Annotated in this window: 47 protein-coding genes and 1 tRNA gene (1 of these 48 only partly in view); 21 read left to right on the forward strand and 27 right to left on the reverse strand. The window is 49.0% G+C overall.

Going from position 1 to position 57,671, the window contains the following annotated elements:
* Positions 1 to 564: the 5' portion of a hypothetical protein gene (locus DS731_RS13305; RefSeq protein ID WP_119501788.1), read on the reverse strand. It extends 348 nt beyond the left edge of the window; 564 of the gene's 912 nt are visible here — the first part of the coding sequence; the start codon lies at positions 562 to 564; its stop codon lies off the left edge, out of view.
* Positions 565 to 1,258: 694 nt separating this feature from the next.
* Here DS731_RS13305 and DS731_RS13310 point away from each other — a divergent pair.
* Positions 1,259 to 2,626, forward strand: coding sequence for a phospholipase effector Tle1 domain-containing protein (locus DS731_RS13310; RefSeq protein WP_119501789.1), 1,368 nt, complete (start codon positions 1,259 to 1,261; stop codon positions 2,624 to 2,626).
* 374 nt (positions 2,627 to 3,000) lie between these two features.
* On the opposite strand, the gene DS731_RS13315 is transcribed toward DS731_RS13310, so the two are convergent.
* The 4 genes from DS731_RS13315 to apbC all read right to left on the reverse strand — a co-directional run bounded on the left by DS731_RS13315 (position 3,001) and on the right by apbC (position 6,393).
* Positions 3,001 to 3,077: transfer RNA gene (locus tag DS731_RS13315), tRNA-Pro, on the reverse strand.
* Between the two features lie 110 nt (positions 3,078 to 3,187).
* The gene (locus DS731_RS13320; protein WP_119501790.1) at positions 3,188 to 4,558 is read right to left on the reverse strand and encodes an SLC13 family permease; all 1,371 of its coding nucleotides are present in this window, start codon (positions 4,556 to 4,558) and stop codon (positions 3,188 to 3,190) included.
* 64 nt (positions 4,559 to 4,622) lie between these two features.
* The gene (gene dcd / locus DS731_RS13325) at positions 4,623 to 5,213 is read right to left on the reverse strand and encodes a dCTP deaminase (RefSeq protein ID WP_119501791.1); all 591 of its coding nucleotides are present in this window, start codon (positions 5,211 to 5,213) and stop codon (positions 4,623 to 4,625) included.
* Between the two features lie 91 nt (positions 5,214 to 5,304).
* Entirely contained in the window at positions 5,305 to 6,393 is a 1,089-nt protein-coding gene (gene apbC, locus DS731_RS13330; RefSeq protein ID WP_119501792.1) for an iron-sulfur cluster carrier protein ApbC, read from the reverse strand.
* 109 nt (positions 6,394 to 6,502) lie between these two features.
* Here apbC and metG point away from each other — a divergent pair, with 109 nt between their 5' ends.
* Positions 6,503 to 8,566 carry a methionine--tRNA ligase gene (gene metG / locus DS731_RS13335; protein WP_119501793.1) on the forward strand — a complete coding sequence of 688 codons (2,064 nt, stop codon included), beginning with the start codon at positions 6,503 to 6,505 and terminating at the stop codon, positions 8,564 to 8,566.
* 146 nt (positions 8,567 to 8,712) lie between these two features.
* Positions 8,713 to 9,816, forward strand: a complete 1,104-nt coding sequence (locus tag DS731_RS13340; RefSeq protein WP_119501794.1) for an MBL fold metallo-hydrolase — start codon at positions 8,713 to 8,715, stop codon at positions 9,814 to 9,816.
* Positions 9,817 to 9,826: 10 nt separating this feature from the next.
* Here DS731_RS13340 and DS731_RS13345 read toward each other — a convergent pair whose 3' ends face one another.
* Positions 9,827 to 10,594 (reverse strand): methyltransferase domain-containing protein, encoded by a 768-nt coding sequence (locus tag DS731_RS13345; protein ID WP_119501795.1) that lies wholly within the window; start codon positions 10,592 to 10,594, stop codon positions 9,827 to 9,829.
* Positions 10,595 to 10,682: 88 nt separating this feature from the next.
* On the opposite strand from DS731_RS13345, the gene gloB reads away from it, so the two are divergent.
* From gloB to DS731_RS13360, 3 genes are all read left to right on the forward strand, one after another.
* Positions 10,683 to 11,480, forward strand: a complete 798-nt coding sequence (gloB, locus tag DS731_RS13350; protein ID WP_119501796.1) for a hydroxyacylglutathione hydrolase — start codon at positions 10,683 to 10,685, stop codon at positions 11,478 to 11,480.
* 64 nt (positions 11,481 to 11,544) lie between these two features.
* Complete coding sequence (locus tag DS731_RS13355) at positions 11,545 to 13,224, forward strand: lytic transglycosylase (protein WP_119501797.1); 1,680 nt, start codon at positions 11,545 to 11,547, stop codon at positions 13,222 to 13,224.
* A gap of 6 nt (positions 13,225 to 13,230) precedes the next feature.
* Entirely contained in the window at positions 13,231 to 14,283 is a 1,053-nt protein-coding gene (locus DS731_RS13360; protein WP_119501798.1) for an ion transporter, read from the forward strand.
* Positions 14,284 to 14,330: 47 nt separating this feature from the next.
* On the opposite strand, the gene cysS is transcribed toward DS731_RS13360, so the two are convergent.
* Positions 14,331 to 15,710: a cysteine--tRNA ligase gene (gene cysS / locus DS731_RS13365; RefSeq protein WP_119501799.1), complete on the reverse strand. Its 1,380-nt coding sequence runs from the start codon at positions 15,708 to 15,710 to the stop codon at positions 14,331 to 14,333.
* A 172-nt stretch (positions 15,711 to 15,882) separates the two neighbouring features.
* Between cysS and DS731_RS13370 the strand changes: the two genes are divergently transcribed.
* Positions 15,883 to 16,377: a peptidylprolyl isomerase gene (locus DS731_RS13370; RefSeq protein ID WP_119501800.1), complete on the forward strand. Its 495-nt coding sequence runs from the start codon at positions 15,883 to 15,885 to the stop codon at positions 16,375 to 16,377.
* Between the two features lie 76 nt (positions 16,378 to 16,453).
* Positions 16,454 to 17,194 (forward strand): UDP-2,3-diacylglucosamine diphosphatase, encoded by a 741-nt coding sequence (gene lpxH / locus DS731_RS13375; protein ID WP_119501801.1) that lies wholly within the window; start codon positions 16,454 to 16,456, stop codon positions 17,192 to 17,194.
* 483 nt (positions 17,195 to 17,677) lie between these two features.
* On the opposite strand, the gene DS731_RS13380 is transcribed toward lpxH, so the two are convergent.
* The 4 genes from DS731_RS13380 to DS731_RS13395 all read right to left on the reverse strand — a co-directional run bounded on the left by DS731_RS13380 (position 17,678) and on the right by DS731_RS13395 (position 22,539).
* Complete coding sequence (locus DS731_RS13380; RefSeq protein WP_119501802.1) at positions 17,678 to 17,899, reverse strand: hypothetical protein; 222 nt, start codon at positions 17,897 to 17,899, stop codon at positions 17,678 to 17,680.
* Positions 17,900 to 18,028: 129 nt separating this feature from the next.
* Positions 18,029 to 19,426: a S8 family peptidase gene (locus tag DS731_RS13385; RefSeq protein WP_119501803.1), complete on the reverse strand. Its 1,398-nt coding sequence runs from the start codon at positions 19,424 to 19,426 to the stop codon at positions 18,029 to 18,031.
* Positions 19,427 to 20,239: 813 nt separating this feature from the next.
* Positions 20,240 to 21,190 carry an IS30 family transposase gene (locus tag DS731_RS13390; protein WP_119501804.1) on the reverse strand — a complete coding sequence of 317 codons (951 nt, stop codon included), beginning with the start codon at positions 21,188 to 21,190 and terminating at the stop codon, positions 20,240 to 20,242.
* Positions 21,191 to 21,249: 59 nt separating this feature from the next.
* Positions 21,250 to 22,539: a hypothetical protein gene (locus DS731_RS13395; RefSeq protein WP_119501805.1), complete on the reverse strand. Its 1,290-nt coding sequence runs from the start codon at positions 22,537 to 22,539 to the stop codon at positions 21,250 to 21,252.
* Between the two features lie 412 nt (positions 22,540 to 22,951).
* Between DS731_RS13395 and DS731_RS13400 the strand changes: the two genes are divergently transcribed.
* The 10 genes from DS731_RS13400 (at position 22,952) to DS731_RS13445 (ending at position 35,511) form a co-directional block, all read left to right on the forward strand.
* Entirely contained in the window at positions 22,952 to 23,428 is a 477-nt protein-coding gene (locus tag DS731_RS13400) for a hypothetical protein (protein WP_119501806.1), read from the forward strand.
* A gap of 310 nt (positions 23,429 to 23,738) precedes the next feature.
* Complete coding sequence (locus DS731_RS13405) at positions 23,739 to 25,322, forward strand: alkaline phosphatase (protein WP_119501807.1); 1,584 nt, start codon at positions 23,739 to 23,741, stop codon at positions 25,320 to 25,322.
* A gap of 12 nt (positions 25,323 to 25,334) precedes the next feature.
* Positions 25,335 to 27,239, forward strand: coding sequence for an alkaline phosphatase (locus DS731_RS13410; protein ID WP_119501808.1), 1,905 nt, complete (start codon positions 25,335 to 25,337; stop codon positions 27,237 to 27,239).
* Between the two features lie 60 nt (positions 27,240 to 27,299).
* Positions 27,300 to 28,058, forward strand: a complete 759-nt coding sequence (locus DS731_RS13415) for a hypothetical protein (RefSeq protein WP_119501809.1) — start codon at positions 27,300 to 27,302, stop codon at positions 28,056 to 28,058.
* Between the two features lie 80 nt (positions 28,059 to 28,138).
* Positions 28,139 to 28,768, forward strand: a complete 630-nt coding sequence (locus DS731_RS13420) for an OB-fold-containig protein (protein ID WP_119501810.1) — start codon at positions 28,139 to 28,141, stop codon at positions 28,766 to 28,768.
* A 27-nt stretch (positions 28,769 to 28,795) separates the two neighbouring features.
* Positions 28,796 to 30,547 carry a flotillin family protein gene (locus DS731_RS13425; RefSeq protein WP_119501811.1) on the forward strand — a complete coding sequence of 584 codons (1,752 nt, stop codon included), beginning with the start codon at positions 28,796 to 28,798 and terminating at the stop codon, positions 30,545 to 30,547.
* 186 nt (positions 30,548 to 30,733) lie between these two features.
* Positions 30,734 to 32,005 carry a sensor histidine kinase gene (locus DS731_RS13430; protein WP_161599155.1) on the forward strand — a complete coding sequence of 424 codons (1,272 nt, stop codon included), beginning with the start codon at positions 30,734 to 30,736 and terminating at the stop codon, positions 32,003 to 32,005.
* Entirely contained in the window at positions 31,986 to 32,621 is a 636-nt protein-coding gene (locus DS731_RS13435) for a response regulator transcription factor (protein WP_119501813.1), read from the forward strand. The genes DS731_RS13430 and DS731_RS13435 overlap by 20 nt, the downstream gene beginning before the upstream one ends.
* Before the next feature lie 351 nt (positions 32,622 to 32,972).
* Positions 32,973 to 34,820, forward strand: coding sequence for a methanol/ethanol family PQQ-dependent dehydrogenase (locus tag DS731_RS13440; RefSeq protein WP_119501814.1), 1,848 nt, complete (start codon positions 32,973 to 32,975; stop codon positions 34,818 to 34,820).
* Positions 34,821 to 34,863: 43 nt separating this feature from the next.
* On the forward strand, positions 34,864 to 35,511 hold the full coding sequence (locus tag DS731_RS13445; protein WP_119501815.1) for a pentapeptide repeat-containing protein: 648 nt from the start codon (positions 34,864 to 34,866) through the stop codon (positions 35,509 to 35,511).
* Positions 35,512 to 35,549: 38 nt separating this feature from the next.
* On the opposite strand, the gene miaE is transcribed toward DS731_RS13445, so the two are convergent.
* Positions 35,550 to 36,302, reverse strand: a complete 753-nt coding sequence (miaE, locus tag DS731_RS13450) for a tRNA isopentenyl-2-thiomethyl-A-37 hydroxylase MiaE (RefSeq protein ID WP_119501816.1) — start codon at positions 36,300 to 36,302, stop codon at positions 35,550 to 35,552.
* A gap of 107 nt (positions 36,303 to 36,409) precedes the next feature.
* A complete protein-coding gene (locus DS731_RS13455) occupies positions 36,410 to 36,979 on the reverse strand; it encodes a histidine phosphatase family protein (RefSeq protein ID WP_161599156.1) in 570 nt (189 codons plus the stop codon).
* A gap of 149 nt (positions 36,980 to 37,128) precedes the next feature.
* On the opposite strand from DS731_RS13455, the gene DS731_RS13460 reads away from it, so the two are divergent.
* Both DS731_RS13460 and DS731_RS13465 read left to right on the forward strand, forming a co-directional pair.
* On the forward strand, positions 37,129 to 37,806 hold the full coding sequence (locus tag DS731_RS13460; RefSeq protein WP_119501818.1) for a 2'-5' RNA ligase family protein: 678 nt from the start codon (positions 37,129 to 37,131) through the stop codon (positions 37,804 to 37,806).
* 250 nt (positions 37,807 to 38,056) lie between these two features.
* Positions 38,057 to 38,656 (forward strand): Yip1 family protein, encoded by a 600-nt coding sequence (locus DS731_RS13465; protein ID WP_119501819.1) that lies wholly within the window; start codon positions 38,057 to 38,059, stop codon positions 38,654 to 38,656.
* 78 nt (positions 38,657 to 38,734) lie between these two features.
* Here the strand turns inward: DS731_RS13465 and purF are convergent, their stop codons facing one another.
* From purF to fabB, 11 genes are all read right to left on the reverse strand, one after another.
* Positions 38,735 to 40,258: an amidophosphoribosyltransferase gene (gene purF, locus DS731_RS13470; RefSeq protein WP_119501820.1), complete on the reverse strand. Its 1,524-nt coding sequence runs from the start codon at positions 40,256 to 40,258 to the stop codon at positions 38,735 to 38,737.
* A 14-nt stretch (positions 40,259 to 40,272) separates the two neighbouring features.
* Positions 40,273 to 40,761 carry a CvpA family protein gene (locus DS731_RS13475; protein ID WP_119501821.1) on the reverse strand — a complete coding sequence of 163 codons (489 nt, stop codon included), beginning with the start codon at positions 40,759 to 40,761 and terminating at the stop codon, positions 40,273 to 40,275.
* 165 nt (positions 40,762 to 40,926) lie between these two features.
* Positions 40,927 to 41,508 (reverse strand): SPOR domain-containing protein, encoded by a 582-nt coding sequence (locus tag DS731_RS13480; RefSeq protein WP_119501822.1) that lies wholly within the window; start codon positions 41,506 to 41,508, stop codon positions 40,927 to 40,929.
* A 9-nt stretch (positions 41,509 to 41,517) separates the two neighbouring features.
* Positions 41,518 to 42,801: a bifunctional tetrahydrofolate synthase/dihydrofolate synthase gene (folC, locus tag DS731_RS13485; protein WP_119501823.1), complete on the reverse strand. Its 1,284-nt coding sequence runs from the start codon at positions 42,799 to 42,801 to the stop codon at positions 41,518 to 41,520.
* Positions 42,802 to 43,647 carry an acetyl-CoA carboxylase, carboxyltransferase subunit beta gene (gene accD / locus DS731_RS13490; RefSeq protein WP_119501824.1) on the reverse strand — a complete coding sequence of 282 codons (846 nt, stop codon included), beginning with the start codon at positions 43,645 to 43,647 and terminating at the stop codon, positions 42,802 to 42,804.
* A gap of 165 nt (positions 43,648 to 43,812) precedes the next feature.
* A complete protein-coding gene (gene truA / locus DS731_RS13495) occupies positions 43,813 to 44,604 on the reverse strand; it encodes a tRNA pseudouridine(38-40) synthase TruA (RefSeq protein WP_119501825.1) in 792 nt (263 codons plus the stop codon).
* A 77-nt stretch (positions 44,605 to 44,681) separates the two neighbouring features.
* Positions 44,682 to 48,905, reverse strand: coding sequence for a FimV/HubP family polar landmark protein (locus DS731_RS13500; RefSeq protein WP_119501826.1), 4,224 nt, complete (start codon positions 48,903 to 48,905; stop codon positions 44,682 to 44,684).
* 17 nt (positions 48,906 to 48,922) lie between these two features.
* Positions 48,923 to 49,081 carry a hypothetical protein gene (locus DS731_RS21965; RefSeq protein ID WP_161599157.1) on the reverse strand — a complete coding sequence of 53 codons (159 nt, stop codon included), beginning with the start codon at positions 49,079 to 49,081 and terminating at the stop codon, positions 48,923 to 48,925.
* Between the two features lie 205 nt (positions 49,082 to 49,286).
* Positions 49,287 to 50,303 (reverse strand): aspartate-semialdehyde dehydrogenase, encoded by a 1,017-nt coding sequence (locus DS731_RS13505; protein ID WP_119501827.1) that lies wholly within the window; start codon positions 50,301 to 50,303, stop codon positions 49,287 to 49,289.
* A 32-nt stretch (positions 50,304 to 50,335) separates the two neighbouring features.
* Positions 50,336 to 51,487 (reverse strand): 4-phosphoerythronate dehydrogenase, encoded by a 1,152-nt coding sequence (locus DS731_RS13510; protein WP_119501828.1) that lies wholly within the window; start codon positions 51,485 to 51,487, stop codon positions 50,336 to 50,338.
* Between the two features lie 137 nt (positions 51,488 to 51,624).
* The gene (gene fabB, locus DS731_RS13515; RefSeq protein ID WP_119501829.1) at positions 51,625 to 52,839 is read right to left on the reverse strand and encodes a beta-ketoacyl-ACP synthase I; all 1,215 of its coding nucleotides are present in this window, start codon (positions 52,837 to 52,839) and stop codon (positions 51,625 to 51,627) included.
* A 270-nt stretch (positions 52,840 to 53,109) separates the two neighbouring features.
* Between fabB and mnmC the strand changes: the two genes are divergently transcribed.
* On the forward strand, positions 53,110 to 55,098 hold the full coding sequence (gene mnmC / locus DS731_RS13520; RefSeq protein ID WP_119501830.1) for a bifunctional tRNA (5-methylaminomethyl-2-thiouridine)(34)-methyltransferase MnmD/FAD-dependent 5-carboxymethylaminomethyl-2-thiouridine(34) oxidoreductase MnmC: 1,989 nt from the start codon (positions 53,110 to 53,112) through the stop codon (positions 55,096 to 55,098).
* A gap of 162 nt (positions 55,099 to 55,260) precedes the next feature.
* Here the strand turns inward: mnmC and DS731_RS13525 are convergent, their stop codons facing one another.
* The 3 genes from DS731_RS13525 to DS731_RS13535 are packed head-to-tail and all read right to left on the reverse strand — an operon-like array spanning position 55,261 to position 57,513.
* The gene (locus DS731_RS13525) at positions 55,261 to 56,133 is read right to left on the reverse strand and encodes a FlgO family outer membrane protein (RefSeq protein ID WP_119501831.1); all 873 of its coding nucleotides are present in this window, start codon (positions 56,131 to 56,133) and stop codon (positions 55,261 to 55,263) included.
* Positions 56,134 to 56,137: 4 nt separating this feature from the next.
* Positions 56,138 to 56,884: a FlgO family outer membrane protein gene (locus tag DS731_RS13530; RefSeq protein ID WP_161599158.1), complete on the reverse strand. Its 747-nt coding sequence runs from the start codon at positions 56,882 to 56,884 to the stop codon at positions 56,138 to 56,140.
* 5 nt (positions 56,885 to 56,889) lie between these two features.
* The gene (locus tag DS731_RS13535) at positions 56,890 to 57,513 is read right to left on the reverse strand and encodes a FlgO family outer membrane protein (protein WP_119501833.1); all 624 of its coding nucleotides are present in this window, start codon (positions 57,511 to 57,513) and stop codon (positions 56,890 to 56,892) included.
* Between the last annotated feature and the right edge of the window lie 158 nt (positions 57,514 to 57,671).

Genomic DNA, 57,671 nt, shown 5'->3' on the forward strand with positions numbered 1-57,671 from the left:
AATTAATGTTGGCTTTTCGTCGCTCACTGTCATATCAAATTTGCTGCTATTCGACGAACTAAATCCAGTACTTTTAGCCCGACGAAGTGATTCTGTCTGGAAGTTAAGCGACTGACTAAGTGAATCAATTTCGTCGTCTTTTTCTTTTAGCGCAGCTTTATACCGCGCCTCCTGTCTAGCCATGCTTTCAAAAAGCCGTCTTTGGTCTTCTTTGGAAATCGGTATGCGGTTCTTTATGAAATAGGAAGAGCCTCTTTTACCTAAGTTATCCATTGCAACCCAAATAGTGTTGGTTAAGTGCAGCAATAATGGGTATATAATGATGTAAGTTGCAGTAAACGCAAGCGGAAGGTAAAGATTGGGAAAAACATCAATATAGTACAGTTCGATATGCCTAATTTTGTCCGCAACATCTTCCGAACTAAAGAGGAAATAATAAACCAGTTTCCAATTAATCAGCACCCATGAGATAAAGAATGTACCGACTATAGGACTAGAGGCGCGCTGTTTTACTGCTCCAAAAATATCTCTAAAGTGCTCACTAAGTATTCTTATTATGTCCATTCGGCTATCCGTATTATTGTGAATCCTTATCTTCTAGGCATTGCCACATTATCATATTAAATCTCTACATAGTGCACCTTATTACTGAAAACTACGTGAAACCTGAGCGACTTCCTTCAGCCTTACCTTGCATCATTTACGTCGCGTCGCCTGTTCCTTAATCAATTAAAGCCAATTTCGGCTTCAAACAACTAGCCTCTGGTATATTCTCGAAATACTGCCAGAGAGTGTCTTTGTGCTAACTGTAAAGGTTGTAGGTCATGGAGGTTTCTTAAGTCTAGCTAACTTAACAGCGATTTCTTTAGGTTTTCGGATCATACAGATTACATTAACGGCATCAATGTTTCGATCGGCTCTATCCGGTAGGGTTTGGCATGATTGAGATAGCTATAGCCTTCGCTATGACCTCATTTATTGCAGCAAGAAAATAGAGAAGCGAATGACACTAGCTCCCCATTTTTGGGGGTTTTACAACATTTATATATATTTACTGACTAAAAATTATCCTTTCAATAACGTTACGCCTTGAAAATTAAGAGCCGCACCGCCCAAGGTAATATCACAAAACTGAGCCAAACCGGTATCAGAAGTTCTGGAACTTAAGACATACCTATGAGGTTTAAGGCAACAACCCATTGAACAAATTTTATACACATGTATATTTATAGCTGACACTTCAAAACAGGGAAAGTTAATGAAATACATTCTATTATGGGTATGCCTAGTTTGCCTAACGGCCTGCGAGTCGACCACTTACCAATATGTTAATAGTTGCGAATCTACACAGAATTTCTCTTGCACTACAGACAAACCCAAGAATATCGCCATATTTTTTGATGGGACTGGTAACACTCCCGAAAGCGACACAAATGTTTATAAACTTTATCAAATGCTTTCAAAAAATAGCGAAGAAAAAGTGCCGTCTATGTACATAGAAGGAGTTGGAACAGAATGGTATAGATTTATTTCGGGGAACCTTTTTGGGAATGGAATGAAACCAAGATTAGTAGAATCTTATAAATTTATTCTTAACGAGTACAAGAGTACCGACGAATCTTTATACCTATTTGGTTTTAGTAGAGGAGCATACAATGCCAGGGCCTTAGCAGGTTTACTTTATACCGCTGGCTTAGCTGATACAAATAACTTAAATGCCGAAGAAGTTGACACATTAGCCAACAAAATCGTGACTGCATATCTCAAAAAAGGCGATTACGAAAGTAAACGGAAAAGAATTTCTTTAGTTAAAGGTTTCAAAAAATCCACTGTCGAGCCAAGAGTAAGATTTTTAGGCGTTTGGGATTCAGTTTCAGCACTAAGCTTGAAAAAAAGTAACGAAACCTTACTGAAAAAAACATCTAAGGTTTATGTTGATCAGATATGTAATATAGAAGCCATCGCGCACGCTGTTTCCATCGACGATAATCGTGGAAAACGTTTTACCCCTGAATTAATGACCATCTCGAAATTGGCTACATTCTGCGATTTACCTACCGAAGATCTTCAGAGTGATATTGTGGGTCTATATATTGCAAACAAAGTCGATGAAGTTTGGTTTTCTGGTGCTCATTCAGATGTGGGTGGCGGATATAGCGACGCAGGACAGAGCCCTTTGAGTGATGTTTCCCTTGGCTGGATGTTAAGAAAGTTGGAAACAGAAGCTCCCGATTTTATTCCTAAAAAAGCCAAGATTGATTTAGCACCTGATCCTCTGGCTCTTTCACACATTGGCGAAGAATCACTTCCCTTAAAAGCATACTTAAATTGGAACCGTAATATTCCGTGGTTACTTTCTGATGTAGTACATCCTAATTTGCGACAAATGAAAGTTCATTCGAGTGTTCTGTGGAGATTAAAAAATATACCTCGCACATTCCGCGAATTTGCTTGGGTACCAGATGATATGTCCGAGACAAAGAATTTTGATGGGTGTTTTACAAAGATTCCTTTACCTGACATAGATACTTTCAACGATCTTACAAAAGCGGATTACACTCTTGAATATCGAACCGAAAAAAAATGCTTTCAAGTAATTGAACCTAATTTATATAATTGGCAGTGAGCAACGATTTCAAACCTAATTTTTTAATAAAAAAGGGCTGCAAAGCAGCCCTTAAAGTTAGTCGATCTGTTCAGCCCATTCATCAATAGCTTCTTCAGAGAAAAATCATCGTTTATTTATTCCGAACACCCGCTCAAATTCCAAGTTATCAACTAAGTCGGAATTGATGAACTGGTTTATTTGAAATTCAGACCTGCACACATCCCGCACACCTGAAATAAGATCAATTGGGTTGCGAGTTAAACAACAGAGTCAAAAGCGAAAATCAATAGACTAACGACTACTGTATATTGTGACAATTATGGGACAGTTTTGGTACGCTCTTTTTACGAGCAATCAATGATTAGGGTAAGTCATTGAAAAATAGGAGAGATTGGTCGGTGTGAGAGGATTTGAACCTCCGACCCCTGACACCCCATGACAGTGCGCTACCAAGCTGCGCCACACACCGACCGAAAGAGCCGACAAGTCTACTTATTTTTCTTCACTTTGCAACGACAAATATGCGCAGTGATGACTGAACGTCTAAATGATGAGCAAATCCCTGCCGGGGCTGCGGTTTTAGCCCTGTAATGTGAGGTAACACACCACGGTGACGACACTGGCGACAATGACATTCAGCACCATCCCTTCCCTCGCCATGGTTTTAATATCGAATTTTCCGCTGGCATAGGCGATAGCATTTGGTGCTGTGGCAACGGGCAGCATAAAAGCACAACTGGCACTGATGGCGGCAGGAATCATCAGCAATTTAGGGTCAACGCCGACGGCGGTGCCGGCAGCAGCGAGTATAGGCATAAGTAATGTAGCTGTGGCGGTGTTGGAAGTAATTTCTGTCAGGAACGTTACGAACAGGCAAATAGAAAACACCAGCAGTAATACAGGCAAAGTAGACAGGCCCGTCAGCCACTCGCCCATAAGCAGGCTTAACCCTGAGGCTTTAAATGCTTTGGCGATGCAGATACCGCCGGCAAATAACAGCAGCATACCCCAGGGAATATCGTTGGCAGTGGGCCAGTCGAGCAACTTGTCATTGTCCGGCTTTCCACTGTTCACCATAAACATGGCAACCACCCCAGCGACAGCGATGGTGCTGTCACTGACGGTGGTGATCCCCAGCCAGCCTGTCCAGAACGGCCTGAAAATCCAGGCCATTGCCACGGTACCGAATATCGCCAGTACCCGTTTTTCAGCGGTGGTCCAGGCACCGGGCTGTGGTAAATCAATGTTGCCGATGCTGCCCAGACCGCGTCCGAGCCACATGGCCATAGCCGGAATTGCCAGCAGCACAATGGGTACACCGGTTTTCATCCATTCAATGAAGTTATATTCATTGCCCTGCGTTTCTTCATACACGCTCATAAAGATGATATTCGGCGGTGTGCCGATGGGGGTACCGACACCACCAAGGCTGGCTGCGTATGCAATACCGAGGATCAGCACAATACCAAAGCGGGTATGTTTGGTTGCGTTGATGATGGCCATTGCCATGGGCAGCATCATCAGCACGGTAGCGGTGTTACTGATCCACATACTCAAAACGGCGGTTGTCAGCATGAAGCCCAAAATCAGTTTCATGCCGCTGCCCATACCGGTAAGGCGCAGCATATAAATCGCGAACCGCTTATGCAGATTCGCTTTTTCCAGACCCTTCGACAGCATAAATGCAGCCATCAGCAGTATGATGACATGGCTGCCAAGAGATGATGCCGCTTCGGCATGGCTGATTACGCCGGCGAGCGGAAAAAGCGCAAAAGGAATGAGTGACGTAGCAGGAATAGGCAACGCTTCGGTTACCCATAATATGGCAACAAAAGCGGTGATTGCAGTTGTGGACGCAATGTCAGCGGGCTGGCCGGCGAAATGCAGACCAAAGCCTGAAAGCAACGCAACCAGCGCGGCAATGAAAAGGGTGAGACTGCTTTTTATCATTACCGGGCTCCGTTTCTTGTAAGACGAAAACTGACAGAGTATTCGGGGTTAAACTACGAAAGGCTTATTTATCGTCATCAGATGTAATTCGGCTGGCAACAGCACCGGCCTGCCCTTTGTATTTGGCATCTGCACGGGCGTTATACGGTTTTTCTGCCGCCTGAGACAACACTTCAAAACTCAACGCGCCGATTTTCATCATCGGACGCAAAGCCAGAGGTAACTTACCACTGTTATAAAACTCAAGCACGATATTACCGGACCAGCCGGGATCAATGCGGTGCGCAGTCACGTGCACCATCAGGCCGAGCCTTGCCAGTGAGGAGCGCCCGTCCAGCCAGCCGACGATATTGTCCGGCAAGGTTACCGATTCATGGGTAATGGCCAGGGCGAGTTCCCCCGGATGCAGAAAGAATGCCTTGCCTTCAGGCAGCTCAATTTCATCACTCATCACAGAGTTAAGGGCTTCCTGAACTTCGGCTTTAGGTCCGCTCAGGTCGATATAAGGTGCCTGATGGTCTTCAAAAACGCGGAATTTATTCCCCAGGCGCATATCCACCGTCACACCGCTGATTTGCTCATACCCGGGTGTAGGGTCGATTTTAATTTTGCCTTTCTGAAGATAATCGTAAATATCACGATCGCATAAACGCATAACACATGTCCTGAGGAGGGAAAGAAAACAGCGCGTATTATGCGACTTTGCTTAAAGCCGCACAACCCGCCATAACTACCGTTTTATGCAGTTATAACTTTGTCAGCCCGATGGTTTCACCGCGAATGTAACTTTCAGAGCTGCGGGAAGGTAATGTAAGCGCCATTTGCATGGACAATGCGCGGGCAGCTTCACGGTAAGTACCAGCCAGTTCACTGTCCGGTTTGTCTGCCACCAGCGGTTTACCTAAATCAGCCTGTTCTCGGATAGACACATCCAGCGGCAATGCGCCGAGCAACGGTAAATTGTAACGTTCGGCCAGCGCTTTACCGCCGTCCTGCGCAAATAAATAATCCGTGTGACCGCAAGAAGAACACTGGTAATAGCTCATATTCTCAATTAAACCCGCCACCGGCACATTTACCTTATTGAACATGGAAATGCCTTTTTGTGCATCAGCTACGGCTAAGTCCTGCGGTGTGGTGACAATCACGGCAGCGCTCAGAGGCACCTGCTGCGCCATGGTCAACTGAATATCACCGGTACCCGGCGGCATATCCACAATCAGATAATCCAGTACCGGCCACAACGTTTCATCCAGTAACTGTTTCAGTGCCCTGCTCGCCATAGGGCCGCGCCATACTGCTGCGTCTTCTGCCGGTACCAGGTATCCGATTGAGTTCGCCACCATGCCCCAGGCTTTCAGCGGTTGCATATGTTTGTTATCGCCGCTGACCGGATGATCCTGCGGATTGCCAAGCATAATGGGCACGGATGGGCCGTAAATATCCGCATCCAGAATGCCCACTCTGGCGCCTTCCTGCATCAGCGCAAATGCCAGATTCAGACTGGTGGTTGATTTACCCACCCCACCCTTTCCGGATGCGACCGCTACCACGTTACGGATATTCGTCACCGGCGCGATAGCGGTTTCTGCGCCGCGAACCTGTTGGGAAATGGCCAGCTCCACCAGCGGAAAACCGGCTTGTGATAATGCCTGTGTGACGGTTTCTCTGATAACGGCATGTTGAGTGAGCGCACAGAATGGTAGTGTGACCGACAAACAGCCGTTGTCTACCTCACACCACGGTTGGGTTTGCTCTGTGCTTAAGGCATAATAATCAGCCAGACTTTGTGCGGCGGTTTGCGCCAGCTTGTCACCCTTTCGGGAAAAGAACATAATTCACCTTTAAAATGCGCGGTCGCGCTATTTACGTAATGCAAAAGCAGCGCGATTCCGCTAGTATTTGCAGCCATTTTTCAACGCTTGAGAACAGAAACATAATACTATGTCTGAAAACACGTCGACTTCTGTTGCCGGAAACAATGCGAAACGCCGTATTCTGGTAACCAGTGCACTGCCGTATGCTAACGGCTCTATCCACCTCGGGCACTTACTTGAGCATATCCAGACCGATATCTGGACCCGTTTCCAGCGTCTTCGCGGCAACGAATGCTACAGTGTTTGCGCCGACGATGCTCACGGCACGCCTGTTATGCTGAAAGCACAGGAGCTGGGTATTACGCCGGAAGAAATGGTCGCCCGTACCCGTGCAGAGCACCATCAGGATCTGCAGGACTTCTACGTTGATTACGACAACTATTATGTGACTCACTCGCCGGAAAACAAGGCGTTGTGTGAAACCATTTATAACCGTCTTGATGAAGCAGGCTACATCAGCAAGCGTACCATCAATCAGTTGTATGACCCGCAAAAAGAAATGTTTCTGCCGGACCGTTTCGTAAAAGGCACCTGCCCGAGCTGTAATGCGGAAGATCAAAACGGCGACAGCTGTGATGTTTGCGGCGCAACATACAGCCCGACAGAAGTGAAAAACCCGCGTAGTGTAGTTTCCGGCGCGACGCCAATACTGAAGGAATCTGAGCACTTCTTCTTTGACCTGCCGCAATTTGAAGGCATGCTGAAAGAGTGGATCCGCTCCGGTGCAATTCAGGCTGAAATGGCGAACAAGCTTCAGGAATGGTTTGAAGACGGCCTGCAGCAGTGGGATATCAGCCGCGATGCACCTTATTTCGGTTTTGAAATTCCGGGCGCGCCTAACAAATTCTTTTACGTGTGGGTAGATGCGCCGGTTGGTTACATGGCCAGCTTCCAGAATTTCTGTGATCAGAATAACGTTAACTTTGACGATTTCTGGAACAAAGACACTGACACAGAGCTGTATCATTTCATCGGTAAAGACATTACGTATTTCCACTGCCTGTTCTGGCCTGCCATGCTGGAAGGTGCCGGTTTCCGTAAACCTACCGGTGTGAACATTCACGGATTCGTGACAGTAAACGGCGCGAAAATGTCCAAGTCCCGCGGTACATTCATTAAAGGCCGTACCTATCTGGACCATCTGAACCCGGAATACCTGCGTTATTACTTCGCATCCAAGCTGGGTGACGGTGTAACGGATATCGACCTGAACTTTGCTGATTTTGCCCAGAAAGTGAATTCAGATCTGGTGGGTAAAGTGGTCAATATCGCCAGCCGCTGTGCCAGCTTCATCACTAAACGTTTTGACGGCAAACTGTCAGATACGGTACTGGACAAAGAGCTGATGGCAGAATTCCATGCCGCATCAGAGAGCATCGCCACGCACTTTGAGAACCGTAAGTATCATCAGGCAGTGCGTGAAATTATGGCGCTGGCTGACAAAGCTAACCAGTTCATTGATGCGAACGCGCCGTGGGTCACCATTAAAGACGAAAGCAAGCAGCAGTTTACCCATGACGTGTGCTCACTGGGTATTAACATGTTCCGTATTCTGGTGGCTTACCTGAAACCAGTATTGCCTGTACTGGCAGAAAAAGCGGAAGCTTTCCTGAACGATACGCTGACCTGGGAAAGTACACAAACTGTTCTGACCGGTCATGAAATCAATAAATTTAAAGCCATGATGCAACGCATCGAAATGGATAAGATTGACGCAATGGTAGAAGACTCAAAAGAAAGCCTGGCTGCAGCAAATGCGTCGAAATTAGATCCTGAAAGCCCGCTGGCGAAAGATCCCATCAGTGAAGAAATCACGTTTGATGATTTCGCGAAAGTGGATTTCCGCATTGCCCGTATCGCTAATGCCGAGCATGTGGAAAAAGCTGACAAACTGTTGCGCTTAGAGCTGGATTTAGGCGGCGAAACCCGTCAGGTATTTGCCGGTATCAAGTCAGCCTATGCCCCTGAAGACTTAATTGGTAAGCACACCGTGATGGTTGCCAACCTGGCTCCGCGTAAGATGCGTTTCGGTATGTCCGAAGGCATGGTACTGGCGGCAGGTCCGGGTGGTAAGGACTTGTATATCCTTGAGCCACACGAAGGTGCCAAACCGGGTATGCGCGTCAAATAATACGCTGTGCAGTACGCACCTGAGAAGGTAACGTCGACAGTAAACGAAAAACGGTGTTCAGATGAACACCGTTTTTTTATGAATAAAATTCACAGGTCAATGCTTTTCAAAAAGGTATACAGCAGAGGCAGCGGATAATATGCTTTGTGCAAACCACTTCTGCCTCAATCACAATGATTTTTGTAAAACCACGGGCCGGGATTTCAGTAAACGTACTGGCCGGCACAGCATGTCTTCTCACATTTCTTTTAAGCGGTTGCAGTGCCGTACCGGCTTCTTCCGCCACTACAACTGATGCCGGACAAAAGGTTTCAGCTCCGGCATTTGAAGTGATCCCGCTGGGCACAGCAGGCGGGCTGGATGAAAGCAATTTATCGTCTTATCTGATATCGCCCGGGTACAACCACCGTTATATCGCATTCGACGCAGGCTCAGTAATGGCAGGCCTGAAAGTGGCTGCGGCAAACGGTGCTTTTGCGACTTTGCCTGTACAAACGGATTTAACTGTTGAGGGAAATGTACTCACCCGACATATCACCGGTTATGCACTTTCCCATGCTCACCTCGACCACGTAGCCGGCATGGTGATTAACGCTACGGACGATACGCCGAAACCTGTTTATGCCATGCCTTTCACTATTAAAACGCTGAAAGAAAATGTATTTAACTGGGCGCTGTGGCCCAACTTTACCAATGAGGGAAGCGGCTACAAACTGAACCGCTACCGTTATACCTACATGCAGGCCGGTGAAGCGCAAACACTGGGTGACACTGGTTGCTCGCTTACCGCCTATCCGCTGTCCCATGCCGGTGCAGACAAGTCTTCAGCGTTTTTATACCAGTGTGATGACAATGCCGTGCTGTATCTTGGGGATACCGGTCCTGATGCAGTGGAAAGTACCGGCCAGTTAGCCGGCTTGTGGAAAGCCGTGGCACCACTGATAAAAAGCGGCCGGTTAAAAGGCGTGTTTATCGAAGCGTCCTATCCTTCAGACAGAGAGGACAACGCGCTGTTTGGTCATTTAACACCGGCATGGCTGATGCGGGAACTGGACACACTGGCAGCACTTACCGACAGTGAAAATCCGGTAAGCGCATTGCGGGGATTAAAGATCATTATCACCCACATAAAGCCGTCTCTTAACAAACAGGAAAACACCCTGCTGAAAATAAAATCCGAACTGGAAGCGCTTAATACACCGGGTGTAACGCTGATTTTTCCGCAGCAGGGAGAACCCTTCTACCTCTGACAACTGCCGGTCAGCCCCTGCTTCCATCACGGCCTGCAGGGGTTGCATTCTGCACCCGCATACTGGCACCCACAGCGGAGAACCGGGGTTTGAGTTTCCATGCGGGCTTGATGGTGGTCATGGGGATCACCCGTTTACGGGCAAGGATCACATACACCGAGCTGCACCAGGGAAAATAGCGGGTAATGCGGTTATGCCAACTGGCAGGTAGAGAAAACTGTTTTTTAATAAACAGCATGGAAAACAGAATATGGCGGGTTTCAATAATTTCGTAGCCCAGTAACTGTAACCAGTCTTTTACCCGGCCTGACGAGAAGAAACGTGCATCATGCAGCAGGTTGCCCCGTTTCAATGGCAGATATTTGCCGATGCCGGTGAGGCTGTACGGGTTAAACCCGCTCAGAATAATGTAACCGTCCTGCGTGATACAGCGGTCAACTTCCCGTAATAACTGATGAGGATCCTGACAAAAGTCCAGTTCGTTTGCGAGCAGAAACCCGTCGATGCTGTTCTCAACATAAGGCAGTTCAGTGGAAAGACTCAGCACAGATGTAGCGTCGACCTGAACAGGTGTCTGACGGATTTGGTGTTTAACGTTGCACTTGCTTAACGCAATTTCACTGCTGAGTGTTCCCAGCTTGACCAGATGATAGCCGAAGATACGGGCAGAAAAGCTGTTACTGACAGTCTGAACAGCATCTTTAATTGCCTCACCTGCCGGTAGCTGAGCCCAGGATTCGGGGTAACCGGGCGGTTTAGAACGGTATGCCAGTCTCATTAATATTCAGGCTGATCCAATTAGTTGCGACACTGCTATCTAATTTCTATAGTATCGCATTAATACTGATAAACAAGCAGGATTCCCCATGAACAGGATGTCTGACGCCCTTCCCGACGGTGTACAAATCAGCGCTATTCCCGCCTTTACTGACAATTATATCTGGTGTTTGCACAACCAAACCCATGCAGTGGTTGTGGATCCGGGCGATGCAGAACCTGTACTGGCATTTTGTAAGCAGAATGGACTCAGTCTGGAAGCCGTGTTGATCACCCATCACCACCGCGACCATACCGGCGGCATCGCCAGACTGGCCTCCGCCAATCCTTCATTACCGGTTATCGGCCCCGCCGGCGGACATATTCGAGGCATTACCCGCTCTGTGGATGAAGGTGATGACATTCATCTGAATGTAGTGAACTGTGCGTTTACGGTCATGGAACTACCAGGCCATACCCTCGATCATATTGCATTTTATGGTCACGGACTGGTGCTGTGCGGTGACACATTATTCTCCGGTGGCTGCGGACGTCTTTTCGAAGGCTCGCCGGCGCAAATGCACCATTCACTGAACAAATTAAAACGCTTACCCGATAGCACCCGTGTGTTCTGTACTCATGAATACACACAGGCCAACATGCAGTTTGCCCTCGCGGTAGAGCCTGACAACGAAGAATTGCAGCAACATGCGAACCTCGTAGAAAAGCTGCGGTCTGAAGACAACATTACCCTGCCCTCCAGCATGCAAAAAGAAAAGGCCATTAACCCCTTTCTGCGCAGTCACAAAGCTTCTGTGGCAGCCGCTGCATCACAGTGGCAGGGAGAAGAATTAGATGACGATACTACGGTATTTGCTGCGCTGCGGCGCTGGAAAGATCAGTTTTGATGCAATTGACGGCAACAATCGTTACACTATCACGTTCGAAGTTTATTTGCGGGGCACTTAATTAATGAAATCAGCACTGGGCCTGATTGCCAGTATCGCGCTTGCTGGCATGCTGAGTGGTTGTGAAACCACCGGTGAGAATGACATTGCCAGTGAGCAACCGCCTGAGTATACCGAGCCTCAGGACTCAGACACCTGTGAAGTAGGCCAGACGACCATTGACGACGAGCAGGACTGTCAAATCGCCAAAGAAGGTGTCATTGAAGTTGTGCATCCTGTTGAAGATGTGGACGAGGCGCTGGATGAAGCGGTTGAACCGGAAGAACCTGAAGACGTTGTCATTGATGATGTGTGGACCCGCGCGGCTGCACAAATGGCCTTTGAGATCCCCGACGACAAGCGGGTAACCAGCCAGCGTAACTGGTATCTGAAACATCCTGAGTACATGGCCCGTGTGGTTAACCGTGCACGTCCTTTCCTGTACTACATCACTGAAGAAATTGAAAAGCGGGATATGCCGCTGGAAATTGCACTGCTTCCTGTCGTGGAAAGTGCTTTTGACCCCTTCGCATACAGCCATGGCCGTGCTGCCGGTATGTGGCAGTTTATTCCGGGCACAGCGAAACGATTCGGGATCCGCCAGACATGGTGGTACGACGGCCGCCGGGATGTTGTGGCATCCACTCAAGGCGCGCTGGATTACCTTACCTACCTGAATAACATGTTCGATGGCAACTGGTTACATGCCCTTGCGGCGTATAACAGCGGTGAAGGCCGCGTACTCAGAGCCATCAAACAAAACCGTAAAGCCGGTAAACCTACAGATTTCTGGTCGCTGGATTTACCCCGCGAGACCCGCGCTTACGTACCGAAACTTCTTGCCCTTGCTGACATTCTTAAAAACAAAGACCAGTACGGCTTTGCCTGGCCTGCTGTTGATAATGTCGAAGTGGTAAAACTGGTAGACATCGGCTCACAGGTAGATTTGGCGTTTGCTGCCGATCTTGCAGACATGGAACTGGAAGACTTGCATGCCCTGAATCCCGGCTTTAACCGCTGGGCAACCGATCCTGACGGCCCGCATCAGTTGTTGCTTCCGGTTGAGAAAGCAGAACAATTTACTACAGAACTGGCGTCCGTTGACCGTCATGACCGCCTGAACTGGGTACGTCATAAAGTGAAAAGCGGAGACAGCCTGCTGCGCCTGGCAAAGAAGTATCATACGACAGCTGACATTATCAGAAGGGTCAACAGTCTGTCGGGTAACATGATCCGCACCGGTGACTATGTCATGGTGCCGGTTGCTTTAAAAGAACTGGATTCTTATTCTTTGTCACAGGATCAGCGTCTGGCTTCGTTGCAGAACAAGCCCCGCTCATCGGTGAAAGTGACACATAAAGTCACCTCCGGCGATACCCTGTGGGATTTAGCCGTTAAATATAAAGTCAGCACCCGTGACCTGGCGAAGTGGAATGGTATGGCGCCGGCAGATCCGCTGATGCCCGGTAAAACACTGGTGATCTGGCAAGGTGGCGATGCGCCGGAGAAGTCCTCCGCTTCCATCATCCGCTCTCTGACTTACACAGTTAAACCGGGAGACAGTCTTTCCCGTATAGCCAGTAAGTTCAATGTTAAAATCTCAGACATCACCAACTGGAATAATTTGAGCAAAAACCGCTATTTGCAGCCTGGTCAGAAACTCAAATTACACGTGGATGTAACGAGACTAAAAAATGTAGGATAAGCCACCATGTTGAGAATTAACTGGGACAACTTACGGAAAAGTCACGAAACGCCCTGGTTAATTCTTGATTTGGTTATGCTGGGTTTATTGCTGGTAAACCTGGCCTGGCTGCTCTTCGATGCCCTCTACGGCACTGCCGTCATCCACCAGCAACTGGAAAATCTGCTGCCTGGATTTACCGGCACCTACGACCCCATCCATAAAAATTTCATTCTTGTCGACCTGGTATTCATTGCCATTTTCTTTGTTGAATTTTGCTTTCGCTGGGTTGTGTCAGTGGTGCGGAAAGAGCATTTGCGCTGGTACTTTTTCCCCTTCCTGCACTGGTACGATATTGTCGGCCTCATTCCTCTCGGGGCAACCCGCATTTTCCGTTTTCTGCGTATTTTTTCGATTTTGCACCGGCTGCATAAATTCGACATCATCGACTTAAACCGTACTGCTATTTTTCGTTTCTTCCGCTTTTATTACGATGTTTTTGTGGAAGAGCTGTCTGACCGCATTGTCGTTAAAGTACTCAGCGATGCACAAAAAGACATTTCTGCAGGGTCACCACTGGTTGACGATATTACCCGTCAGGTGCTCGCCCCCCGCCGCCCTGTTCTGACTGAATGGGTTGCCGGTGTGCTGAATCATTTCGGTCAGTCCATCAGCGACGGACATTATGGTGAAGCGATCCGCGAACACGTCAGACGCTCGGTTGGCAAAGCGGTGAAAAGTAACGAGCAGGTATCGACTCTGCACTATATTCCGGTGGTGGGAAAAACCATTGAAAGCACGCTGGAGTCGGCTGTAACCGACATCGTGACCGCATCCATTATTAACTTACTTTCGGACATCGACGCCCGCAAGATTGATCATTTTGTAGAAGCCGGTTTACACGATTACACGCCGGTCACGGATGATTTGGATAAAGAGGTGCTGGGAGTGATTAACGAGTGTCTGGAGTTGGTGAAAGCCCATGTGGCACAACAGCGCTGGAAAACCGAACTGGCTGAAAAGAACCGGCCGGTGCCTGATGCCGGTATTGAGAACCAAACAAAAGGCCCGTTGGAATAATCCGCAGGGCCCTTTCATTCAGTATCTTTTGAAAATACTGTCGCTTGTCAGCCTTTACGCCAGGTCGTTCCGGACGGTCCGTCTTCAAGAACAACATTCATTGCCGCCAATGCATCACGGGCAGCGTCCGCAGCCGGCCAGTCTTTCGCAGCACGGGCATCGTTACGTTGTTTGATAAGTGCTTCAATTTCGGCGCTCTCATCATCATTGCTGCCGCCCTGCAACCAGGTTTCCGGCGCGGTTTGCAAAATACCTAAAATCGCTCCCAGACCTTTCAGTACCGCAGCCAGTTTACCGGCTTCTTCCGCCCCGGCTTTTTGCTTATTGAGCTCGCGGGCCAGGTCAAACAGGACAGACATCGCTTCAGGCACATTCAAATCGTCGTTCATTGCCGTTTCAAAGCGCTCAAGGTAACCGCCGTAAGACAAATCAGTGGCAGAGTTTATATCCACACCGCGAAGGGCTGTGTACAAACGTTCAAGTGCTGATTTTGCCTGACTGATGTTATCCTGCGAGTAGCTCAGCTGACTGCGGTAATGAGCCGACATCAGGAAGAAACGCAGGGATTCTGCATCGTGTTCCTGCAATACATCACGCAGGGTAAAAAAGTTGCCCAGCGACTTGGACATCTTCTCGTTATCTACCTGCACCATACCGGTATGCATCCATGTGTTTACATACGGCGTATCAAAGGCACAGCAGGATTGAGCCACTTCATTTTCATGGTGAGGGAAGGTTAAGTCAGAGCCGCCGCCGTGAATATCAAAGTGTGCACCCAGGTGCTTGTGATTCATGGCAGAACATTCAATGTGCCAGCCGGGACGGCCGTCGCCCCAGGGCGAAGTCCAGAAAGGCTCTCCGGCTTTGGCTTTTTTCCACAGCACAAAATCCAGCGGATCATCTTTACCCGCCGCCACTTCAACGCGGGCACCGGCCTGTAACTGTTCCAGGTTTTGCTTGCTCAGTTTGCCGTAGTCACCAAACTTACTGACATCAAACAGCACATCACCGCTTTCTGCTACATAAGCAAAGCCTTTATCCAGCAGTTTTTCAATGATATCCACAATTTCAGCCATGTGCGTGGTTACACGGGGCTCGATATCCGGCTCAAGTAAATTAATGGCAGCGAAATCTTCGTGCATCATGGCGATGGTACGGGCAGTCAGTTCACCGGTGGTTTCGCCATTTTCATTCGCTCTGGCAATAATCTTGTCATCTACGTCAGTAATGTTACGCACGTAGTTCACATCAAATCCAAGATGGCGCAGATAACGTACCAGCACATCAAAGCTTAAATAGGTACGGGCATGCCCCATGTGGCTGAGATCGTACACCGTGATACCACACACATATAAACCCACGCATCCTTCTTTCAGCGGTACAAAAGGGGCTTTTTCCCGGGTCAGTGTGTTGTAAAGGTGTAGCATGGTTGTCCTCGTTTTTTAGCTCAGGATTCAAATTCGGGGCGAAAGTGTAGCACTACCCGTTGCGGTCGCACAGGTTTTGCCGCCTTTTAACAGTGATTAATTTAACTCACGGAGGAAATCAGCTACCATTACCCCACTTTAACCGCCGGGACACAAGATAAGGGGCGAATTCATGGTTACGTTAAAAACAAATTACGGTGACATCACACTGGAGCTTTTTGCAGATAAGGCACCGGCAACCGTTGAAAACTTCTTAAACTACGTAAAAGAAGGCTTTTACGACAACACGATTTTCCACCGTGTTATCGACGGTTTCATGATTCAGGGCGGTGGTTTCACACCGGATATGGATCAGAAATCGACCAACGCACCTATTGCCAATGAAGCGAACAATGGCGTTGCCAATGAAAAAGGCACAATCGCCATGGCACGTACAAATGATCCGCACTCAGCAACAGCGCAGTTCTTCATTAACGTGAACAACAACGACTTCCTGAACTTCTCCAGCGAATCAGTAAACGGCTGGGGCTACTGTGCATTCGGTAAAGTGTCTGAAGGCATGGACGTGGTTGAGAAAATCAAAGCTGTGAAAACCGGCACCAGCGGCTTCCACCAGGACGTACCTGCAGAGCCTGTTGTTATCGAAAAAGCGGTTATTGCTGAGTAATCCGGCGATAACTTTGTTCAGAGACAGTTCCTGCTGTCTCTGATCCCTCTTCCCCCATATTGTCACACTTAGCTGCATGCCATTTACTTACTTCATTGCCGATATTCACCTGAGCGAAGACCGTCCTGACATTACTCAGTGTCTGATGACTTTTTTAGAAAACGAAGCGCCACAGGCGGATGCACTCTACGTGCTGGGTGATTTGTTTGAAGTGTGGATAGGTGATGACAACAAAACGCCTTTCAATGACGCGATTGCAGCCGCATTTAAACAGGTCAGTAAAACCACACCGGTATTTTTCATTCACGGCAACCGTGACTTTGCAATCCGTCAGGAATGGGCAACCCAAGCCGGTATGACATTACTGCCCGAACAGGCTGTCATTGATTTATACGGCACCCCTACCCTCATCAGCCACGGTGATGAGTTATGTACAAAAGACATTGCCTACCAGAAATTCCGTAAGAAAAGCCGCAGCTGGTGGTGGCCACGGCTTATGCTGGCATTGCCACTTTCATACCGCCGTAAGGTCGCCGAGAACGGACGTAAGCAAAGCAAGTTAAACCAGCAGGGCCTGAAACCTGAAATCATGGATGTAACGCCGGAAGAGGTGGTGAAAGCCATGGAACACTTCAACGTACAGCGAATGATCCACGGTCACACCCACCGCCCAGCCATCCACGCCCTGAAAGCCAACGGTAAACCCGCTACCCGTATAGTGCTGGGCGACTGGTACGATCAAGGCTCGGTTTTAAAAGTCAGTGGAACGGAAGTTACGTTGCAGCAGCGGGATTTTCTTGTTTCTGGACAGTGGTAGAACCCCAGCAATCTAAACAATATTCAGTTATTAAAACAAATACTGTTTATGAAAGTTATAGGCCGGAATACGAACAAAATGATCGTTTAGCCGAATGTCAACTTATTTGTTGTTATGATCAGCAATTCGTTCGTAATAGATATTTAGTTATCGCTACGGCAGCGACCGCACACGTAAAAAACTGTTGTACTTTTAAAGAACCTAAATCAATAGCTTTTATCACTTAACAGCCAGATAGCCTGTTGAAAAGTCGCAGTGTTGAGAAGCACAAAAAGCAGCTCTTCAGTGCTTTTTCCGCCGAGCTTCCGAGAGACATGAGTGGCAAGATAACTTATACCGTCTCCTGCTTAGAGCCCCCCACAGAACTCGTGAGCTTTGAACAGTCAACATTAGGCTCCGTTTCAAAATGGATTCTACCCAAGTTGTATGGAACTATTAATAAACGTATTGGATGAATTCAGTCAGCTCATGCGAGGATAGTCACTAATCGCCGGTGAGATCAGAGTCGGGGTAAATATCAATAACATTGGGTAGATTTCTGATTTCGCTTTCAGCGTCACTGGGTGCCTCGATATTGACCACAACTTCATTGTCTCCTAGGGGGATGGTGATAGCGCTGGCTATCTGACCTAAGTTTGCGTCTCTCAACTGCGAAGCTAACTGGTCGATATTGCAATTAGTGTTAACGGTTAACAGCCATTTCATACGATCTGCGTCCAAAGGTATTCAGTAGTAGTATAGCCGAATATCACTGACGTAGCTTAACTGCGGATGTAAACCCGTCAGCGAGTGTTTGTTTCCAGAGCTACAGATTATAACAACTCGCAACACTTATTATAGTGCGCCACGTTGTAGTAAAAAATAACTCGCTGCTGCGTTAATTACGCCATACCCGGTATCGGCGTCCCAACCCGGTGTGCCAAGGTTGTATGCCCCCATAATCAAAACGCTTTTAAGTTCTTCCGGGGTCAAATGGGGAAAAGCGCTCATAAGCAAAGCAGCTACACCGGCCACCACCGGAGTAGCCGCTGAAGTACCGCTGTCAAATCCTGGGCGCGTGCCGCCTGGCCGCCCCGGCCCAAAATTAGCAAATAAATGCGTATATCCAGCAACATCAGGTTTGTAATGTTCAAATATGCCTGGTCCCTGCGACGAGTAGCCCACCCGCTCATGGCGACTGTTTACGGCTGCCACGGTAATTACCTCCTTGAGGCTATTCGCGGCGTGGATTGAATCGCCCCGCCCTATTCCGGAAGGATGGCAATTACCACTTGGGCACTGTTCACCACAGTTCCCAGCGGCATAAAGCGCAGGACAACCAGAGGCCACCACCTCACGAACTTTGCGATTGACCGGGTGATTAATATCCCAGATTTCGTGGCGAGGGTAACGCGTAGAACTGGGAATTCCGGTATAGCCATAACTGTTGTTGGAAAGATGCGGAGTGCCATCAATACGGCGCTGGTTAAGGATAGCCTGCAGCATACTCATTACCCCACCGGAATTAGCTATCCCCAAAAACGGATAGTCGTATAGTTTGGCTGCTGGGGCGGCAACTAAAACATCTGCTGCACACATAGAACCATGACTGGTTATTGAAGCCTCTCCAGGCTTTAACTTGGCATTTTCTGCGCTAAAGCCACCCACAACCGGGTAAACCTCACCGTTAACGCCTTCATCAATGATTCCTACTACCATGTTCTGGCCTCGAAAACCACGTTGCCAAATAGCGTCAGTTCCCAATAGTTGCCTAATGTCTGCAATGGTAGCCCCTGGCCTGAACGGTCTGCAATCTACACCATTAGCCGAATTAGCCTGATCAAACAGATGAGCGGGTTTTAAGGTTTGTTCATCCGGCGCACCGCACTGGCAAGACTGTAATGGTGATACGGGTGAGTTGGGCCATACTATAACGTCATCACGACCATCCAAGTTTGCTAATTGTTTCCGGTTTACCTCGCAAGACACCACCATCGACTTCGCCCGCATATCATCGTTGGTTTCTGACACACCAAATGCAGCAAGCAAACCAACATTGCCCTCGTCGGTATCATCAAACATTGGTATAGGCGCAATATCGTCTACAACATCAAGTCCTTGGGCAGGTAAATTGGCAATTAACGATTCGGCCTTCTCAAATGCATCAAGCGCTGAACTAGCTTGAGCTGCATGTAACGAAAATGCGTTTTGAACGGGGGTGTTTACTTCTAATAACACACTAACTTTACTCATTATAAACTCCCTTCTTATTAATAGATTTAATGATAGCAGCAGCAAAATGATGCCTTCTTCACTACATCTAAACGAGAGAAGTCATTTGTTGCCAGCAGCGTTAAACCAGAAAACACGGCTATTGGCTCGTATACAGCGTAAGGACTTCAAAATATGTCGAGCGAATTTAACTGACTGGTTTGATAAAAATAAGTGCAGTTAAGCAGGTCAAACTCTCACAATTTTTCATAAAACCAATATCGATCCGATATAAACCATTCATCTCATAATGACTTGTCTGTCATACAGACCACCTAATCTGTTTCGCAGTCTGGGTGGGAACCGATACTTTCAGGGAAGAGAAGATACACCCACCGCCCTGTCATCTACGCGCCTAAAGCACGCTACTCGTATCGTTCTGGGCCACTGGTACGATCGAGCATCGGTTTTAAAAATCAGTGAAACGGACGTTACGTTTCAACAACAGGGTTTTATGATGCCCGAACGGGAATAAGCCTGAAACGGAATTCAGTTCGCCGGAAATAGATGGACAATCAAAAAACTAACTAATTTTTAATGTTAAAAGCAGCCGCCCCTAAATCGTAGGATGTCTCGGAATTTTATTAAAAAACCAAATATTTTCACAGCATTCTGAAGCCTGAGACATTTAGTTATTCAAAAGTAAATCCAACTGCAAAAAACCAACTTGGTTTGTAGGTAGATTCAACAAGTTGTTCGTGAGTAAGTTCCGCGTTAGTTAATACTGGGGTTTCGTCATTAAAATCGTGAGAAACTTCATCGCGAATTCAACTCCGAAGTGCACCACTCGCTAAATTAGGCAGCCTTGCGTAATTCATTGAATACCGCAACAGGTTGCCTGAAGCCGAGGCTCTTTCTCGGTCTGGCATTTAATGCCCGCTCTATTTCACTAATTTGCCTATCCGATACCGTCCGTAAATCGGTGCCTTTCCTGATGTACTGGCGCAGTAAACCGTTGAAGTTCTCATTCAGTCCGCGTTCCCAGGATGAGTACGGATTCGCGAAGTAGATATTGGTTTTGAGCTTCTCAGCGACCAGCTCGTGGTCACAGAATTCGCTGCCGTTGTCCGCTGTGATTGTTCGGACATGACCTCGATATTTCCACAGCATGCCAACTATGGCTCGGGCCACGTCTGCTGCGCTTTTCGCTGGCACTTTGCGTATCAGGTATAGCTTACTTTTGCGCTCGACTAGACTAACAATCGCGCCCGTTCCTTGCTTGCCCAGAACCGTGTCAGCTTCCCAGTCACCGAACCGTTTTTTCTTGTTCACAATAGCGGGACGATGCTCAATGCCAACGCGATTCGGAATAATTATCCGCTTCGCACGGTCACCTTTACGATACCTTCTGTGACTCTGGCGCAGCTGTTTGTACAACCTACCGCCACTCAATTTATCACGCTGGACGTAGCGATAAATCCATTCGTGACTGACATGATGACCGATGATTTTACCTACACCAGCAATTTGCTCAGGGCTCCATTTTTCGTTCAGCCCGAACTCAACAAAGGTAATCGTCAGTTCAGACATCCTGAACTTTGCGGCTTGGCTACGTCGCTTCAATGCCTTCGCCTGAGCCACTTCCGGCAAATAGTGGTTATCCCGAATTCTATTGCGATTTACTTCCCGACTGATTGTGCTGTGACTCACGCTCAGACGTTTTCCGATCTCCCTGTAACTGAAACCCTCGCGTAAGTAGGCCTCAATCTGGTATCGTTGTCCCTCGATCAACTGCTTGTAACTCATGGTAATACTCTAATTGTTTGGCGACTTTAGAATACCACCAACAGGCAGTTGATCATCTATCACCCGTTAACCATGAGTGGTGCACTTATTATCTGAATTCGGGCATACGCGCTGTATTTTCCGTTCAACTGTTGCTCTTTTGTCATTGCCAAACCCAATGTAAAAGTAATATTTTGACCCAAGGTATAACTACCACCGCCCAAAATTCCTGGACGCTCTGGATCTAGGCTTAAGCCAGCTGACACTCCCCATGAATTGCCGGTTGCTCGGTAGGTTTCTGGCTGCAAAATATATGTAAATAATCCTGCAGGTAAATAATCTGCGCCACTATTATCATACTGGCGCACAATATAACTCCCATCCTCATCACCATATGATTCAGTGTAATACTTCTTCGATGATTCGGGTGATATATACACATAACTAATATTGTACAACCAGACAACAGGCGATTCCTGCTCCCATATGTATGTCCACGTTTTGATGTCTCCAAGATAATTTCGGGTCAAGGTATACTCAAGGGTCTTACCTGCTTCAAATATTAGATTTTTTTGTGATGTGGTTTTTGCAAGTTCATTATCAACCATAGTGGCAGCTTGCACGCAGTCTTCAGATACTTCTAGCCAATTGTAATTTTCCACTTGTTGTTGAGCTAATTGTTGAGTAACATTTTGCCAATCTGGCTCTGACATATTCGGATTTTTCAAAAAGTTGTATTTAATGAACTCCACGATATCAGAATAAGTACCTTTTTTTGCAGACAGATACCGGTGTTGAGAAACTTTCACAGACTGGATAGCTGATGCAAGATTTTTTTCATCTTTTATTTCAGTAGCATAAAGTGAATCGAGCGGAGTTAACATCTTTAAGTGACATTGCTTATAAATTTCTCTAAAGTATAACGTATAAAGAGCTTTTAGGATTTCATCGCTGTTATTCACAGAATCTTTTTGTGATTTAACCTCCTCTGAAAATTGGTTTAAATCATTGGAAATTCTCATACTATTTTGACTGGCAGTGGCCATCGCCCCTTCAATTGTCTGAGCGCTGTCACTCTTAGATTGTGCAGAGGTCAGCCCTTCAGGTTTGGTAAGCTTTTCTATTGAAGGATAATAACTTTTAACAGTTGAAGAATAATCAGCTGCCGGTAACATGTTTTTCATTTCTAACACAATTTCAGTAACACCACTTTTACGCTTTATAGTACTTTTCTCCGGCGCAACAGCCAAATCAATGGGAATATTTTCAGTACTTGCGTTTACTTTTCCATTAGGCAGAAAAATCGTTATCCCAACCAGAATTGGCAGAATGGATGAAATTATGTGAGACTTTGAAATTAAATGATTCATAGGTATTCCTAATTCTTTCCTTGAAAATTGAATGAATCGGAAAATACTGCTCAGCTCTCTCCTTAATGAGTTATTAGAAATTAATCCAACACTCTTGTAAATCAGTATACGACGAATTAAAACCTATGAATACAACCCATACAAGGTAATTTCGCGGATTAATTTCGAAAAAACTAATACTTTTAAACTAAAATTTATTCATATTTTTAATAAATCCAATATCTCAGACTACACTTAATCGAAAGTAAAGTGGATAATCGATTAGTACCTGATTATTCACATACTATCCGCCGTGCGAACGTCAATATAATATTTCCGCAAACGAATATCTCTCGTCGCCGCTTTTCCCTGCTTGACCTGTCTGCGGATATATACAAAGCTAACAATATGGAGAATCAAAAGGATTTTGATTGTGGGGAAGCGCGCTGGTTTCATTGAGTTTGTGAAAAATCACTGGGAGTTTCTGGCGGTGGGCAGTCTGATTGCCATTTACCTTTTACACGGTCAGTACCTGCAGGCTGTCGCCTCTACGATTATCTCCCAGCCGAGGAAAAGCGACTTTTTGTTTGTTGATTATTATGAACTGGATAGATCCAGTAACATTAAATATCGTTTTGTGCCCTTAAAAGTCATTGCAACAGATGAGCAAAATATTACGGTAGCGGTAGGAAATATTGGTTTCAGTGAACCCGTATCGCCTGAAACTCACATCAAATTTGATAAACCACTCCTGCTTAGAAACTACTACCGGAAAAATCATCTTCGGTTCAGTCGCAAAGAACTGAGTTCCATGTACGAGAACGGGATTATTTACGACGCCCGCCGCCCTCAAAACATCTACATCAGCGGCTGGATCGTGATTAAATTAAGCGAAGTGTACACAGACTAAATAAAGCAGAGTTGACTGCCTGAGACCAGTCATTTCTTTACTGCGCCCCTCAAATAATCAATTAAAACAACATGTTATGTTATAACATTTTTCATAAAACCGACATCAATCCGACATAAATCATTCATCTCAGATTAACCTGTTCGTCATACAGGCCGCCTACTCTGTTTCACCGTCCGGTCGGGGAACCGATACTTTCAGGGAAGAGAGGTTACACACATCACCTGCCTGCTTCCCGCACCCTGCCGCAGACACACGGCTGCTTCTGTCTACAGCGCCGGTAATCAAAAACATAATTAGGAATGTCATAATGAAATTTAACTGGAAAGCTTCTGTCAGCGCTCTGGCTCTGGCGGTTTCAACTGGTTTGCAGGCGGATGTGCTCCCTGCTTATCAGTCTGAAAGTGCCTGGTTCACCGACGCACAAACCAAACTCACTGAGAAACTGGAAACCACCAATAATTTTAAAGCCAAAAACGTGATCCTGTTTGTGGGTGACGGTATGGGTATTTCAACGCTGACGGCGTCACGAATCCGTAAAGGCCAGCTGGCGGGCAACCCCGGTGAAGAAGGTTACTTAGCGTGGGAAAGCTTTCCCGGTACTGCACTGGTAAAAACCTATAACGTAGATGCCCAGACTCCGGATTCAGCGGGTACGATGACAGCCATGATGTCAGGACTGAAAACTGACGTGGGTGTAATCGGTGTAGATGAAGACATCGAACGTGGCGAATGTTCAACAGTTGCCGGTAATGAAGTGATTACCGCACTGGAACTGGCTGAAATTAAAGGACTGTCTACCGGTGTGGTATCAACGGCCCGTCTGACTCACGCCACGCCGGCAGCCACTTATGCCAAATCAGCAGACCGCAACTGGGAAGACGTATCTGATATGCCGGAAGCGGCCGTCACAGCCGGTTGTGCTGACATTGCCGACCAGCTGGTACATTTTGAAGATTATCTGGAAAGCCGTTACACCGGTATAGACGTTGACGGTATTGATGTTGCCATGGGCGGCGGCCGCCGTCACTTCCTGCCGAATGATGCTGCATTTAACAGTAATGACGCGGTAAGTGAAACAGAAGGCGACCGTACTGACAGCCGTGATTTGACTGCTGAGTGGCAGGAAATGTACAGCGACGGTGTCTACGTAACCGATCAGGCCGGATTCGATGCGGTGGATGCCGCTTCCACGACCCGTCTGTTTGGTCTGTTCAACGAATCTCACATGCAGTACGAGGCAGACCGCGCCAACGATGTTGCCGGTGAGCCTTCCATTGCAGAGATGACTTCTAAAGCAATCGACATTCTCGATAACAACGACAAAGGCTTCTTCCTGATGGTGGAATCAGGTCGTATCGACCACGCTCACCATGCAGGTAATGCCTCCGGTGCACTGTCTGAAACACTGGCGTTTGAGCAGGCTATCGAAGCTGCGGTAGCGAAAACCGATCCTTCAGAAACACTGATTCTGGTCACGGCTGACCACGGCCACGTGTTTACTATTGCCGGCTATCCTAAGCGCGGTAACCCGATCCTGGGCAAAGTAGTTAACGTGGGTGCTGATGAAGCGGCTACTGCTGCTGACGGCATGCCATATACCACTGTGGGCTACATGAATGGTTTCGGCTTTAACGATTTAGGTACAGAAACCGATTCTGACGCTATCTACAGCGAAGAAATTAATGCTGGCCGTATGGACATTACCAGCGTGGACACCACTGCTGCAGGCTACCACCAGGAAGCGCTTATCCCGCTGTCTTCAGAAACTCACTCCGGTGAAGACATTGCCCTGCACGGCACAGGCCCCGGCAGCCAGTTAATTCAGGGTGTCATTGAGCAAAGCGTTGTATTCCACCTGATTAACCAGTCTCTCGGACTGATTGAAGAATAAGAAGAGGATATCATGAAAGTATTTAAATATAGCCTTTTAGCCATGGCCATGGCCGGCCTGACCGCTTGTTCTCTTGACGGTGACGATGGCGCTGACGGTACTGACGGCAGCAACGGATTAAACAGCCTGACAGTACAATCTGAACTGGCCACCGGCGATGCAAACTGCCCGAACAGCGGCGTACGTTTTGATTCAGGCCTTGATGCCGACGGTGACGGCGCGTTAAGCGACAGCGAAATTTCTGAAACCAGTTATGTGTGTGTACCAGCTAATGCAGAAGTGGCGACCAGTGAATTACTGACCAGCCTGAACAACGAATATTTCGTAGCCGGTCAGGCGGAAGTTGAAGCGGCCAAAACCACCTGGCTGAATGCCACCGGCACAACCTCTGTGGACGGCGTTCAGACTATTACCAGCAATACCACAGTGATCAAACACGCTTCTGTGGAAGCGGCTGTTGCATCGCTGAAAGGTAAAGCGAAAAACGTTATCCTGTTCGTCGGTGACGGTATGGGCGTGTCTACTGTGACGGCAGCCCGTATCATGGAAGGCCAGATGAACGGTGACAACGGTGAAGAGAACCAGTTAAGTTTCGACCGCTTCCCTTTCGCCGGTTTATCTAAAACCTATAACGTTGATGCACAAACGCCAGACTCAGCGGGTACCATGACCGCAATGATGAGCGGCGTGAAAACCGATGTTGGCGTAATTGGTGTGAACGAAAATATTGTTCGCGGTGACTGCAGCACCGTTGCCGGTAATGAGCTGGTAACGGCGCTGGAACTGGCGGAACTGGCCGGTAAATCTACCGGTATCGTGTCTACTGCACGTATCACTCACGCTACACCTGCAGCGACTTACGCCAAATCAGCTGACCGTAACTGGGAAGACGATGGCGACATGCCTGCAGAGGCCATTACTGCCGGTTGTTCCGATATTGCTGCGCAACTGGTTGGTTTTGAAGCTGCCACAGAAGCACATTTCGGTGCTGACATTGACGGTATCGAAGTTGTTATGGGGGGCGGCCGCCGTTCATTCCTGCCTAAAGACGCTGCTTTTAACAGCCCTGACGCTGTCAGCGCTGTTGAAGGTGACCGTACAGACGGACGGGATCTGACCGCAGAATGGTCTGCGCAATATCCCAATGGTGTTTACCTGTACGATCAGGCCGGTTTTGACGGCCTCGATACAGAAACCACTGAGCGGGTTTTCGGCCTGTTCAATGAGTCTCACATGCAATACGACGCAGACCGCGCTAACGATGTAGCCGGTGAGCCGTCAATCAGTGAAATGACAGAAGCAGCTATTAAGATTCTGGATAACAACGATGACGGCTTCTTCCTGATGGTGGAATCCGGTCGTATTGACCATGCCCACCACGCCGGTAACGCCTACGGTGCACTGACCGATACGATTGCCCTTGCTGATGCGGTAGCTGTAGCTGATGAGTTAACGGATGATGAAGATACATTAATCATCGTCACAGCCGACCACGGCCACGTATTTACCATTGCCGGTTATCCGAAACGGGGTAATCCGATTTTGGGTAAAGTGGTTAACGTTGGCGCTGATGAAGCTGCAACTGCGGCTGACGGTATGCCATACACCACGGTTGGTTACATGAACGGTAACGGCTTCCGTGACCTCGGCAACGAAACCGATGCTGACGAAATCTACAACTATGATGTCAACGCCGGTCGTCAGGATCTGGCAGATGTTGATACCACTGCTGCCGGTTTCCACCAGGAGTCTTTAATCCCGCTTTCATCTGAAACTCACTCAGGTGAAGACGTTGGCATTTATGCAAAAGGCCCTGGCGCATTCCTCGTCAACAGCACTAACGAGCAAAGCGTTATCTTCCATGTTATGGATTTTGCCGGAAGTCTGATTGATGACGCAGAAGCGGCCATCGAGTAACAATAAGCTCTGAATACAGGGACGTCCGTCTGGTCGTCCCTTTTTTGCTGGTAATAAATAATGAAACAATCTCACACTCTTCTCTGCGGCCTGCTTTTATCCGCATCTACTCTGTTTACTTCGGCGGTAACTGCCGCAACGTCTGAAGAACCGGTTCAGTGTAATGCTGAAAAGAACTGGGTGAAAGCAGACTATACCCTTACTGAGACGACCAACGACAAAGTTCGGAGCCGTTCACTGACCCTATGGCGAAAACCTGATGTGGTTGCGCACCAGTATCCTGCCAGCGACATCACGCAGGTTTGGGAACATGTGCATGAACGGGTAAAACAAACACGCTTTTTTGATGCTCACAAACGGGGCATTGAATATCAGCCGGGCGAAAATATTCATGGCCGCGTTGATAACGACTGGGAATACCGCAATCAGCTGGTCAAGCAAGCATTTATCGACGGGCTGGAGAAACAGGATTCACAGGGGTCAGGCTGCGATATCCGTACCCGTTATACTGCCGGCAGTGAAAACGGGCACATCGAGTTGGTATGGGCAGACAACCTGCAACTGATTGTCTCGTTCACTGTGACTAAAGGCGAACAGAAAATGCACTGGCAACAACAGTCGCTGTCTCATGAACACGCAGGCATCAACGCATTTTTTGCAAGTCGCTACGGATATCAGACAACTGATTATGCCGATATTGGCGATGATCATACCGATCCGTTTCTCACCAACATGGTACACCAGGGCTTTATAGAAGCCGGTGCCAGTGGTTTTTACAATGCCAGTGGTGAAGCCCTTGAGGGATCTCACCTGCACTAAAGATCGTTGTAAACTCCTCGCAATTTGATAAGAATGTGTTATAAAAATAGCAATCAGGATTCATCAAGGATGGTGAAAAAATGTCCACATTCTTCTTTCATGATGCCAACTTTCTGTTCAGTGCAGCAGTTGGCATTGTCATCTTACTGTTCATTATTGAATTACTCGGCATGGCGCTGGGGATCAGTTTATTAGGCATTTTCGACGATATGCCTGAACCCGACCTTGGCGGTGGTGAGTCTGTGTCAGGACTGGCCGCCCTTACGAACTGGCTGTCGCTGGACAAATTACCGGTAATGATCTGGTTCATTCTGCTTCTTACCCTGTTCGGACTCACCGGCTACATACTGAATCTGTCTTACGCCAGCTTTCTGGGCGGACGCTTCTTACCGCCGGCGGCTGGTGTTCCAATCGCTATTTTCGTTTCCCTGCCCCTCACCGGCCGGCTTGGCAGCGCACTGGCAGGTCTGTTACCAAAAAATGAAAGCAGTGCCATCGACAATGATGAATTTGTTGGCGCTGTAGGAGAAATCACCATAGGCGTTGCCCGTAATGGCAGTCCGGCGGAAGCGAAATTTACTGATCGTTACCGCCAGGTTCACTATGTACTGGTTGAGCCTTTTGAAAGTGATGAAACCTTCACCCGCGGAGAAAAAATCATCCTCGTAAAGAAAAGCCTGCATAGTTGGCTTGCTACCCGCTATAAATAACCCTGCAGCAATAAGGAAGTTGTAAATATGGAAACCTACTCTGCTAATAATCTGCCCGCCGTTCTCATTATCGGGCTTGTTGTCGTTATCGCCCTGCTGGCCATTGGTCTTATTTTCGCCAAGCTTTATAAACGGGCCACTAAAGAAACGGCCTTCGTCAGAACCGGTCTGGGCGGTGAAAAAGTCATTAAAGATGGCGGCGCGATTGTGCTGCCGGTGGTGCACGAAATCATTCCCGTGAACATGAACACCCTGCGTATCGAGGTAGAAAAAACCCAGAAAGATGCGCTGATCACCAAAGATCGCATGCGGGTGGATGTAAAAGCCGACTTTTACTTACGTGTAGCGCCCAGTGCCAGCGGCATTTCCATGGCGGCACAAACTTTAGGTACCCGTACAACCCGGGCCGAAGAAGTGAAAAAGCTGATGGAGTCGAAGTTTGTTGACGTACTTCGTGCCGTGGCTGCAGAAATGACAATGACCGAAATGCATGAACAGCGTGCAGATTTCGTCCAGAAAGTGCAGCAGAGTGTTGCAAACGATCTTGAGAAAAATGGTCTGGAACTGGAATCGGTAAGTTTAACCGGCTTCGACCAGACCGACCTCGATTTCTTCAATGAGAACAATGCCTTTGATGCTGAAGGTCGTGCCCGTCTTGCAAAAATCATTGAAGAGAAGCGTAAAGAAACCAACGATATCCAGCAGGAAAACCGCATCAAGATTGAAACCCGTAATCTGGAAGCGGAAAAAGAGTCGCTGAATATTAAACGGGAAGAAGAAGAAGCCCGACTGATGCAGGAGCAGGTTTTGCAGTTTAAGCGTCAGGAGCAAAAAGCTGAAATCGCTAAACAGCGGGAGCAAAAAGAACGGGAAGAACGTGAAGCCGGCATTGCCAAAGAAAAAGCCGTTGAAGCAGCTGAAATTGACAAGTCCCGTGAGCTGGAAACCCGTGAGATTGCCAAGCGCAAAGCACTGGAAGAAGCCCGTATTGCCCAGCAGCAGGACGTTGAAGTGGCCGAACAGGTTAAACAAATTGCGGTTGCTACCAAATCAGAAGAAGAGTCTGCTGCACGTGCTAAAGCCGCAGAAGCTGAAAAGACTAAGGTAGAGAAAGAAGAAGCGGTAACGACAGCCCGTCAGGTTGCAGAAGCTAAGCGTCGCATGGAAATTGAAGTGATTGACGCCCGTAAAGAAGCGGAACGGGAAGCAGTAGGTATTACCGTAGAAGCTCAGGCGAAGAAAGAAGCGGCGGAGAATGCGGCTGAAGCCATTTTAACAGAAGCCAAAGCATCAGCTGATGCAAAAATGCTGCAGGCGCAGGCCGATGAAAAAGTACTGGCCGTAGAAGCGGCGGGTAAACAGGCGCTGTACGATGCTGAAAACACCCTGAAGGACGAGCAGATTGAATTGCAAAAAGCACTGGCAATTCTAAATGTATTGCCAGAAATCATCGCCAGTGCGGTGAAACCGCTGGAAAATATTAAAGGCATTAAAATTCTGCAGGGCTACGGGACCGGCAATGCCGCCGGCGGTGCAGACGGTACAATAAGTACCGGTAATGGCAGTATGGCCGATCAGGTTACGCAGGCAGCGTTGAATTACCGTGCAAACGCACCGGTTGTTGATGCCCTGTTGCGTGAAGTCGGCCTGGTAGATAAAGCCGGTGGTTCACTCACCGATTTATTAAAAGGCGACAATGCTATGGTTGCAGCCCTTACCTCTCAAACCGGCACGGCCACTGAAACGAAATCTAATGGTGCCGGCCCTGCCCCGCAATAAATCCGGTATCCGGCGGGTTCGATTCCACTACATATGAAAGGAGCGCATCGCGCTCCTTTTTTGTTGTCTTTAATCCGGCTCTGAAGCATTTCCTACCAAAGTACTATAAATCTGTAGCTAAAGTGGCAAGGCAATTTTGACCTGATGCTGACTAAAATACATTATGGCTTCAGGTACGAAAGAACGATGAAAGCAACCAGCAGAATTACACTTACAATCACAGGTATCTATCTGATATCAGGAATAGTGCTGGCTTTCATCATGTACACTCAGGCAACAAAAGATGTTGCCACCGAAATTAACGCATCACTGGCACTGGCTGATGCGCTGATTGAACAAAACGTTGACTTTGCAACCATAGAAGCAGCCATGCAGCACAGCCGTCACCTTACAGCCCTCGCAATCGATTCTCCGGCCGGTTCAACACTTAATTCTCCGGATGCTTCATTTTTTCCCGTAGAACCTGTAAGTGTGTTCAGTCATCCGGAAGATCCCCGCCGGCAACTATTTCTGTTTGCTAATCCCGCTGCTGAACGGGAAGAGATCCTGACCACGGTCTATCAGGTTTTCGGTTTACTGGCGATTTCACTTTTATTCACTCTCAGCGTAATGCACATCGTGGTTCAGTCAAGAATGAAGCCTTTACAGGCACTGAGTTCAGCTCTCAGTAAAGTCGCGAAAGGCAATTATCGTGTTGACGTTGAACACAGCGATATTGAAGAAATTGACAGTGTGGTTACCCATACCCAACTGATGGCCTCTGCACTTGAAGAAAGAGAGAACAAAGTACAGCAACTGAGAAATAAACTGGCTTCCCTGCAAGAGCACGAACGCCAGACTCTCGCCCGTGAATTACACGATAATCTGGGCCAGCTGGTAACCGGCATCCGTGTACAAAGCTACATGTTGCGCCAGCAAACACAAAGCCCGAAATTCATAGAACGCACAGCCACTTTACTTGGCGAGCAATGTGCAGAAATACAGTCCGGCATACGGCAACTGGTTAATAAACTCTACCCCGTCACACTGAATAAAATGGGCCTGGTTTCCGCCCTGCGGGAAATGCTGGAACGCTGGTCAGAAATTCACAACATTGCTGTTACCTGCTCCCTTCCCGACCTCAGCCCGGAAAAAAATATTGAGAGGGACATGCATCTGTACCGCATCACCCAGGAAGCGCTGAGCAACGTTGCACGACATGCACATGCTTCAAAAGTGCACGTTTCGCTCACCCTGACGCAAAACGCCATGACATTGAATATCACCGACAACGGTACCGGATTTGCGGAACAATCAGAATGTTCCGACGGACTGGGACTGGCATCCATGCGTGACAGAGCCCGTCTTACCGGTGGGCATTTTGCAAAAGACAATTTCGAAGAAGGAGCACGTATTCAGGTTGTTGTTCCTTTGACGGCCGGAACGGAGAAGAGCAGTCATGCACATATTACTTGTTGATGATCACGCCGTTGTACGCCAGGGATACGGTGCCCTGCTGTCAATGATGCTGCCGGAAGCCACGATTCACGAGGCGGAAAACGCCCGCCAGGCGATGACATGTATGACGCAGAATGATGTGGACGTAATGATTCTGGACATTAACCTGGAGCAGGCCAGTGGTCTGAACCTGGCTCCCCGCTTCCTCAGCCGGTGGCCGGGACTGAAAATCATATTTTTCAGTATGTTTGACGAGGCCTCTATTGTTAACCGGGCAATGCATACCGGTGCCAGCGGTTATATCAGTAAACGTTGCAGACCGGAAATAATGCTTGATGCGGTAAAAACTGTAATGGCCGGACGCACTTATATTGAACACGAACTGGCCATTAATCTTGCGTCATATGCTTACAGTGAGAAGAAAGATATTTTCGACCAGCTCACCCGTCGCGAATTCGATGTGTTTATGGGTGTAGCCAAGGGTCAGAAGCGGACACGGATTGCAGAGGATTTGAATATTTCTGACAAAACGGTTTCCAATGCCATCACCCAGCTTAAAAGTAAACTTCAGGTAAAAACCAGTACTGAACTGGTTCATCTCGCCATCGACAACGGTTTTGTCAAAGTGGCGTCATGATCCTGTGAATTTCGGGAATTGCTCCTGCCAAAACCGGGAAAAGTTCCGTGGTTACCAGTCGCCATTTACGTCACACTTACTTTAAATCGAAGGCTGCATTGTTCGACCAACCTTTCGGTTTAGTGAGGTTCAACAGCTCACACCCTATTCCGGCTAACCCTTTATGGTTAGCCTTTTTTTTACTTATTTCGTGGCAGATATCAGCTTCTGTAACCTTGTTTCTCTGACGGGATAAATCCCGCTTCAAATCGGGAATTATTCCCGCCTTACTTCGGGCAAAAGTCTATTCTCCCTGCCCCCCTGCTGCTCGCATACTGTTAACACTTCATAAACAAATAGCAAAGGTACGCTATGACTATTACACCTAAGAACACCACTAGAAAACTGTTGTTGTCTGCTATTCTCGTGAGCAGCGCACTTGCCAGTCAATATACTCAGGCTAAAGGCGTCACCTGGGATGATATTGAGAACGATGCCAGTACCACAGAAGATGTACTGATGTACGGTATGGGTCCGGAAGCACAGCGATTCAGCTCACTGGACAAGATTAACAAAGACAATGTGCACATGCTGACACCGGCATGGACCATGAGCTTTGGTGACGAAAAGCAGCGGGGCCAGGAATCTCAGGCACTGGTTTATGACGGCGTTGTTTATGTGACCGCCAGTTATTCCCGTATTTTCGCCTTTGATGCCAGGACCGGTGAAAGAAAGTGGACCTATTCTCACCGGTTACCTGAAGGGATCCGCCCCTGCTGTGACGTAATTAACCGCGGTGCAGCCATTTACGGCGACATGGTGTATTTCGGTACGCTGGATGCCGGTATCGTGGCACTGAACCGTCACACCGGTAAAGTGGAATGGAAGAAACGTTTTGAAGACTACCGCGCCGGTTACACCATGACAGGTGCACCGACACTGGTGAAAGATCAGAAAACTGGCAAAGTCCTTTTGATCCACGGCTCCTCCGGCGATGAATTCGGTGTGGTAGGCAAGCTGTTCGCCCGTGATCCGCTGACCGGCGAAGAAGTGTGGATGCGCCCCTTCGTTGAAGGTCATATGGGTCGGCTGAACGGTAAAGACAGTACCCCCACCGGTGATGAAAATGCACCTACCTGGCCGCGTGATGAAAACGGCGAACTGGTTGAAGCCTGGCATCACGGTGGCGGAGCCCCATGGCAGAGTGCCAGCTTCGATGTAGAAACAAACACCATTATTATCGGTGCAGGTAATCCGGCCCCCTGGAATACATGGAAGCGTACTGCAAAAGGCGATGATCCGCGCAACTGGGATAACCTGTACACCTCAGGTCAGGTTGGTGTAGACCCTACCACCGGTGAAGTGAAATGGTTCTATCAGCATACGCCAAATGATGCCTGGGATTTCTCCGGGAACAACGAGCTGGTACTGTTTGAATACGATGACAACGGCAAAACAGTCAAAGCAACTGCTCACGCCGACCGCAATGGCTTCTTCTATGTAGTAGATCGTGAAAACGGCGAATTCATCAAAGGCTTCCCGTTCGTGGACAAAATTACCTGGGCTACACACATCGACCCCGATACAGGTCGCCCGGTTGAAGTAGAAGGACAACGTCCGCCTCTGCCGGCCCCCGGCGAAGAGAAAGGAAAATCAATTGAAGTTTCCCCTCCATTCCTGGGCGGAAAGAACTGGAACCCTATGGCGTACAGTCAGAACACCGGCTGGTTCTATCTGGGCGCAAACCACTGGAAAGAAGATTACTGGACAGAAGAAGTTAACTACGTAAAAGGTAATGCATACCTTGGTCAGGGCTTCAGAATTAAAACCCTGTTTGACGACCATGTGGGCGTGCTGCGTGCAGTAGACCCTGTATCCGGTGAAATAAAATGGACGCATAAAGAGAAGCTGCCATTATGGGCCGGCGTTCTGGCCACGAAAGGCGGATTAATTTTCACTGGTACCGGCGATGGCTTCATCAAAGCGTTTGATGAGAAAACCGGTGAGGAACTGTGGAAGTTCCAGACAGGCTCAGGCATCGTTTCCTGCCCGATCACCTGGGAAATGGACGGTGAGCAATATATCGGTTTCGCTTCAGGTTACGGCGGTGCTGTGCCACTGTGGGGTGGCGATATGGCAGAACTGACCAAGCCTGTCGCACAAGGCGGTTCATTCTGGGTATTCAAGTTACCGAACTTCGACAAAGTCGCAAAACGTTAATCATACCCGGCGGGGCTGCGGCCCCGCTTACATGGAGTGACTTATGAAACCCTTGTATTTTCTGTTCTGCTTTGCTGCCACACTGAGCCACGCAGAGCCTTTGCCTTTTGATGATGACGTGGCCGAAATTGACGGTTGCAAATTGACTCAGGGAACACGATGCAGTAATGCTGATTTGTCCGGTGCTGATTTGCGCCACATGGATTTGTCCGGCTCCGTGTTCACAAATGTCAATTTCAGCGGTGCAGATCTGCGCCATGCTGATCTCAGCTACGTAACATTCAAAAAAAGTAAACTGGACAAAGCAAACCTGGCGATGGTGTCGTTGAATCACAGTGATCTACGTACTTCCACCTTAACTGGGGCCAATCTTGAAGGATCCACCGGTTTCTCCCTGTTCGCTCAGGGTGTTAATTTCAACGGCGCTGACCTGACAGGCGTCAATTTCGACCAGGCGAGAATGTCAGGCGCAAAACTCAACGGAGTGACTCTGCGGAATGCCCGCATGGAAAGGGTCTGGATGAATAAAATTCAACTCGCAGGCGCCGATCTGACGAACGCAAACATTCAGGAAGCCAAGCTGAATGACGCCAATTTGTCCCGCGCTGACTTAACCGGTACACGTATTCATTTCGCCACTTTTCAGGGAACATACATGGCAGACTGCACAAATTGCCCCGTAGACTGGTGAAGGTATGCTTGCTGCCGAAGCCTGCAGTCGGGGTTTCTCTATACGGGTAAACCGCTGTGGAATTTAAAATCCTCATCCGGTGAGGTTATCAGTTCACCTTCTACCTCACCGAAAAAAGCAATACGTTCAGCAATATCCTCACCGGCAATCTCTTCTGCCAGCGTCAGATAATCCTGATAATGTCGGGCTTCCGAGCGAAGTAACGAAATATAAAAATCGCCCAGACGCTTATCAACGTGAGGTGCCAGCTTTGCGAAACGCTCGCAGGAACGGGCTTCAATATACGCGCCGCAAATGAGTTTATCTGTGAGGGCTGCCGGCTCATGAGTACGCACGTGACGCAGCAGTCCTTTTGCATAGCGGCTTGACGCGATATTTTCATAAGGAATGTCGTACTCATTCATAATTTCCAGTACCTGGAAAAAATGATGCAGTTCCTCTTTGATAAGCAGCACCATTTTATCTATGAGATCCTGGCCGTAAGGTGTGCCGGACTTGGGAATGATCGATTTCGACAATTTGTTATGTTTAAGCAGTGACTGCCAGTCACCTTCTTTCCGGTACGCAAAGTCTTCAAAAGGCTTCAGCCATGCCAGTAAGGCATCGCCGCTTTCCTTATCTACCGCATAGCGACGGATAAGAAACATGGCACTTTGCGCGGCTTTTAGCTCGCAAATCAAATGATCAGTCAGTACCACCGCCAGATTGTCTTTTTCCGCGGCTTTTTCAACCCAGGCATCAGGGGTTTCACACTGTAAAAATGAATGGATAGGTGCGAGTAATTCGTTCATCTGTGGACAGCACTGCTTTTTCAGGTTAATACATATCAGTTAAATAAAGACAACGCCCTTAAGGGCGCCGCCGGGCGCGGATCCTATCACAAATCCGCTGAGTATATTTAGTCGATCCACTGCTGCCAGTGCAGTTTACCATTTTGCCAACCCAGCAACATGCCGCCACAATTATCTATAGTACGGCCTTCACCGAAACTGCGGGCGATACAGGCCATCGCATCACCATGACTGACAATAAGAATACGGGAAGCCGTTTCGCTGTTCACCAGTGCGTGAAAGGTTGTCATAAAACGTTCGGTTACCATGTTGGCACTTTCACCGCCGTTGTCAGGCATAAGATCAGGACGGGTATACCGGTGTTCTTTAAACGCTTGATAGGCTGCAAGTCCGCTGGTTTCCTTTCCCTGCCATTCACCAAAGTTACGTTCGCAGAAACCTTCGTACACTTTATGGGACTGTCCCAGCGAGGTGGCACAAATTGCAGCGGTATCTTTCGCGCGGCCAAGGTGTGAGCTGACCACAAGATCAATATCCCAGTTCCCGGCCTTCGCTGCCAGCTCAGCCGCCTGTGCCCGTCCTTTTTCTGTCAGCGGACTGTCGAGCTGACCCTGTAGGCGTTTGTCTCGATTCCATTCGGTCTGACCATGACGGCAGAGATAAATGTGTTTTTCCATGTTTATCCTTAGCATTCATTGAAGTATCAGACTTGTGGGAAAGCGCTGTTTCAAGTAGCGTTGATGCCTGCCACTCCCTGCTGATCACCAACAGATTGACTGCCGGTATTTGAAAGGGTTTTCGTTATTCTACATCATGAGATAAGCCGTTGAAATTAAGTGCGTCCATTATTGCAATCTTGTCAGGTTGTTTACTGTCTTTTGCTGCGCTGGCAAAAAGTGTGTCTGTTAATGTTTTTGCTTTACCTTCGGCAGACATAGAGCAGACGGTTGCCTCGGTAAGCGATAAACTGAAGCAGAACGGTATGGAGAGCTTTTACGAACAGGGATTTCCTGTCCATATTACGTTGTACCTCACCACTTACGACGAAGCCGCTATTCCCGGTTTACTGGCGAAAGTGGAAATGCTCACAACCACACAACCGGCAGTGCCCCTGAAAGCTGAGGGATTTACGGTAACCGCAGGGAACTGGGTATTTGTCGATGCGGTAAAAGAAACAGAACTACAACAACTGGCAGATAAACTGACAAATGCCCTGTCTCCGTTAAGAGATCTTTCAGCGCCACTGCCTGCGTGGGTTAATGCCTATCCGCAAAAGAAAGCGGTGTTCGAACAATATGGCAGCCCTAATGTATTTGCACAATTTGAGCCGCATATGACATTGCTGGCCGCAGAAGCATCACCCGCCCTGCCAGCAATGAAAAAGCACTTTGCAGCCTCTCCCCCCTCTGCTACCGGTTATGTAAAAGCTGTGGGCGTGGGACTGGCGGATGCAAAAGGCCAGATAACCAAAGTTCTCGGACATTTCCCGCTCAAGCAGCCGTAAACAACGTCTGTTTCTTCCCTTCTAACTAATTCGGGCCGGATATTTCCTTACGGCCCCGATTTTCTGCGCTTTAATATCTTCAGCAAATTCAACCACTCACATAACTGAACATTTTTTAAGCAAAAAATATTTGACCCTGCACCAAACATGATCAACACTCATTGTAAAATTAATGTTAATTATATTAACCATAAACAAACATCAATATGATCAACGCTGCACGCAGCGCCGGTAACAATAAGGTGAAAATATGATATTGAATCACTTGCTCGGCATATACACTCATCCCCGTGAAGAATGGCAGGACATAGACAGACGACATGAAAGTTGCGTGTATGCCCTTAGTCATATCGGGGTTATTGCGTTGATACCTTCACTGGTCACCTATTATTCCGGTGCACACCTGGGCTGGAGTATCGGTGCCGGAGATTTAATAAAGCTTACCGAGCAAAGCGCAGCGATGCTGGCTGTAGGTATGTATTTTGGCCTGATAGCCGGTGTGCTTATTCTTACCTACATGATTCATGAGCTTGCTAATGCGTTTGACGCCAAGCCTAATTATACCGAATCTTTAGATCTTGCCGCGTATACGGCGACACCATTATTTATGACCGGGTTTGCTGGTCTTTATCCGGAACTCTGGTTTGTGATGACAGTAGGTCTGGTCGGACTCGCCTACTCTGTATACCTGCTTTATTCAGGTACGCCAATCATGATGCATATACCGGATGGTAAAGGGTTCATTTATGCCAGTTCTGTAGTGACGTGCGGACTGGTACTTCTGGCCATTTTAATGGCCAGCACCGTGATCATGTGGAGTATGGGCTTCGGTCCGGTATACGTGCACTGATCATTAAATTTCATCCATATCCGAAAGCAAAAGACCGCTCTGAGAGCGGTCTTTTTATTTGGTGCGCGGATTCCCGGTTTAGTTGTCAGAATCCATATTGTGCATTTCCAGATTAGACAATTCTGCCTGCACGACAGGACCGCTCTTAGACGCTTCACCACGGGCAATATCAATGCGCTCAAGGTAATCCTGGTCAATATCAGCAGTTATGTAATTACCGTCGAATACTGATGTTTCAAAGCGCTGAATTTCAGGATTCTCTTCCCGTACCGCTTCAACCAGATCTTCAATGTCCTGGAAGATCAGTCCGTCAGCCTGAATAAGATCTGCAATCTGGTCAATCTCACGGCCGTAGGCAATCAGTTCATTGGCAGACGGCATGTCGATACCGTAAACATTCGGAAAACGGATCTCAGGAGCAGCAGAAGCAAAGTAAACTTTCTTCGCACCGGACTCACGGGCCATTTCGATGATTTGACCGGACGTAGTGCCCCGTACAATAGAGTCATCTACCAGCAGTACGTTTTTGCCTTTAAATTCTGAAGAAATAGCGTTCAGTTTACGGCGTACAGACTGCTTACGCATGGTCTGCCCCGGCATAATAAAGGTACGGCCGATATAACGGTTTTTCACAAAGCCCTGACGATATGGTAACTCAAGGGTATTGGCGATTTGCAGCGCCACATCCATGGAAGTTTCCGGAATAGGAATGACCACATCGATATCGAGGTCGGCCCACTCGCGGGCAATTTTCTCACCCAGCTTACGTCCCATGTTAACGCGGGAAGCGTAGACAGAAATACCATCGATGAATGAATCAGGACGGGCAAAGTAAACAAATTCAAAAACACACGGGGAAGTGGCCGGTACTTCAGCACACTGCTGGGTATGCAGTTCACCTTTTTCGGTGATGTATACACATTCGCCCGGCGCTACGTCACGAATGAAGGTAAAACCTACCGCATCCAGAGCCACGCTTTCAGAAGCAACCATGTATTCTTCGCCCATTTCTGTAATGCGCTTGCCCAGCGCCAGAGGACGGATACCGTTAGGGTCACGGAAAGCTACCAGGCCCTGTCCGATAATCGCAGCAACCACGGCATAGGCACCGCGGATCTTCTTATGGACGGTTGTGACCACTTTGAAAATATCTTTTGCAGTTACGGTCAAGTCGGCAACCTGCTGCAGTTCATGAGCCAGAATGTTTAATAACAGTTCAGAATCTGAAGAGGTATTAATGTGACGGCGGGCAATACGGAACACTTCGTCCTGCAGTTCGTGTGCATTGGTAAGGTTACCGTTATGCGCAAACGCGATACCGAAAGGTGAGTTCACGTAGAAAGGCTGTGCCTCAGCAGAGCTTGATGTGCCTGCGGTGGGATAACGGCAGTGACCGATACCCATATTTCCTGACAGACGCTTCATATGGCGTGTGTGGAAAACATCCCGCACCAGGCCATTTGCTTTTCTCAGATTAAATCGATTCTGTTCGATCGTAATGATACCAGCAGCGTCCTGTCCGCGATGCTGTAACACTGTCAGTCCATCATAGAGTGACTGAGCAACAGGTGTTTTACCAACAATTCCGACAATACCACACATTTGCTTTACCTATATCAAGCGGGTTTTAGAAAACTGGAGCTGCCTTTCACGAAGGTGAAAAACCACTCTATGATGACACCAAATTCCGGTATCAGCAGAGACTGGCTCCACCAAACGGCTTTTGCTGCATCGGTAAACGTATCCATAAAGAACAATAGTGCGCTTACAATCAGTACGCCACGTAAAGCGCCGAAAATTGCGCCTAACGCCCGGTCTGTGCCGGATAATCCTGAAGCTTGTACTAACTGGCCGACAACGTGGTTAAATAAACCACCCAGTACCAGCGTAACAATAAAGAGAACAACGATTGCAGCACCATTGCGCAGCACCTCGTCGTCTATTTGCGTGAAATAGACAGCAAGATCGGCATGAAATTCACTGGCAATAAAAAGTGCACCGAACCAGACAACCAGGGAAATGGCTTCTTTCACAAAGCCACGCATCAGACTTATCAGCGTTGAAACCGCGATAATACCGAGAATGGAAAAATCAACCCAATTCATGAAGCGTTATACTATCCGTCTGTCGTTAAGCACGCAGTGTGACTGCCCCGCTGCGAGATGGCGCGCATTCTAACAGAAGCCCCGGAGATTACCAATGTGTAATCTTAACGCGGACCGGGTAACTTCCCGCCTGAGTAAGAAAAACTTGCCACCTGCCGCCGGAAGCTATTCTGCGTTGAATGTAGCCACCTTCCCTTTCAGTCCGGTGATCTCCTGCAAATGCGGCACTGCTTTTTGTAATTTTGCTTTGTCGGTATCTGGTCCGACGAACACTTTCGTCAGCGGACCGGAACGGGTTTCCACAGGACGGCTGAAGGCACGGTAGCCGGCCTGTTCAAGTTTTACGAGTAATTGCTTTACGTTTTTCTGGTGGCGGAAACTACCAAGCTGCACCACCCAGCTGCCTTCAACGGCTTCCGGCGCTGGCTGCTCCACCACTGTCTGACGGGCCAGGTCGTCCTCAATAGCTTGCTGTGCTTTTTCTGACGATGCAGCAACCTGTGCAGCTTCATCATCAACCGCAGGCTCATCGACCACTTCCAGCGGACGTTGGGTGACACCCGCAACGCGGTCTACAGGAAACGGCTCGGGATCCACAATAGGCTTTTTCGCCGGCGTAGCCGGCACACTGACAAATTCGTCCTGATTCGTTTCTTTTTTTCTGTCGAGAAAATCTGGCAGGAAAATGACTGCCAGCGCGACCAGAATAACGGTGCCGACCAGTCTGTTATGTAACGCCGGGGTCACTGTTTACTCCTATTGGATACTACTGTCCTTGTGAAACGTTAATACATCCGCAACGGTAAGAAAAGAACCAAATACCAGGATGCGGTCATTTTCATTTGCTGCTTCACGGGCTGCTTTATAAGCTGCGGTTACCGAATCAAATGCATTGGCATGTGCCCGCTGATGTGGCTGTAAGTGAGACATTAAGGTACTGCCACTTAAGCCTCTTGGCCCGCTGGTATTACCAAGGTACCACTTCGCCTTTACGCCCGCCAGTTCATCCAGCGTGGCGGCCAGTGATTTATCTGCCAGCATACCGGCAACAATATGCAGTTCCCCGTTTAATCCGATGTCAGCCCAGTCGCGCATTAATGCACAGGCCTGTGGATTATGGGCCACATCAACCAGCACTTCAGGCGATTGGGACAAGGTTTGTCTGCGTCCGGGCACATTCACGGTACTGACAAGCTGTTGCAGTGCGGTGTTGTCAGGAAACAACCCCAGACGTTTCAATGTTGCCAGTGCTGTCGCCACGTTTTGCAGCGGAATTTGCGGCATGGGCAACCACGCTGTCTGCTCATCTTCATGATACCAGCGCCACATGTCACCCTGCTGCTCTGTACCGAACGTCCGGCCGGCCCACCAGGTATCAACCTGATGTTCACTGACGTACTCATCCAGCGTTGAAGGCGGCTCGCGCTCTCCTACTACCGCAATGCCGTTATTGCGCATGATACCCGCTTTCTCAATGGCGATGGCTTCACGGGTATCTCCCAGCCAGTCCATATGATCCAGACCGATGGTCGTGATAACAGCAACAGACGGTTCAATGATATTGGTTGCATCCAGCCGGCCACCAAGACCTACTTCAAGAATAGCGATGTCGACACCGGCATTCACCATCATCAGCATGGCGGCAAGCGTACCAAATTCGAAATAGGTCAGGCTGATATCACCTCTGGCCTGCTCAATTGCAGCGAAGGCTTCACAGTACAAGCGTTCTGCTTCAATGTCGCCATTTATGCGTACACGCTCACGGTAATCCAGCAGATGGGGAGAGGAATACACACCGGTGGTTTTACCCTGCGCCAGGCAGGCTTGCTCGATGAAGCGGCAAGTAGTGCCTTTGCCGTTTGTACCGGCAACGGTGATGACAGTCTGGTTTGAAAAATCTAAGGCGAGTTTGTCAGCGACCTGCTTCACCCGCGTCAGCCCCATATCGATGGCTGTGGGATGAATGGACTCAAGGTAGGCCAACCACTGCGTCAGAGAGTTATCCGCTGACGCAGTAAAAGAAGGTGATTGTTTATTCACTTAATTCGGGCGATGCATCTTTTCTAACAGGCCGTGTAATTTATCACGCATTTTACGACGGTCAACAATCATATCGATGGCACCTTTTTCCAGCAGGAATTCACTGCGCTGGAAACCTTCGGGCAAGGTTTCACGAACGGTCTGTTCGATAACCCGCGGGCCTGCGAAACCGATAAGTGCTTTTGGCTCGGCAACGTTAACGTCACCCAGCATAGCCAGACTGGCCGAAACACCACCCATTGTAGGGTCGGTAAGCACAGAAATGTAAGGTAAACCCTTTTCGCTCATTTTTGCCAGTGCAGCAGAGGTTTTCGCCATCTGCATTAATGACATCAGCGCTTCCTGCATACGGGCACCGCCGGAAGCAGAGAAACAAATCAGTGGCATGTTGTGTTCAAGGCAGGCATTAACAGCAGCCACGAAACGGGCACCGACAACAGATGCCATGGAACCGCCCATGAAGGCAAATTCAAAGCTGGCAACCACAACCGGCATGCCTTTCAGTTTGCCCTGCATCACGATTAATGCGTCTTTCTCGTTGGTGCTTTTTTGTGCCGCAACGATGCGATCTTTATAGCGCTTGGAATCTTTGAATTTCAGAACGTCCTGAGGTTCTAAATCTCCGCCCAGCTCTTTACGGTCGCCGGTGTCCAGAAACGCATCAATACGCTTACGGGCGTTGATACGCATATGGTTGTCACACTTGGGACACACTTCCAGCAGCTTTTCCAGTTCCTGCTTGTACAGCACAGCCTGACAGCTTGAACATTTCGTCCACACACCTTCCGGTACGTTACCTTTCGTGGACGTTTGAGTTTTAGGCAGAATTTTTTGAATCCAGCTCATAGTAAGGAGAATCCTTGTTATCTGTAACTATGCTTCGTTGGTCTTTATTTGTGCACAGTGTTAAAAGAACGCGATTTAGCCATGTATTAGACCACATATCCGCACCCGGTAAAAAGTAAAACTGGTCTAAGAAGTCAAGCTACTCACCGACTGCTCATCAGGCTTTCAGGTTTCCGGCAGAAACAACGGCCCGGCCGGCTGGCGGGGAATGCCGAATGTATCCGGGTAAGTAACATCGACCAGGTACAGTCCGTTCGGTTTTGCTGTTGCAGCCGCCTGTGTACGGTCTTTCGCAGCTAACAGTTCTGCAATCCAGCTTACCGGCTGTTCGCCACACCCTACTTTAATGAGTGAGCCGACAATATTGCGCACCATGTGGTGCAAAAATGCATTTGCACGAATTTCGACAATTACATAGCGGCCCTGACGAAACACAGATACTCCGGTAACGTTACGAAACGGCGTTTTTGACTGGCAGTGAGCTGCACGGAATGAGGTGAAATCCTGTTCGCCGATCACCGCCTGAGCAGCCTCGTGCATCAATGATGCATCCAGTTCCTGGTATTCGTGGGTAACGCCGTTCAGCAGAATCGCCGGACGCAGCGGCGAATTATAAATCACATAGCGGTAGCGACGGTGGGTTGCAGAGAAGCGGGCGTGAAAGTCATCACTGACGGTTTTTACCCAGCTCACAGCGACAGAATCAGGAAGGTTGGTATTCACACCCATTGTCCAGGCACGGTCCGGACGTTCACCGTCAAAGTCGAAATGCACCACCTGACCGGTGGCATGTACGCCGGCATCGGTGCGGCCGGCACATTGCACATCAATGGGTTGATTGGCTACCACAGACAGTGCTTTTTCCAGATATCCCTGCACACTGGGTAATTCACGCTGACGCTGCCAGCCGTAGTGTGCTGCGCCATCATACTCGACGCCCAGGGCGATTCTTGCCATGAAAATTCTGCTCCCGCTAAAAAACCGGCTAAGTGTAGTCAGCCACTTAGCCAGATGCAAGCGTTAGCGCGCAGACACTAACTTAAACCGGCGAGGATTGTTTTGGCTTCTTCAATCTGATCTTCGCTACCCTTTTCAAGGACTTCGTTCAGCAGTTCTCTGGCAGCGGTAAAGTCATCCATCTCAACATAAACACGTGCAAGGTCAAGATTTGCACTCTGACCGGCATCCTTGTCGATGTCGATAACATCATCATCTTCGCCTATCCCTGAGAAGTCAGACAGACTGACATCCAGGTCCAGCGGGGCATCATCATCAATGGCACTGTCGTCATCACTGTCATTGATAAGGGTTTCCACATCAAGAAAGTCATTTTCTTCGGTGTCATCGTCAATGCTTTGTTGCGGATCTGACAACAACGCTTCCAGGTCAAGGTCCGGGTTGCCCAGCGACATGTCCGGCTTTTCCTGAGGTGCGGGTTCACTGTCTGCGGCTGTGTCCGGAGCGACCGGCGAAGTGCCGGCCTGTGCTTCTTCGTCATCGCCCAGTCCACCCAGCAGGTCATCAAAATCAGCCTGCTCAAGCTCATCCAGTAACTTGTGATCTTCGCTATGATCCTGTGACAGCCAGTCATCCAGACCCGGCAAGTCAGACAATTCATTGTATTCTTCTGACACAGGTTTTTGTGGCAGTTCACCGTCCTGCTCCTGCTCAAGGCTGAAGTCGTCGATACTGTCTTCTGTGTCACCGGCAGGTTCCTCCGGAGCAGTACGCTCAGAAGACGCAGGCGTGTCCATACTGGCGAAAGAAGGAATATCGTCCATCATCTGCCGGTCAAACTCTGCCAGAGCCTCATCAAGTGCACTGCCGTCATTCGACTCTTCCGGCTCTGGCTCTGGCTCTGGCTCTGGCTCTGGCTCTGGCTCTGGCTCTGGCTCTGGCTCTGGCTCTGGCTCTGGCTCTGGCTCTGGCTCTGGCTCTGGCTCTGGCTCTGGCACAAGGCTATCGTCATCGTCGATGCCGGCAAGTAATTCTTCTACATCCTGTGGCGTGGACTCTGCTTCTGCTTCTGCTTCTGCTTCTGCTTCTGCTTCTGCTTCTGCTTCTGCTTCTGCTTCTGCTTCTGCTTCTGCTTCTGCTTCTGCTTCTGCTTCTGCTTCTGCAGACACATCGTCGTCAGTGCCTTCCAGTTCCGCAAGTAATTCGTCGGCTAATGCATCAACTTCTTCAGGCTGATATTTCTCTGCCGGTGCATCTTCCTGAACAGCTTCAGTAGACTCAAAAGCAGGCTCTTCTTCAACGTCATCTTCTGAAGGTTGAAGTTCTGCCTCATCGTCATTATCGATTTCAGCTTCTGCTTCCTGCTCGTATTGCGCATTTTCAATTTCAGCAATCAGTGCGTCAGCATCTGACGATAAAGAATTCTCTTCTTCAGCAGGTTCCGGCTCTTCTGAGAATTCATCATCAGATAATGTCGCGTCTTCAACAGAATCTTCGTCGTCTGGCAACTCATCGTCCTGTGAAGGTGCTTCCCCAGCGACTAATTCATCATCAGCAGGCAGCTCTTCCGGCTCTGCTGTCTCTTCTTCAACAGGTTCATCCAACTCAGACAACGCATCAGAATCATCCGGTCCGGTTGTATCATCGTCTGAAGTCAGTTCGCTTTCCGGTTCAGCCTCACCAGCGACGTCGTCTTCAACTGTTGCGTCTTCGTTCTCAACGGCTTCTTCTGCGAGGTTTTGCTCTTCCGCACTTTCGTCTGTCAGGCTCTCTTCTGCCAGGTCATCTTCAGCTACGTCACCTGCTGCTGTGATATCTTCTGCAGGGTCCTCTGCTGTAAAACCGTCTTCCGGTAAGGAAGTATCGTCTTCAGCAATTTCCTGCTCTTCAGGGACATCATCGCTAACTGGCGTCTCATCTGAATCCGCCAATACATCATCAGCAGGAATGTCAGTTTCAGCTGCAAGTTCTGGTATTTCTTCACCGGCCGGATGTTCGTCTGTCGCTGCAGACTCTGGTTCGACTGATTCATCTGACTCAGGCAGGTCAACGTCAACCGGCAACTCGTCTTCCGCCAGCTCCTCTGATTCGTCCTCTATTGCGCCCTCAGATTCCAGTTCTGCCAGCAGGTCATTGGTCAGATCGTCATCAATATCTGCCTCAAATTCACTGTCTTCGGAGTCTTCCTGCAATAGTGCTTCATCAGCAAGCGCATTCTGCTCTCCGGATAATTCTTCGGCTTCCAGCTCTGCCAGTAATTCATCTGATAAGGTATCTACTTCATCATCTTCAGCTTCAAGTTCAGCCAGCAGTTCGTCGGCAAGCGCGTCGTTTGCATCGTCAACGCCGGCGTCATCCTCGTCACTGTCCTGTTTGCCCTGGAGCTCTGCAATGAGGTCATCAGAAAGCGGGTCAGTAAACTCGCCGGCATTTTCCATATCCTCAACGTCAATTTCGTCCAGGTCTTCGCTGAATGCGTCAAGATCCTGAATGGCCTGTGGTGAAGGCGCTGATTCTGTAGTGATCTCGTCTTCTTCATCCTCATCGTCGCCCAGCATGTCCGCCATCTGGTCGAGTTGGTCCATTTCCGAAATGATGTTGTCTGTGAGACGGTCCAGTTCCTGATTCTGGTCATTGATTTCACGGTCAATTTTGCCCAGCATGTCGTCATCAACATCGCCGTTATCACTGCCCATGACAGAATCAGACTGATGCTCGTCGAGCAAATCGTCGATATCAATTTCCGGCTGGTCTTCTTCGTCCGCTGACGGCGCTTCAAATTCAGCCAGAATGTCGTCCGGGTCGATATCCCCGTCATCTTCCTCTTCTGTTGCAGGCTCTTCAGGTGTGCCTGAATTTGCATCCAGCAATGCATCGATATCAAAATCATCAACGTCTGCTGCACTGTCAGCAGCATCTGTTTCTGCACTACTTTCTTCTGCTGCGTTATTGTCAACAGAGTTTTGCGCCAGCAGCGCATCAATGTCATCGTCAGCCACCATTTCAGCAGCCGGTTCCACAGGTGTTTCTTCTGTAACAGCGTCTGCACTGTCATCGTCATCACCGGACAGATCAATACCGTCCAGATCATCCACATCAGGCACCAGTGAATCATCAGATAACGGCTCATCATCAAACAGACTGTCCAGTTCATCCTGACCTAACTCGGAATCACCGTCTTCGAAAGCAAAATCGTCATCCGGCACCAGCATGTCATCATCAAGGTCAGCGAAGCTTTCGAGATCGTCGTCAAGTGACTCTTCCAGTTCGTTGGATAACACATCATCTAACAATTCATCGTCGTTAAAGAGTTCGTCATCTGACAATTCCGGCGTGTCATCCAGCTCAGGCACAATCGCTGCCGGGGCGGCGGCAACAACCGGTGCGGTGTCGGCGGTAGAGACCTGTGCCACAGGCTGCATGGGATCATCATCTTCTTTCTTACCCCGTTTGAGGAACCAGGTAACCAGTCCGCCCACCAGCAATAACGTGAGGATACCCGAGCCGATGATGAGGCTCATGGGTTGCATCAGCGTATTCATGAACGACGCGTCTTTTTCAGCCTGACGCTCCGCCTGTTCCTGCTGCATCATTTGCAATAACTGCTTTTGTAACGCAGTTTGCTCATCCATTTGATTCTGCACGTCCCCTTCCACCTGGGTACGCAGAGACGCTAAATCATCGTTAACCTGTTCAACACGGCTATACAGCTTGCGGTTTTCATCGAGTATGGCCTGCACGTTTTCCAGCGAGGCAGCAAATTGCTGTCGTAATTCATCAAATTGCTGGGTTTGCTGACTGTCCAGACGGGTAATTTTGTCTTCAATTGCGGTGCGGGTAGAACTGAGATCCTGCTGGTTTACCAGCGGTACCGGCGGCTTAAGATTATTCAGGCTGCTGCCGGGCTTGCTTTCCATGCGGGCAAAGCTGTCATCATCCTGTTCGGCACGTTGTTTCGCTCTTACAGGGTCTATGCGGGCAACATAACGCTCAGACGGCAGTTTCAGAACAGCGCCGTCTACCAGTAAATTAAGGTTTTGCTGCTCAAAAGAATCAGGGTTCAGTTCATAAATAGCTACCATCACCTGGTAGACAGAAAGGTTTTTATTTTGACGGTAGCGGTCGGCTATACGCCAGAGGGTATCGTTGTCGTCTATAGGACCATAAACATTGCCGGAGAACTGACTGGTGGCATCTTTCGGCCCGCGGATGGCAGTTTCCCGTTCCTGAGCCTGACCGGAATCAGGTGTTGCTGTCAGCAGCAACAAAAAAATAAGCAAGCCCGTAACATGCGATTTCATAGCGTTCCTATATGCCCTCAAGCGTCTACCATGACGGTGTCATGGTGGCCAGGCCATGTGGTGTAGCCAGTACACGGACAAGCCGGCACACCGCTGCCTGTTATTCTTATAATGCCGGAGCCTGATGCTCCGGGCGTGCCGGATTGCTTCCGGCGAGTCAGAAAACCGTCACTCACAGAATAAAACCTGTGGTTTCACGGGGTTATGCAAGCTTTAATCCATGATGACAAGCCCGCACAGGTTACTTAACAAAACTATAAACCAGTTAACGGTAACTATCTAGAAAAAGGCCGTTTTCTTCTGCTGATGACAGTCTGCAAAACAGCCTTTTCATTGTTTTATCGGCACAAAGGCGCAGAAGTTTACCTTTGCGCCGGGTGTTTACAGATAGTCTTTGATCAGGGTTTCAGCGATCTGAATGCTGTTCGTTGCCGCCCCTTTACGTACGTTATCAGACACCACCCACATATTCAGGCCGTTGGGATGAGAAATATCATCACGGATGCGGCCCACGTGTACCCAGTCATTGCCACTTGCACTGCTCACCTGAGTAGGGAACGCTTCTCTTTCTTCGTACACCTTCACGCCGGACGCCTGTGCCAGCAACCCTTTCACTTGCAGAGCATCAACTGGCATACGGGTTTCAAGATGGATGGCTTCACCGTGTCCGTAAAAAACCGGCACGCGCACAGCAGTAGCATTCACCAGCACACTGTCGTCACCGAGGATTTTTTGCGTTTCCCACACCATTTTCATTTCTTCTTTGGTGTAATCGTTGTCCATGAAGGCGTCGATTTGCGGGATGGCATTAAAGGCAATCTGACGGCTGAATGCTTCCGGTGTAACCGGCCGTGTGTTCAGCAGATTGGCGGTTTGCAGTGCCAGCTCTTCCATTGCACTTTTGCCGCCACCGGAAACAGACTGGTAAGTGCACACATTAATACGTTCAATGCCGGCGATTTCATGGATGGGCTTCAGAGCCACCATCATCTGAATGGTTGAGCAATTCGGATTGGCAATAATATTCCGGTTGCGGAAGTCTGCCAGCGCATGGGGGTTCACTTCAGGCACAACCAGCGGTACATCCGGCTCGTACCGGAAATGTGAGGTATTATCGATAACGATACAACCGGCGTCTGCCGCAACCGGTGCAATACGGGCGGAAATATCACCGCCTGCAGAGAAGAAACCAAACTGTACCAGCGTCCAGTCGAAATCATCGGCATTCAGTACTTCAATTTCTTCGCCTTTGAAGTTAATAGTTGTACCGGCAGAACGTTCGCTGGCCAGCGGATACAGGGTTCCTACCGGAAACTTACGCTCTTCGAGCAACTCAATCATGGTTTGTCCGACCAGGCCTGTTGCGCCCAGTACCGCCACATCAAAAACTTGTGACATTATTCTTTTCTCCTGTCAGTACGCTGAAAGTTTCAGCGCACAAAATTAAATTGAAAACCCAGGCCACTCAGTTGCTCTGTTATGCCTTCTGAAACCGGTGCTGCAAGTCGCAGAAAACCGGCGCTGCATTCCCTTCTGGCAGGATAATGCTTACGTAAATTAAGAAACCCTTCTTTACCGGTATCCCGGCGAAACAGCCCGTCGTCTTTGCTGACGTCGTATACAGACAAGATCAGGTCAGACAACGTATCCCAGTCCAGCGCTTCGGCTGTGGCATCCGGCACGTCAAAATGACGGGCTTCGGGCGCGGTTAGAAAATCTTCCATTGTGAGTTCAGGTGTTACACCCATGGCTTCACACACATGTTCATATGCCATTTGCGTTCCCCGCAGCTTACCTTCAACGGAGTGACCGGCAATGTGAGGCGTGGCAAACCACAAATACGGCAACAATGCCTGATTGATCTCAGGTTCATTGCGGAACACATCGAGGACCACCAGCGGTGCCTCAGGTTGTTGTAAACGTATCAGCAACGCAGGTTCATCAATGACTTCACCGCGACAGGCATTGATCAGCAACTGCCCTGCCCGCAGACCGCTTATTCGTTCTGCATTAAGCAAATCCACGGTGGAATGAGGTCCGTCTTTTACAAAAGGCACATGCAGGGTAATGACATCACAGGTCATGATGGTGTCCATGCCGGTAAAATGCCGGCTGTCACCGGCGGCCTCAAGAGGCGGATCGCACAGTACATGCGCAATGTTAAGTGCATGCAGTCTTTCTGCCAGTGCACTGCCTACATGTCCGGCGCCGACTACGCCAACAGTAATACGGCTTAAATCCAGCTTGCCCTGACGGTGAGCGTTCATCAGTACACTCACCACATACTCAGCAACGGCTACCGCGTTGCATCCACCGGCAGAGCGCCATGGCACACCCGCCTGTTCCAGTGCGGTTTTATCCAGATGATTTGTGCCCGCCGTCGCTGTCGTTACCAGCTTTAACTGCCCGGCACCGGACAGCAGCGCTTCGTTCACTTTGGTGGTGGACCTGACCGCCAGATAGTCAGTACCATGAAGCGCTTTTGCATCCAGCGAAGGACCATGAAACGGTGAAGCCTCGCCGAGCGCTGAAAAATAGGCCATTCCCTGAGGGATACTTTCTTCGAACAAAATGCGGGTCATATCAAACACTGTCAGACTTGCTAAGGCCGGTATAATACTGGAACGTAACGTAATTCACAAAACGAAACGCCCGCAGCGGATAACCGGTGCGGGCGTTTGTCATTTATAGCGGTATAAACAGTCTTCTGACTGCTTACTTATCCGTTGTAACGCTGCATAACCAGCGTAGCGTTTGTACCGCCGAAACCAAAGCTGTTAGACATAATGGTATTCAGGGTAGCTTCGCGGGTGGCGGTCACAATGTCCAGGCCAGCCGCAGCATCGTCCAGCGTATCAATATTGATAGACGGCGCGATGAAGTTGTTCTTCATCATCAGCAAGCTGTATATCGCTTCATTCACGCCGGCAGCACCCAGAGCATGACCAGTCAGAGACTTGGTTGCACTGATTGGCACGCCGGACTGACCGAAGACTTCCTGAATAGCAGCCAGTTCTTTCACATCCCCCACCGGCGTAGATGTGCCGTGAGTGTTCAGATAATCGATAGGTGCATTAACATTCTGCATGGCCATCTTCATACAACGTACCGCACCTTCACCGGAAGGCGCTACCATGTCGTAGCCGTCCGACGTGGCGCCGTAACCTACCACTTCACCGTAGATGGTAGCACCACGGGCCAGAGCATGTTCAAGCTCTTCTACAACAACCATACCGCCACCACCGGAGCTGACGAAACCATCGCGGTTGGCATCATAAGTACGGGAAGCAACAGACGGGTTGTCATTGTATTTCGACGACAACGCACCCATGGCATCAAACTGGCTGGACAGTGACCAGTGCAGTTCTTCACCGCCACCGGCGAATACCACATCCTGTTTACCCAGCTGGATCAGTTCCAGGGCATTACCAATACAGTGAGCACTGGTCGCACACGCTGAAGCAATAGAATAGTTCACACCTTTAATTTTAAACGGTGTTGCCAGACAGGCTGAAACTGTAGAGGCCATACAACGGGGAACCATGTAAGGACCCATGCGCTTTACGCCCTTCTCACGAAGAATGTCTGCTGAAGCAACCTGATTTAACGATGACGCACCGCCTGAGCCGGCGATAATACCAGTGCGTTCATTTGAAATATCTTTCTCTTCCAAACCTGAATCAGCGATTGCCTGTTGCATTGCCACATAAGCATAAGCAGCGGCATCACCCATAAAGCGCATAACTTTACGGTCGATGTGCTCTGATAAATCAATGTCCACGTTACCCCAGACCTGGCTGCGCAGACCCATTTCAGCAAATTGCTCTGAAAAAGTGATACCTGATTTGCCTGCTTTCAATGAAGCCAGCACTTCGTCCTGATTTACACCAATGCTGGACACGATGCCCAGACCGGTAATAACTGCTCTTCTCATAACTAACCCTTTATTTTGATGGGGCATATGGTAACGATTTTCATCCGTAAACTGGTCTGCTCTTTTTACTTAACGTTTTTCCCATACCGTTTACACATACCCTGCCCCGTCATTTGTGTCTTATCTGTCCCTGCTATGATTACCAAAAGCCGAAAACGTTCAGCTTTTCATCAACACAGAGAAAACAGGCTTCAACCCCGCGTGTTTGCTTTGCTCAATGTATCATGCAAGGTATGATCACCCAATGTTTGTCTTGCAGAATATCAAAACGTGAAATCCCGCACTGCGCAAGTTTATTTTAACGACAGCGGCACTCCGGTTGCTGACGACTTCGATGACGTCTATTTTTCCAACGACAGTGGCATTGATGAAACCCATCATGTGTTTATTGCCGGCAACGATATTCCGGCGCGCTGGCTGGCACATACCCGCCGCGACTTTGTTATTGCTGAAACCGGCTTTGGCACCGGCCTGAATTGCCTGGTGGCGATGCAGGCCTTCGCTGCGTTCAGAGCAGAGCATCCTGAGCACCCGCTGAAACAGCTTTTTATCCTCTCAACAGAAAAATTCCCCATGGCCAGAGACGATCTGGCCAGGGCACTGACCGCATTTCCGGTATTAGAGGAGGCAGCAAAGGCGCTGTTGAATAACTATCCCCTATCCATTCAGGGTTGCCACAGACTTCACTTTGATGAATTTCACACCACGCTGGATCTATGGATTGGCGATGTACATGAATTGCTGCCCCAATGGCACGTACCGCCCCGCGGGATGATTGATGCCTGGTTTCTGGACGGTTTTGCGCCCGGTAAAAACCCGGACATGTGGACGGAAGCTTTGTTTTCACAAATGGCCAGAGTGTCCAGACAAGGCGCAACCTTCGGCACGTTTACCGCAGCAGGGATTGTGAAACGGGGCCTGAGAGACGCCGGTTTTGTTGTTGAAAAACGTAAAGGTTTTGGCCGCAAGCGCGACATGCTGGGCGGATATTTTGATGGCCAGCACTCAGCTCCGGCCGCACCGCCTTACTCCCGTTTTAATAACGATGCAGTCACGGCAAACCACCGCATAGCAATCATCGGCGGCGGACTGGCAGCAGCGACTCTGGCCCGGAGCCTGAGCCGTACAGGGATATCTGCCACTGTCTTGTGTGCAGATGAAACCCTTGCTCAGGGTGCATCGGGTAATCCTCAGGGTGGTTTTTATCCGCAGCTTCACAGTGAGGCCAGTATTGCCAGTCAAATTCAGGCTCACGGCTTTTTATATGCCAGCCGGGTTTACCGGCAGTTACCGGAACCGTTCACACATGACTGGTGTGGCGTACTGCAACTAAATTTCAGCGAAACGGTAGGTGAGCGACAGGCTAAATTGCTGGGCAGCGAAGTCTGGCCAGAAGCGCTTGTATGCGCCATATCCAGGCAGGATGCCAGTGATTTTGCCGGTGTACCGTTGCCCGCCGGCGGACTGCACATACCGTTGGGTGGCTGGGTTTGCCCGCCGGAACTGGTCAATGCGTTAATCGCCGGCTGCGACGAAAATATCCGGGTTCAGACCGGCGCAAAAGTCACTGCCGTTACTGAACAGGAAGATGGCGTCACCCTTTGTGTTAACGGAGAAGATCAGCACTTTGATTACGCGGTGATTGCCACCGGTGCTGACAGTATCTATATTCCGCAGATGACGGCGTTGCCACTTCGTCCCGTGCGGGGCCAGGTAGAAGCTATTCCCGGCCAGCCTTCAGTCAGTGCATTGCGAACCGTACTTTGTCATAAAGGCTACATGACGCCACAAATGGACAACCGCCATGCTCTGGGGTCTACCTATGGAAAAGATGATACCCGGTGTGATGTGCGTGACAGCGACACACAAACAAATCTGGCGACGCATAAAAAGGCAATGGGGGCAGACAGCTGGGTGGCGCAGCTTCAACACGACGGACAAGCCAGAGCGGCAATCCGTCTGACACTGCCGGATCACCAGCCCGCCAGCGGACAACTGTTGAGTAATGACGTGTTGTACGAACAATACCGGGCCCTGAGCACCGGAAAGCCACTCAGCAGTCAGACACCGCCGCCTGCCGGCAGACTGTTTACTTTAACCGGGCTTGGCTCAAGAGGGTTAACAACAGCGCCGTTAATGGCGCAAATTTTAACAGGCCAGTTAACCCATACACCGCTGCCGGCACCGGAGTCTTTACTTCAGGCAACCGCACCGCAAAGGTTTGCTATCAGGAATTCAATCAGAGGAGTGGCGCCCTGAGCCGGGCAGAGTGCTATGGAGATGGTTGAGTCATAACACCATGCCGGCGCAGAGCGGCAATTTGAATATGGCATTCAAACGCCAGGATGAATAATAATCCAGCCTGCCCCGATAGGAAAGTATTTATCGGTGGCCGGCGGGAAATCTCATACTAAAAGATGACTATTTTCCGGTTTGACTGGCGCTGTTCAGCGCAGTAACCATAAAAGACGGGATAAGCAGGCTGGTACTGGCGACAACCTGATGCTTCTCAACGGACACAATACGTGCATTGACCCGCACGCCTCTGGGCTCTTCGATTAGGGTACCGGTGAGAATATGATCCATCTGCATTGAGCGGCTTTGTATTTCGCCGGTCCGTGTCATGGCCAGATCTCCAAACGGCGTGACTGTTAACGCATCAGCCATTTTAAAATCGACAATACCCACACCAAAACTCTGCAATTCTGCGATGAGCAGTTCAGCCAGCTGATTTCCCATCACAGTGGTTTCCTGCAGTGACCGGTTCAGCCTTACGAAGCTTGCCACACCAATTAAATCGTTGCTGCTAAGCTGGGAAGCAGAGTCCATCAGTTGCATTGCCAGCTGGGATGCATAGTCTGCCAGCGCTTTGTGCGTTCTGTCCGGCTGATAGCCGGTTACAAGAGGATCGTGCCACTCAACCGCTACCGGCCCTGTCTGTTCACTGGCCTCCGTGTCACGGTCACGGGAATCAGGCCGGTATTGCCATTGTGCTGTCTCAGGCACCGCTGCCATGGTCACCGGTGCGTTGCGCTCAGGTGCAATGACCTCCGGTGCAGCTTGAGTCACTACATCAGTCTGCGGATAGGAAGTCGTCGCTGACGCTGAAGATGAAGCTGCACTGTCACCCGGCGGTTGCGCAGGCTGCGTGTGAGCATCTCCCTCACCATCCATGTAAGCATGGTAATGTTCATCAATGGTAGTACAAGCGGAGAGCCCGGCTACCAGCATAACAGCCAGTAAACGACCTGAAATTACTGTGATAGCCGGAACTGAAGGTTTGGCAAACGTCATCGTCTTAACCCCGTGTCAGCTTCACACCATCCCGGATGCCACTTTTACCGTTGCTGTCGCTGGGAATGAGCGCATCCACGACATAAAACGGTATAAGTAACTGGGCGGATGCCACCACAGCGCGGCTTTCTATGCCGAGAATACGCGCGTTTACCAGTACTCCGCCCTGATGCTTCGCCATCGTGCCAGTGAGAACGTAATCAATGGGCAGGCTGCTGTTTAAGTCGAGATAGTCACGGCTCAGCAGAAAATCACCGCTGTCTGTTACTCTGATGTAATCTGTTGCTTTAAAATCCACTACCGGAATGCGGTATTTATGCAGTTCGTGCATAAACGATTCAGCCATCTGATGACCCAGTAAATTGGTGTGCTGGAGATCAGAGTCCAGCATAGCGAAATTGGTTACCGCCACCGGCGTTTTATTGGTGACGTACTCCATGTTGGAAACCAGGTCCTGAGTCATGTTCTTGACGTAATCGCCAACATGACGGTTCAGAGGACGGCCCTGATAGGCACCCTGCACACTGCTGTACAGAGGCGGCTGGCCAATAGCACCGAAACTGTCAGCTTCGTCTTCAGGCTCTGCAGCGACAACTTCAGCGCGGTCTTCTGCACGCACATCAATGACATTCATCACCGGCTCAGCTGCCCCCGGCTGCGCTTCTGCGGTCTCTTCATCGCTGAGCAGAGAGCAACCTGAAATACTAACCAGCATTGCTGCCATGGCAATCATATTTCGTTGAAAAGTCATTGGCATTACCCCTTATCCTCAGTTCTGTACAGCCGCCCGTTCCGGGTCGTGATCTTTTCTTCTTCCCAGAACAAGCCTTCAGGAAAGAAACGTGTCGCAGCAGCCACGACATCTTTTGTTCTGGCGTTTATCACTCTGGCGTTAACCATAGCACCGGCCTGCTGGCGGACAATGGTGCCGGTGATATAAAAATCCACCCGTTCGATGCCGGGAAGTTGTTCGATATCCCGGGTGAGTACGCGGTCTGCATACTCTCCCATTATTATATCGTCCGTGAGCTTAAACTCTTGAGTGGTAAAGCCCCGTTTTGCGGCTTCAGTGATCAACCCCTCTTCAAGTTGGTGGCCCAGCATCATCAGCGGATCCTGCTGTTTGCTGTTCCAGCTCATGGTATCTGCCGGCACAAAACCGGTAACGGCATATTTCGCCTGACGCGAAGGACGTAGCTGGGCAAACAGCTCATTCGCCAGGACGTAAGTGTGGTACTCCATATTGCCTAATGCAGGTAACGCCATATTTTCTTCCTGCATCACCACCGAAGGACTCTCTCCGGCACAGCCTCCGAGCATCAAACTGCCTGCTGCCAGCCATGCTGCAGGGACTGTCTTTTTCAGATATTTAGTACTCATTACTCCGGCCCGTTAACCCGCCATTTATTGTCTGCTGAGGTATTCGCAATTTTCGTACCATGTGGAAACGTCAAAGATGTGGCGGCGCAGAGGGGAATTCAGTAACCGGTAAGCGGGATTTAAGGCGGCGGGAAAGAGGTGAAGCGGCAAGAGTCTGC

Source organism: Alteromonas sp. RKMC-009 (assembly GCF_003584565.2).
Lineage (GTDB): Bacteria > Pseudomonadota > Gammaproteobacteria > Enterobacterales > Alteromonadaceae > Alteromonas.

Bases quoted from the DNA above. Each gene is read 5' to 3' on its own strand.
- DS731_RS13310 (WP_119501789.1), top strand. From the start codon at position 1,259: ATGAAATACATTCTATTATGGGTATGCCTAGTTTGCCTAACGGCCTGC.
- DS731_RS13320 (WP_119501790.1), bottom strand. From the start codon at position 4,558: ATGATAAAAAGCAGTCTCACCCTTTTCATTGCCGCGCTGGTTGCGTTG.
- dcd (WP_119501791.1), bottom strand. From the start codon at position 5,213: ATGCGTTTATGCGATCGTGATATTTACGATTATCTTCAGAAAGGCAAA.
- apbC (WP_119501792.1), bottom strand. From the start codon at position 6,393: ATGTTCTTTTCCCGAAAGGGTGACAAGCTGGCGCAAACCGCCGCACAA.
- metG (WP_119501793.1), top strand. From the start codon at position 6,503: ATGTCTGAAAACACGTCGACTTCTGTTGCCGGAAACAATGCGAAACGC.
- DS731_RS13345 (WP_119501795.1), bottom strand. From the start codon at position 10,594: ATGAGACTGGCATACCGTTCTAAACCGCCCGGTTACCCCGAATCCTGG.
- gloB (WP_119501796.1), top strand. From the start codon at position 10,683: ATGAACAGGATGTCTGACGCCCTTCCCGACGGTGTACAAATCAGCGCT.
- DS731_RS13355 (WP_119501797.1), top strand. From the start codon at position 11,545: ATGAAATCAGCACTGGGCCTGATTGCCAGTATCGCGCTTGCTGGCATG.
- DS731_RS13360 (WP_119501798.1), top strand. From the start codon at position 13,231: ATGTTGAGAATTAACTGGGACAACTTACGGAAAAGTCACGAAACGCCC.
- cysS (WP_119501799.1), bottom strand. From the start codon at position 15,710: ATGCTACACCTTTACAACACACTGACCCGGGAAAAAGCCCCTTTTGTA.
- DS731_RS13370 (WP_119501800.1), top strand. From the start codon at position 15,883: ATGGTTACGTTAAAAACAAATTACGGTGACATCACACTGGAGCTTTTT.
- lpxH (WP_119501801.1), top strand. From the start codon at position 16,454: ATGCCATTTACTTACTTCATTGCCGATATTCACCTGAGCGAAGACCGT.
- DS731_RS13380 (WP_119501802.1), bottom strand. From the start codon at position 17,899: ATGAAATGGCTGTTAACCGTTAACACTAATTGCAATATCGACCAGTTA.
- DS731_RS13385 (WP_119501803.1), bottom strand. From the start codon at position 19,426: ATGAGTAAAGTTAGTGTGTTATTAGAAGTAAACACCCCCGTTCAAAAC.
- DS731_RS13390 (WP_119501804.1), bottom strand. From the start codon at position 21,190: ATGAGTTACAAGCAGTTGATCGAGGGACAACGATACCAGATTGAGGCC.
- DS731_RS13395 (WP_119501805.1), bottom strand. From the start codon at position 22,539: ATGAATCATTTAATTTCAAAGTCTCACATAATTTCATCCATTCTGCCA.
- DS731_RS13405 (WP_119501807.1), top strand. From the start codon at position 23,739: ATGAAATTTAACTGGAAAGCTTCTGTCAGCGCTCTGGCTCTGGCGGTT.
- DS731_RS13410 (WP_119501808.1), top strand. From the start codon at position 25,335: ATGAAAGTATTTAAATATAGCCTTTTAGCCATGGCCATGGCCGGCCTG.
- DS731_RS13415 (WP_119501809.1), top strand. From the start codon at position 27,300: ATGAAACAATCTCACACTCTTCTCTGCGGCCTGCTTTTATCCGCATCT.
- DS731_RS13420 (WP_119501810.1), top strand. From the start codon at position 28,139: ATGTCCACATTCTTCTTTCATGATGCCAACTTTCTGTTCAGTGCAGCA.
- DS731_RS13425 (WP_119501811.1), top strand. From the start codon at position 28,796: ATGGAAACCTACTCTGCTAATAATCTGCCCGCCGTTCTCATTATCGGG.
- DS731_RS13430 (WP_161599155.1), top strand. From the start codon at position 30,734: ATGAAAGCAACCAGCAGAATTACACTTACAATCACAGGTATCTATCTG.
- DS731_RS13435 (WP_119501813.1), top strand. From the start codon at position 31,986: ATGCACATATTACTTGTTGATGATCACGCCGTTGTACGCCAGGGATAC.
- DS731_RS13440 (WP_119501814.1), top strand. From the start codon at position 32,973: ATGACTATTACACCTAAGAACACCACTAGAAAACTGTTGTTGTCTGCT.
- DS731_RS13445 (WP_119501815.1), top strand. From the start codon at position 34,864: ATGAAACCCTTGTATTTTCTGTTCTGCTTTGCTGCCACACTGAGCCAC.
- miaE (WP_119501816.1), bottom strand. From the start codon at position 36,302: ATGAACGAATTACTCGCACCTATCCATTCATTTTTACAGTGTGAAACC.
- DS731_RS13455 (WP_161599156.1), bottom strand. From the start codon at position 36,979: ATGGAAAAACACATTTATCTCTGCCGTCATGGTCAGACCGAATGGAAT.
- DS731_RS13465 (WP_119501819.1), top strand. From the start codon at position 38,057: ATGATATTGAATCACTTGCTCGGCATATACACTCATCCCCGTGAAGAA.
- purF (WP_119501820.1), bottom strand. From the start codon at position 40,258: ATGTGTGGTATTGTCGGAATTGTTGGTAAAACACCTGTTGCTCAGTCA.
- DS731_RS13475 (WP_119501821.1), bottom strand. From the start codon at position 40,761: ATGAATTGGGTTGATTTTTCCATTCTCGGTATTATCGCGGTTTCAACG.
- accD (WP_119501824.1), bottom strand. From the start codon at position 43,647: ATGAGCTGGATTCAAAAAATTCTGCCTAAAACTCAAACGTCCACGAAA.
- truA (WP_119501825.1), bottom strand. From the start codon at position 44,604: ATGGCAAGAATCGCCCTGGGCGTCGAGTATGATGGCGCAGCACACTAC.
- DS731_RS13500 (WP_119501826.1), bottom strand. From the start codon at position 48,905: ATGAAATCGCATGTTACGGGCTTGCTTATTTTTTTGTTGCTGCTGACA.
- DS731_RS13505 (WP_119501827.1), bottom strand. From the start codon at position 50,303: ATGTCACAAGTTTTTGATGTGGCGGTACTGGGCGCAACAGGCCTGGTC.
- DS731_RS13510 (WP_119501828.1), bottom strand. From the start codon at position 51,487: ATGACCCGCATTTTGTTCGAAGAAAGTATCCCTCAGGGAATGGCCTAT.
- fabB (WP_119501829.1), bottom strand. From the start codon at position 52,839: ATGAGAAGAGCAGTTATTACCGGTCTGGGCATCGTGTCCAGCATTGGT.
- DS731_RS13525 (WP_119501831.1), bottom strand. From the start codon at position 56,133: ATGACGTTTGCCAAACCTTCAGTTCCGGCTATCACAGTAATTTCAGGT.
- DS731_RS13530 (WP_161599158.1), bottom strand. From the start codon at position 56,884: ATGACTTTTCAACGAAATATGATTGCCATGGCAGCAATGCTGGTTAGT.
- DS731_RS13535 (WP_119501833.1), bottom strand. From the start codon at position 57,513: ATGAGTACTAAATATCTGAAAAAGACAGTCCCTGCAGCATGGCTGGCA.